Genomic DNA, 56,133 nt, shown 5'->3' with positions numbered 1-56,133 from the left:
CTGAAAAGCTTGGAACCAAATTGTTTCTGTRTCYACAATTAATCCATCAAARTCAAAAATAATTGCTTTCATTCCGATCCCGCCTTTTACAAAACAATTTTTCACATCTCTATACATTCAACTTAAATAAAGTAAATTCCTCTTCTAAACAAAAAAGGAAACGCCTCTCGTTCCCTTTACTTCCCCTGCTCTTCATTTGCTTTTTGAACACCGCGAAGTGTTTCAATTCGAAGTTCATCTTGCTCAAAATATTGCACTAAATCACCAATGCGGTCAATAGCTTCCCAACTTAAATGATGCTCAATTCCCTCTACATCATTATAGATCTTACTTTCATCCACACCGATGATACGCATAAATTGTTCTAGTAACTCATGACGATATACAAGACGCTCCCCGATTTTTTTCCCTTTTGATGTTAATACAAGCCCTCTATATTTTTCATAAATTAGATACTCATCTTTATCTAACTTTTGTACCATTTTCGTTACAGAGGATGGATGTACACTAAGCGCTTCAGCAATATCAGATACGCGGGCATATCCCTTTTCATCAATTAACAAATAAATTTGTTCAATATAATCTTCCATACTAGGGGTAGGCATCGGTTTCCTCCATCCAATTTCATTTTGTGTTTTCCGCACTAAGCAATCAATAAAATGATACACCAGAAAGGGTATCATGACAAGGGCGGAAACAGACCAAAAGCTATGAAACATAAAAAGAATCTGTATGTATATACAGATTCTTTTATGTGAAATATTGAATTTCAGTATTCGGAAAATATTCGGCAATATATCTTCTTATCGTTTCCTCTAACCTCACTGCATCATCTTTCTGATATACATATTTTCCGATGCCATATCGTCCCCATTTATATTTTCGTTTCTCCTCATCCATTTCGAGTTTCGTATTGGGATAACGTTGTTGTATTACCTTTTTCGCCGGCCTAGTAAAGCGATGTTGAATCAATTCGAATGATAAATTTAGTAGGGCTAAATCTTTTAACGCATCAGAAAGTCGTTCAAATAATTCACGATACCCGTCTCACACCAACAACAAGTGTCGTTTTCGCATTACGATATTTCTGCAAATCATTATCTCCAGGTAAATCGCGAATTTGATTATGTGATGTTGTTTCTCGAATTTCTAGACCCATCTTTGCAAACTTCTCATGCAACTTTTTTCCAAGTGGATATTGGATTGCCCCTGGTTCAAAATAAACAAGCTTTGGCATAAATGGCTTCATACGAATTCCCTCCCTGCTTCTAGTATGAGCAGACGAACGATAACAACACTATTTAAAGTTTTCCACTCCAGTAACTTGTGTTGCAAGTTACCGAATGTTATAATTCAGATAACAACTACCTTGCACAACAAGTTACTTGAAGGCGGTGACGCAATTGCATAGTCAAATGTTAAAAGGTGTGCTCGAAGGATGTATTCTATATATCATTTCGCAAGAAGAAGTGTATGGATATGAACTGAGTACGAAATTAAACCAACATGGCTTTACATTCGTAAGTGAAGGTAGTATCTATCCTCTTTTGCTACGAATGCAAAAAGAAAAACTCATTGCTGGCACATTAAAAGCTTCTAGCCTTGGACCAAAGCGAAAATATTATCATGTAACCGATAAAGGGTTCGAACAGCTAGAAGAGTTTAAGAAGAGCTGGGGGATAGTTTCGACAACGGTAAATAATTTATTGCAGGGAGAGTGAGATCGATGAAAGCGAAAGATTTAATTGAGCTGAATAATAAAAAACGCAAATTATTGACAGAGGAAAATAAAGCGACTTACGGGGATATGCTCGTTTACATTCGATTAGCTAATATCCCAGAACAGCAAGTAGAAGAACTGCTATTAGAGATTTTAGATCACTTGCTTGATGCACAAGAAGAAAAGAAAAATGCTTATGATATTTTCGGAAATGACTTACAAGCTTACTGTGATGAAATAATCACTGCACTTCCAAAACAAAATATATGGCAGAAAATAGCCACACCAGCCTTTATGAGTAGTTATTTACTCGCTATATTTTTCGCTATTAATTCTCTTGCGGCTATTATTTTACCCTTTTTCTCTGACAACAAACGCTTTCAATTTGTACAGATAAATTTCATATATGTATTTGTAATCATTATCGCTATACACCTTGCTATCCGTTTTGTATTTGACTTTATCAAAGGGGATTTATTCAATAACCATATGGGTAATTGGAAGCGCATAACGAGATTCATTTTCCAACAAAGTCTATGGTTCATACTCATTGTCATTTCTTTATTTTTTATAGACCGTCCATTTATAAAGTATCAACTTTCCCCTTGGATTGGGGCATTCCTTGCCATCATTTTGTATCTTTTTTATAAGTTTTTTTATAGACGCGTAAACTTTTAATTATACAGGGAGTGAGAAAATTGAACGCAAAAGACATGGTTGAGCTAAACAATAAAAAACGCAGGCTTCTAACCCCCGAAAACGAAAATATTTATGGCGATATGCTTATATATTTACGGTTTACGAGCACTCCACAAAAACAAATGGAAGATCTATTATTAGAAATATTAGACCACCTTTTAGACGCTCAAAAAGATGGAAAAAATGCTTACGATATTTTCGGAGAAGATTTAAAAGCGTATTGCGATGAATTAATTAATTCCTCTGAGCACCAAACTACTTTCGAAAAAGGTGCAGTTATTGGCTTTGTAGTTAGTTTATTGTTAGCTATCCAATTTGGATATGATACATTTACGCATGTATTTTTTAATCATGCAAATAAACCAGGGATTCCATTTAGTATCCTAGGCACAATATTGTCAGCTATTATTTTAACCACTGGTACTTTTTTAACTTTTTCCGTATTAAGACGATATTCTTTCACAATATTAGCGTCTTGGAAGCAAAAAATTATACTCATATTATCAGCTTGTATACCACTTGGATTATCATTTGTTTCAAACATTTATTTTGAAACAAAACCTTATTTATCCTATAACTTAACAGTTTGGCAAGGTGCTCTTATTACAATTTCCTTTTACATTTTATACAAAATTTTACATAAAACCTCTAGATTTTAACAGCCTCCCAAAAGGCTGTTTTTCTTCTGTCTAATTTTACAAATTGAAAAATTTCATAAAGAAAATAAGAAAAATGCAAAATAATTAAAGTTAATTGTTGACGTGATGCTTTTATTATCGGTATCATATTTCTTCGTGAGCAATTATTTTTCGTTATACGATTTTTTTATTATTACTGAATTTTTGAGAGGGGAAATTTGATGTCACTTAAGAAGAAAACGCAAGTACGCACCGGCAAAATGGTACGTGAACTAATGTTAGCAGATGAAGATGTAAATGCTTCGCTAATTATGGTATATAGTGAAAACGGTGTAAATGCAGAAATTAAAATCGAGGGCTTAACGCCAAAATGTAACGAAGAATTATTTTTGAGCGGAAACGTAGATTGGAACAAAAGTGTGATTTATAAGATTGTCGATTTCACAGGTAACGCTGAAGTTGGTAAAGTTACATTAACAGCAATGAACAAAAACAATGTTTCCCTAGAAATTGAACGCGTTATGTGGAGTAAAGAAAATAAAGAAGCTGCTGAACAGGAGGTAACACCTGTAGAAACTGCTCCCCCAAAAGAAGTAGTGGCAGAAAAGGCACCTAAAGTAGTCACAGCGGCTCCAAAACCTGTTACACGTGTTGAAGAACCGGTTGTAACCCCTAAACCTACTTCGGCACCAGCGCCAAAGCCAGTACGTTCAGAGACAGTTGTAGCGGCACCTACTCCAGCTCCTGTAAAAAAAGCAGTACCCACTCCAGTTACAAAGCAAGAAACGGTTACGGCTATGCCTACCAAACCAAAACAAGTGGCTTCAACTGAAGCAAATTCTAAACTACAAGAGAATTATGTGAAGCTTGTGAAAAAGACAATCGAAGTATGTCAAGATTACGAGCTTGGCATCGACATAGATGATTCTATTGAGAACTTAAAAGAAGAATTACAAAGCCAAGGTATTAGCGTGACTTTTGATAAAGAAATTATGGATGTTGTAAATCGTCTTCGTTCTTTACAAGACAAAGGAATTAAAGTAGAAAAAGTACTTAATTTATTATAAAGAAAATAAGGAGATGGCAAATGCCATCTCCTTATTTTTTATAATTCCACTCATCACTTTCGTACTTTTCTTTCGCTAATGTTTGCACTTCCTGAAGCTGTTCTTCTGTTAGTTCATACGGAACTAGCTCCACATCTAACCCTTTTTCAAATCCAACTTGGAACGCTTCAATCAACTGTTCAATTGTAAACGTACGATCTGTTAATTCATTGATTGCGACCGCTTTAGAAGAAAACATGCTCTTCATACGCTCTTTCACTCGCTCATTTGGGAATAAGAATAAATCATACAGCTCATCTAAATCGATTTCTAGCGGAATAGATCCATGCTGCAGGATAACACCTTTTTGACGTGTTTGTGCACTTCCAGCAATTTTTCGGCCTTCTACAACAATTTCATACCAAGATGGAGCATCGAAACATACGCCTGAGCGTGGATTTTTTAAATTCTCACGGTCTGCTTCCGTTTTTGGAACCGCATAGTAAGCTTCTAATCCTAACGCCTTAAACCCGTCTAATAACCCTTGCGAAATTACTCGGTATGCTTCCGTAACTGTTTTCGGCATATTCGGATGATCCTCAGAAACGATAACACTGTACGTTAATTCCTTATCATGCAATACACCCCTACCACCTGTTTGACGGCGAACAAAACCATATTTCTTTTCATTTACTACATCCATATTAATATCTTTTTCTACACGTTGAAAATACCCCACTGTTAATGTTGGCACTTCCCATTCATAAAAACGAATCGTTGGCGGCATTTTCTTTTCGCTTTGCCAATTTAATAAACATTCATCTAACGCCATATTAAATGCTGGTGAACATTGACCAGAGTTAATATAACACCATTTTTCTTTTCCCATCCTGCACCTCATATAACCAATTATTTTTCACAATCTCTAGTCTAACAAATTCGACAAAATTTGTGAAAGAATACGAAATTTCTTCTTCTTACCAAACGAACCTGTTGCATAAATACATATGGGCATTATAATATTGAAAGTAGGATAAGAAAAAAGGGAGCGATAGAATCGTGTCAACAAACTTAATTATTATACTAGCCGCAGTTCTAGCATTCATCGGCTACTCTGTATGGATGTTTTTCTATCAGAAGAGACTAATTAAAACACTTTCAGAAGAAGAATTTCGCGCTGGCTACCGTAAGGCACAGCTTATCGATATTCGTGAAGCAGATGAATTTAACGCTGGTCATATTTTAGGTGCTCGTAACATTCCATTATCACAAATCCGTATGCGTTACAAAGAACTACGTAAAGACCAACCTGTTTATTTATACTGCCAAAGTGGATTCCGTACAGGACGTGCAGCTCAATATCTAAAAAAACAAGGTTACAAAGATTTCTACCAACTACAAGGCGGATTTAAATCTTGGACAGGAAAAATTAAAAAGAAATAATATTGAAAAGAACTAGCATGACTCATCGGCTAGTTCTTTTCTTCCATATTGTTCGCAATATACAATAAGTTTTGTTTTACTACTTTTTCATTTCTTGATTCTACATTGCGATATAGCAATTGGTACTCTAACCCCTTCTCTTTCCATATGAGCGTCGCAAATTCTTCCCCCTGTTCACCCTCATCCCTATTTTTAAAATAGGCAGCTGAGCCATTATCCAATTTCATTTTTTCATGAAATCGATTTCGTTCCACAATATAAGGAAAACTGTAGGAAAAATTAGCAACAGTTAATTCTACATAATCTTTTCTTCCTTTTTCTTGTTGTCTATATTTTATCGTCAAGACAGCGTTCTTCGTCCCAATTGTTCTTACTTCTCCCTTTACATCGTTCATAACATCGTACGGTAAATACGTCGGAGCTTTAAATGATTCCGGAAAATATTTTTTTGCATTCTTTAACGAAACAGGACCAGATACACGATCTACAGCTCCATCCGCATTTCCTACAAATTGTTTTTCTTCTTTCACTGTCTGTTGGAATGAACATGAGCTAAGCAAAATACTAGAAAACACGAAACAAATGATTCTTTTTTTCACTTTGTTTCCGCCCTTCATACCGCTCTCTTTACTGACAAAGCGTTAATATGTTGTTCATATTCGCTTCACTTGTTCACTCTCCCTTTGAAAACTTTCCTCGTTTATCTCTCACATTTTGACATGTCGTATCTTTTTAGACAAAAAAACTTTTCACTACCCTTACGCCCTAACGCAAGGTTACGCGAATAGTGAAAAGCTTTGTTTATAAAATAGATTATGAAAAGCTTTTCAGGTCAAGCGTTTTTTAGTAATGTTCCATTCCTGTCCATTTCCACTTATAATGAAATGAGAGGTGAAACATATGGCAAATATAAAACAAATTGCGAAAATTGCGGGAGTATCCATAACGACCGTTTCACGCGTATTAAACGATCATCCATATGTAAGCGATGAAAAACGAAAACGCGTTTTAAATGCTATTGAAGAATTAAATTATGCAAAAAACATAAATGCAGTTCATTTAATAAAAGGAAAAACATTTACAATCGGTGTCATGCTTCCTTTTATCAACTTACCTTACTTCAGCACGATTCTTGAGGGAATCGGAAACGAAGCCCTAGCCGCTGGATATCACATTAATTTATGTCAAACGAATTACGATAGTATCGAAGAAATTCGAGTTCTTGAAATGATGAAGATGAAACAATTTGATGGCATGATTATATGCTCCCGAACAAGCTCTTGGGAGCATATTGAACCATTCGCAAAATTTGCTCCTATCACCTCATGCGAAAAAATGAAGCATCCCCTTATTTCCTCCGTCTATGTTGATCATTATGAAGGGTTTCGCATTGGTACGGAATATTTACTAAGCAAAGGACATGAGCGAATTGGCGTTTGTTTAGCAAGACAAAAAAGTGTAAATACAAAGCAGCGTGAAAAGGCCTTCTCTGATGCTCTCCATACTGCCAAAAAAAGACTTCAACCAGATTGGATGTTTTACCAATGCTACACGATGCAAGATGGTGCAAAAGCTTTACACAGCATGTTAAACATGAAAGAGCGTCCAACTGCTATTTTTACTGCTAATGACCAAGTAGCCGCTGGTTTATTAACAGAAGCAAGAAAAAACGGCATACGCGTTCCAGAAGATTTAGCGATTCTCGGTTTTGATAACCATGAGATTTCGGAGGCATTAGAAATTACAACGATTGAGCACCCCGGATTAACAATGGGAGCTCTTGCTTTTTCTTTATTTCATAAGCAAATACTTGGTGAACAAATCATCGGGAACTCCAAAGAACTCCCTTTCCGTTTAGTCGAACGAAAAACTGTGTAAAGAGTGCCTGCTGAATTTGGCACTCCTTTTCAACATCTGACTTATTGACTTTATTTTGATTATTTATTACAATTACCCTAACGAACGGTAGGTAGGGGATGTAAATGACAGCAAACCGCATTAAAGCTGTAGCACTTTCTCATTTCGCACGCTATAGCTACGAAGGGACTTCGTTAGCAAATATTGCACAGGAAGTCGGGATTAAAAAACCATCGATTTACGCACACTTTAAGGGAAAAGAAGAATTATACTTCATCTGCTTAGAAGCTGCACTTCAAAAAGATTTACAATGCTTTACAGACGATATAAAAAAATTTTCAAAGTCATCTACTGAAGCATTACTTGTAAACTTGTTAAAAGGTTACGCAAAACGATTTGGTGAAAGTGAAGAATCGATGTTTTGGTTACGCACTTCCTATTTTCCGCCTGATGCATTTCGCGAACAAATTATTAAAAAATCAAATGCTCACATTGAAAACATCAGAGAACTTTTATTTCCTGTATTCAAACGAGCAAATGAACAAGGTGAACTGCATAACCTTGAAATACAAGACGCTTTAGAGGCTTATTTATGCTTACTTGACGGTCTGATGGTTGAACTATTGTACGCAGGCTTAAATCGCTTTGAGACCCGTTTAAGTGCTTCTTGGAAAGTGTTTTGGCGAGGGCTTTCACAATGACGGATTGCAAATAGCAATGCGTCGTTTTTCAGCCCTTCACCTAACGACTGGTAGGAAGGAGAAATAATATATGGCATKGATTTATGTAATTTTAGCTGGCATCATTGAAATTTTTTGGGTGATTGGACTAAAGCACGCAACTACTCCACTTGAATGGGTTGGTGTTGCTCTCTTAATCGCAATTAGTTTCGTCCTATTATTTAAAGCTTATAAAGATTTGCCTGTAGGAACTGTATATGCTGTGTTTACAGGAATCGGAGCTGGCGGAATCGTTCTTACAGAAATCTTTATTTTCGGAGAACCATTTTCAATTGTAAAAATCTTATTTATTGGTTTAATCTTCTTTGGCGTTATTGGATTAAAACGAGTAACGGGTGAACAAGAAGAGAAGGAGGTCGCATAAAATGGCATGGGTATTTTTAATTATTGCTGGTATTTGTGAAATTGTTGGTGTACTGTTTATGAAAGTAGCCACCGAAAAGAAAGGCTGGGCACCTAAGCTTATTTTAATCGCTAACTTTGCCGTAAGCTTCTTCTTCTTATCACTTGCAATGGACTCATTACCGATGGGAACAGCTTACGCGATTTGGACTGGAATTGGAACTGCTGGAAGTGCGCTTCTAGGTATTCTTATCTTCCGTGAATCAGCTGATTGGCGTCGCCTTGCCTTTTTAAGCTGCATTTTATGCGGTGCAGTTGGCTTAAAATTAATGAGCTAACGTGAGGTGAATGTCATGTGGAAAGAAAAAGGGAAACAAATTGTAACTGGAATTATAATTGGAATTGTGCTCCTACTACAAATGAGCTTTCATTTTATCGAATGGTTATTCCATAAAGGAATTTCTATTCTTACATTCCTTCCCAACATGGCACTTGAAGTTGTATCCATTGTTTGGTCAATTATCGCTTCCATCATGATTATTATCATTTGGAGTATCGCTAAACTTTGGAATAAAATAACCAAAAAAGACAGTTCTTCTGAAAAGAAGTAACTGTCTTTTTTATACTTAATGATTCGCGTTGCTTGGCAACCTAAAGAAATTGGATGCAATAAGACATAGTATTCCAAGAATAAAAACGCCAGTCCCAATACCCTTATTCGAGCTTTTAAATAAGTTAATATCCGAGTAAAAATTCAGCATCATAAGACCTAAAGAAAACAAAATCAATCCAATTCCAATTAATATTCTTCCTATTGGCGTCCGTTTTCTCATCATTACATCTCCCCCTAATTTCTTTAAAATCTAATAATATTTCCAATCCAACCGGACATAATATCAACAAGGAGCTGATTATATGCAAAATTCCATACATAAACATATCCTATTGTTATTTTTCTTATTTCTTTTCTTTGTTATATGTTTCAGCCTTATATTACATGCACCAAAAGAGATGCCGAGCACCGTTTCTGTTTATAAGTTACTCCTGTGTTATTTTCCCTATTGAAAAAGGTGTCTTGTGATGAGACACCTTTTTTCCTGCTATATGTCCATTCGCTCATATAATTTCACACAAGCCAACATTGAGAAAACCAACATGCAAGTTGCCCCCATGCATAAGAACCCACTATGTAAATTCAATTGCTCTATATTTACTTTAAAGAAAACTTCTAAAATAAATATAGGTGCGATTAATAGAAAACAAGCTATCATAAACGTTTTCTGATAGCCTAACAGAAAGTAAATTGGTAAAATCAAACTAAAAACAATAAAACTGAGGCTCATACTAGTTACAACCGTCGTTTCTATAAAATCCACTGTCTCATTTCTTAACTGAATACCTACTGTAAAGTAAGCAATGATAACACTGGTCATTAAAATAATCAGCGCAAACATATACTTTGCCAATATCATTTGTTTTCTAGATATCGGTAAACTATTAAACATCTTTTCGCTTTGATTTTTTTCATCACTATAAAAAGTTCTCATCATCAATATAACAGGAATAATAACTGTCGTAAGTGTGAATGTACTATGGTTATCTCGCGTCGCCATATAGAATAAAAAAGGATAGATTATATACCAAATGAGCATTTTCCTTTGCACAATAAAATCTTTCATGATTAGTTGTTGCATACTTCTCCCCCCTCCTAGCGCACAAACCACTGCTCTTATAACTCTTTTTCTCGAAACATTTGGATTGAAAAAACTACAGATACCATATATATCACTAACACCCCAATACCAATTGTCCCCATAACTACTATAAGATTCTCAGAATGAAAAACTTTTAGCATAATCGCTTTATCACCGAGAACATTACACATAAAACCAATAATTCCGACAAGCGGAAATATGATAATAATATTCAATATACTAACAGCCGAATAATCACCCATATATTGGATAGGGAGTGCTACTAGACTATAAATAATCGCCGTTATCCCAGCTGAAAATATTACATATTCCGGGATATGCACATTCTGATTCAAAAGACTATTTACTAATATCGCTATCATATATGTTAGAGACAACCCCAGTATAATAAAAAACACGTTTGATATGTATTTGGCTATAACGATGTCCCTTCTCGTCACCGGTAAACTCGCTAGCACCTTTTCTACCTTGCTTTTATCTTCAAAATATAAAGAAATGAATAGAATCATACCGCATGTAAAAAAACAACCTATTGCAATTCCTAATGGTTCGGTAGGATTCCTCAATAAGGAATAAATAGGAATTAAACTATACAATGGCCATATCTTTCTCTGTAAGAAAAATTCTTTCCAAATTAACTGCTGCATATAGATTCTCCTTTTTATAGATCACGTTTTTCATAAAGTTTAACGGTAATACACATTTTGTAAAAAAGAGCAAATCCTTATATACGAGTTGACGCATAAACACTCCTCCCCTTCGCCGTATACACAACGATGTCATCTAAAGTCGGTTTTTCTAATACAACTTCGTTTCCAAACCAATCTTCAATTGCTTGCTTATCTTTCACCAATCCTTCAAAACCAAATTTATTTTTGCGTAATCCGATAAAGAGTTCTTTTCCTTCAGGATCTAATAAGTCATTACTACCTTTTACCAGTACATATTTTTCTAATATTGCGTCTTTTTCTCCCGTAAAAACAATCTCACCTTCGTGAATAAATGTAATATAATCAGCAATACGCTCTAAGTCCGTTGTAATATGTGTCGAGAATAATACCGCTACTTCTTCTTCCATCACAATTTCTTGCAACATATCGAGCAGTTCACTACGGACAACTGGATCTAAACCTGATGTCGGTTCATCCATAATAATGAGCTCTGCATGATGCGATAAAGCCATCGTAATCRCAAATTTCATTTTCATTCCTTTCGATAACTGCTTAATCCTCTTATTTTTTGGTACTTGTAATCGGTCCATATACCATTGATATTTTTCTTCATCCCATTTTTTATATAACGGTGCGATAATTCGTTTCATTTGTTCACACGTTAACTCTTCATAGTAATGATTTTCGTCATATACAAATCCAATGTTTTGCTTAATTTCTTTTTCAGCTTTTTTATTATCCTTGCCAAAAATGGTAATATCACCGCTATTTCGTCTTACTAAGTTCATGATCATTTTTATGGTCGTACTTTTCCCAGCACCATTTGGCCCAACAAACCCCATAATATACCCACGTGGCAATGTAAAACTTATATTTTTCACTGAAAAATCTTTATAATTTTTACAAACGTTTTTTAACTCTAACATGTCACTTATTCCCCCTTATATAAAAACGCAATCATTTTTTGCAACTCTTCAAGTGAAAGCTGCAAAAACTTACTTTCATTCACAATTTCTTCCGCTTTACTTTCTAACAAGCGCAATCGTTGTTCTCGCAAGAGCTCGTTATTTTGCATGGAAACATATGTCCCTTTTCCAGCAATGGTTTCAATATACCCTTCTTTTTCAAGCTCTTCATACGCACGTTTCGTCGTAATCACACTAATCTGTAGTTCTTTCGCTAAGCTACGGATAGACGGCAATCGATCTCCACCCTTAAGACCTCCATTTAAAATAAGCTGCCTCAATTGCTTACTAATTTGTTCATAAATAGGGTCTGGGGAAGAATTTGAAATAATAATATTCATGTTTTCCTCCACTGTATATATACTGTATATACCTTATATACACAGTATATACACATCGTCCTATTTTTGGCAAGAAAAAAAGACCAACATTTCCCTGTTGGTCTTCCATATATGTATCACTTCTCAAAGCGATCTAGCATTTCATCTCTCATCCCAAAACTAACAACCGCGATTCCTACATACATGAAAATAAGAAATGCTGGATGCACTGCATTGTACCAGCTGCTATCAACAATTAAATATACCGTTAATGCTACAACAAGTACAAATGCCAAAATAAACATATAAAAGTGTCTTGTACTACCCATGATAAACTCCTCTCTTCTCACTTCTCTCTTCTCACTTCACCATTCAACAGTATATTTTATCGAATAATTCGATATGACTCAAGGCTAACTTTCTTTTATGTAATCAAGTTCTACCTTTACAATGTCATCACAAGCTATTGAAATAATTGTTCCTTGTTTATCAATCGCTGTCACTTCTTCGTTATCCATTACCCGATGTGCTACACACTCTAACATTTTTCCATAATCTCGATAACAAAATTCCTTTATATCTTTAATTTGTTTACCGTTTTCTAAATGATACACCATCCTATAACACTTATAGCCCATTCCTTCACCCCAAATTGTTCGTTTTTTCACATATACGTAAAAATGAGTTATTCTCCTCATTACACCTTCTTAATTTCAATAAAATTCTAACAAAAATACACAATTTTATCAAACCTACTTTTTCAACAAAAAAGCTTAAAAAACAACTTTCTTCCACACTGTTACATGAAATACAAAAATTCTTCACATTATTTTCATAATCTCTGCACAATTTCTCCACAAAAAAAGAACCCGCATATAGCGAGTTCTTTTCATTTTACATTTACTCAAACTTGTACAGGAGCTGGCTTTTGATAACGTAAAATCGGTTTACGTGCAGCCATTGTTTCGTCTAGACGTTTAATTACCGTCGTATGTGGTGCTTCTTGTACAACTTCTGGATTTTCTTCTGCTTCTTTTGCGATTTGAATCATCTTATCGATGAAACCGTCTAATGTTTCTTTTGACTCTGTTTCTGTTGGTTCAATCATAATACATTCTTCCACATTTAATGGGAAGTAAATTGTTGGTGGATGGTAACCAAAATCAAGCAGACGTTTTGCGATGTCTAGTGTACGTACACCAAGTTTCTTTTGACGACGACCTGATAATACAAATTCATGCTTACAATGTCTATCAAATGGAAGATCATAGAACGGCGCTAATCTTCTCATCATATAGTTTGCATTTAATACAGCATATTCTGTTACTGCACGTAGTCCATCTGGACCCATAGAACGAATATACGTATAAGCACGAACGTTGATACCAAAGTTTCCATAGAATGGTTTCACGCGTCCAATTGCTTGTGGACGATCGTAGTTAAAGTGATAACCATTTTCTGTTTTCTCTAAAATTGGTTTTGGTAAAAATGGAATTAAATCAGCTTTTACACCTACTGGACCAGAACCTGGGCCACCGCCGCCATGCGGACCTGTAAATGTTTTATGAAGATTTAAATGCACAACGTCAAATCCCATATCTCCAGGACGTGCTTGGCTTAATACCGCATTTAAGTTTGCACCATCATAATACAATTTACCGCCTGCATTATGAACGATTTCTGCCATCTCTAAAATATTCTCTTCAAATAAACCAAGTGTATTTGGATTTGTTAACATAAGTGCTGCTGTTTCTTCGTTCACAACACGTTTTAAATCTTCTAAGTCAACAAGACCGTGTTCATTTGATTTTACTGTAATTGTTTCAAAACCTGCTACTGTTGCAGATGCTGGGTTTGTTCCGTGCGCAGAGTCAGGAACGATAACTTTTGTACGGTTATAATCACCGTTTGCTTCATGATATGCACGGATTAACATTAATCCTGTCCATTCCCCATGCGCACCAGCTGCTGGTTGAAGTGTAACAGTATCCATACCTGTAATTTCGATTAAATGTTCTTGTAAGTCGTACATTAATTCCATTGCACCTTGCACTGTTTTTTCATCTTGAAGCGGATGAATGTGTGCAAAGCCTGAGAAACGAGCCACGTTTTCATTGATTTTTGGATTGTACTTCATCGTACAAGATCCTAATGGATAAAATCCAGAATCAACGCCGTGGTTACGGTTTGAAAGTGCTGTGTAATGGCGCATAATATCAAGTTCAGATACTTCTGGAAGCTCTGCATCTTCAGTACGGATATAATCGCTCTCAAACACATCTTCTAATTTCACTTCTTCTACATCTAATTGGGGTAAGCTATATCCTACGCGTCCTTCTCTACTCATTTCAAAAATAAGTGCTTGATCTTGGTTCTTCATTGGATAGCCCCCATTTCGTTTACAAGTGTGTCAATTTCTTCTTTTGTACGAAGTTCTGTTACTGCTAGAAGCATATGATTTGTTAATTCTTTATAATCACGGCCTAAGTCGTAACCACCGATAATATTCATTTGTACTAATGCATCATTTACTTCTTGTACTGGACGTTTGCAATCTACAACAAATTCATTGAAGAATGGTCCAGCAAATGTTACTATAAATCCTTTTCCCTCAAATTGGCGTTTTGCATATTGCGCTTTAGAAATATTTTGACGTGCCATTTCTTTCACACCTTGTCTTCCAAGTGCTGTCATTGCAACAGACGCTGCTAATGCATTTAACGCTTGGTTTGAACAAATGTTAGATGTCGCTTTGTCACGACGAATATGTTGTTCACGAGCTTGCAATGTTAATACGAAGCCACGTTTGCCGTCTGAATCCACAGTTTGTCCGACAAGACGTCCTGGGATTTTACGCATAAATGCTTTCGTTGTTGCAAAATAACCGCAGTGTGGTCCACCAAACTGTGTTGGGATACCAAATGGTTGTGCATCACCAATTACAATATCAGCACCAAATTTACCTGGTGGTGTTAAAGCGCCTAATGATAATGGGTTTGAAGAAACGATAAATAATGATTTTTGCTGATGAGCAATTTTCTCAATATCAGCTAATCTTTCTACCTGTCCAAAGAAGTTTGGATATTGAACGATTACGCAAGCGACTGTATCATCTACTTCACTTTGTAATACGTCTAAATCTGTTACACCATCTTTATGATCAATTTCAACAACTTCAAGATGTTGACCTTTTGCATATGTTTCAAGTACTGCTCTTGATTCTGGATGAACTGCTTTAGAAACAAGAATTTTCTTTTTGCGCGTATGACCAGCTGCTAACATTGCCGCTTCTGCTAACGCTGTACCTCCGTCATACATAGAGGAGTTTGCTACATCCATTCCAGTTAATTCACAAATCATTGTTTGGAATTCAAAAATCGCTTGTAATTCCCCTTGTGAAATTTCTGGTTGGTATGGCGTATAAGCTGTATAAAATTCTGAACGAGAAATAACATGATCAACAATTACTGGAGCGTGATGATCGTATACACCTGCTCCTAAGAAAGAAGCGTATTCTTTTAAGTTAGCATTTTTACGAGCCATATCAGACAGTTCTTTTAAAAGCTCTGGTTCTGACTTTGCTTGTTTAATCTTTAAATCCCCTTTGAAACGAACACTTTCTGGAATATCAGAAAATAATTCATCGATCGTTTGAACGCCGATCGTTTGTAACATTTCTTTTTTGTCTTCTTCTGTCATTGGAAGATAACGATGCAACATGAAATCTACCCCTCTCCCCGTTACTTTGAACGTTTGTAAAATGGTGTTGGAACGACTACTGCTTTAACGCGTTTATTACGAATCTCAATTTCTATTTCTGTATCAACTGCTGCGTATTTTACATCAACTAATGCTAAACCAATGCTTTTCTTTAACGTTGGAGATTGTGTACCACTTGTAACTTCCCCGATTTTTTCTTCGCCTACATATACAGGATAATGCGTACGAGGAATACCGCGTTCAATTACTTCGATGCCGACTAATTTACGAGGTGCACCGTTTTCTTTGTATTCTTTTAATGTTTCTTTTCCAAAGAAATCTGCCTCTTTATTTGTTTTTACTGCAAAACCAATTCCAGCTTCAATTGGTGTAATATCTTTTGATAGTTCTTGACCATAAAGTGGAAGTGTCGCTTCAAAACGAAGTGTGTCACGTGCTCCCAAACCACATGGTTTTAAGCCGTCTTCTGCTCCAACTTCAAGAAGTTTCTCCCAAAGTTTTGGAGCATCTTCACTCTTGCAGTAAATTTCAAATCCGTCTTCACCTGTGTAACCTGTACGAGATACAAGTGCAGGAGTTCCATCTACAAGAACATCATTTTTAAATTTAAAGAACTTAATTTCTTTTAAATCTTCTGACACAACTTTTTGTAAAATGCCTTCTGCTTTTGGACCTTGAATTGCAAGTTGTGCAATTTCACTAGAAACATTGACTACTTTCGTATTGCCAATGACATGACTTGCTAACCACTCGTAATCTTTTTCGATATTCGATGCGTTGATTACTAATAAGTAGTCTTCTTCACCACGTTTGTAGATTAATAAATCATCTACTGTACCACCATTTTCGTAACACATTGCTGTATATTGTGCGCCTCCTACCTTTAAGGTAGAAACGTCATTTGTAACAACACGTTGTAAAAATGCCAAACTATCTGTACCTGTTACTTCTACTTCCCCCATGTGAGACACATCAAACAGGCCTGCAGCTGTACGAACAGCTTCATGTTCTTCTTTAATGCTTGAAAATTGAACTGGTAATTCCCAACCACCAAAGTCGATTGTTTTTCCACCATACTTCGCGTATACATCAAATAGCGGTGTACGTTGTAATGTAATCATGTTCTTTCCCCCTTATGCTGTCTATGACAAATCAATAAAAGTTGGCTTCCCGTATCTAAACATTTTTCATTCAGAAAAGATGGGATATACGGAATCTCAATGTATTTTTTTATGAAAGCGTAAATAAAAAAGTACTTTCTTGGATAAAATACGAAAGATTCCACACATTTCACACCATTATCCTAACATTTTTCGATCTATTTCATCAATATTCTAGCATAAAAAATAATTTAGAATTTTTCATCCTTATACTTGCAAAAACAACTTCACCTTAAAATGTTAGAAATCAGGATTTTTGGTGAGGGATGTAACAATAAGCGTTTTAGTTTACAGAAGGTGGGAGAGTTTCAATGAATGTCGATATTTCCGTAGATCGGACATGGCAAAATAATTTCTTAAAACGAATTGATGAAGATGGCCCTTGGACAAATTGGGAACTATATGATTTAGCCTATAAAACAGAAAAATCATTGCTTGTCCCTACATTTGATGGTTTGCAAGCCCCTAAACATTTATCGCATTTCACACCGCTTCCTCATCAATTAGAAGTAGCACAAACTGTTATTGAACAAATGAATGGAAAAGCGATACTAGCAGATGAAGTTGGACTTGGAAAAACCATTGAAGCAGGTCTTATTTTAAAAGAGTACATGGTGCGCGGTCTTGTAAAAAAAGTACTTATACTCGTTCCAGCCTCCCTCGTTTCACAGTGGGCATATGAACTGAACACAAAGTTTTTTATTTCTGCTGTTGCCCAAAGAAAAAGCTACTCGTGGGAACAAGCTGACGTTATCGTTTCATCCATTGATACAGCGAAGCGTTCACCGCATCGTGACATCGTTTTAAACTTGGAATACGATCTCATCATTATTGATGAGGCACACAAACTTAAAAATAATAAAACAAAAAACTATGAATTTGCACAACGTCTTAAAAAGAAGTTTTGTTTATTACTAACCGCAACACCTGTCCAAAACAAAATTGATGAAATCTTTAATCTCGTTTCCTTATTAAAACCAGGACATCTAGGCAATCAATCTAACTTCGAAGAATATTATGCATCGAAAAATCGCTCAGCAGAGTCAGATGAAGATTTAAAAGCACTCATTAATAAAGTGATGGTAAGAAATCGGCGAAATGGTACAGGTATCGAATGGCCGAAAAGGCACGTTCGGACAATATTTGTTGATTTTAATGAGGAAGAGCAGGCTCTATACAATGCGATTGAAAATTGGAAAGGACAAGACGCTTTTACCTCTGCCTTTTCATCATTAACTTTGAAACGAGAAGTATGTAGCAGCCGTGAAGCAGTTTATTATTCACTCAAAAAGCATGTAGAAAAAAGACAAAAAGAAAATGAGAATTATATACCAGACCCATATATCGATGTTTTAATGGATAAAATCAATCATATTCCTTTTAATACAAAAGCAAACCAAGCACTGGAGCTTATAAAAGAAATTGATGATAAAGTCGTCATCTTTACAGAATATAGAGCCACACAAATGTATTTACAATGGTTTTTAAAACAGCACGGTATTTCATCAGTCCCTTTTCGTGGTGGGTTTAAACGAGGGAAAAAAGATTGGATGAAAGAGCTCTTCCAAAATCATGCGCAAGTGTTAATTGCAACCGAAGCTGGCGGTGAAGGGATTAACTTACAATTTTGTAGCCATATGATTAACTATGATTTACCTTGGAATCCAATGCGGCTTGAACAGCGAATTGGACGTATCCATAGGCTTGGCCAAAAAAATGATGTTCATATTTATAACTTAGCAACGAAACATACAGTTGAAGAACATATTTTGAAACTTCTATATGAAAAAATCAATTTATTTGAGCGAGTCATCGGTGAACTTGATGAGATTTTAACAAGAATTAATATGAAAAATATCGATGCACATATTCAAGAGATTTTCGCAGGATCAAAGAGCGAAGGAGAGATTCGAATTAAGATGGAAAATTTAACATCTATCATCGACTTTGCGAAGAGAAACGAAGCTGAGGTGCAAGGCTATGCAGCAACATGAAATTCATAATTACTTATGGAATTTTTTCCAAGCAAATGACTGTGAAATTTTGGGGCGTTCCCCGCATCTACTAGATGTACAATTAACAATTGAAATGGATAAACTATTGATGAATCGCCCTTTTTACTGGCACTACCTTGAGAAAACGGGTGGCATCCCAAATCCGATGCGACTTACTCTCATTACGGATCCAGAGAATGATGAAGAAGAAGGTGAGCCTATTCACTATGGCTCTCCTCGTCTGCATCAAATCTTCCAAACAACAAAAGAACTGGGATCCTACATACGTTTATTCGAAGAAGTAAATTCAAGTGGTACAACTCATATACCACTTCATCCATGGCTTGGCGTCAATGTAAAAGTATGTTATCAATGTGATCGAAAGAAAGATATGCTTCATTCCATCGGGATTCATCTTATTTCTGGAACAATGATTACAAATTTTCATGAAACACTAGCAAAAATTCGACTCACGCCAAAAATACCAGATTTTAGTTTTACACTTACTCCCATTATTAAGCCGCAAAGTGGATTACAGCGGATAGAAGATGCATTAAAAAATCTCATTGCAGCTGATGATCATACATGGGCTGAAGAAGCACGTGTACGCTGGAATCATGATTTAGCGCTTCTAAATCGATTTTACGAAGAAAGTGAGGAACTCCCCGAAAGCTACGAAATAGAAAAACAAGCATTACAAGAGCAATATGAACCGCGTATTACAATGCAAATTATAAATGGTGGGCTCTTTTATGTAACCGCTAATCATTTTTTTTCATAAGAAAAGCCCCTTCATATGAGAAGGAGCTTTTCTTATATTTTTCCATTATACTTTCGACCATCGTTATGTTCTTGTTGTTTCTTTTCTGTCATTCGCTTTTGATATTCTCTATCTTTTGCACTCACATGGTTTGCATCTGTTGGAAGATTTTTCTTCGAACGCCCTACACCATTACTCATCTTTTTCACTCCTTGCTCTTTTAAATTCCCCCTTATTTTCAGCTATAGAAGCATTCCTTATTCAATAAAATAAGAGAAGCTTTTCGCTCCTCTTATTCCTTCACATATTTCTGAAACATATCGTGTAAGCCTTGATTTACGAGATGAGAGATCTGTTCGTCAGATTTATGTGGATAACGATCACGCAACCTGATAGATGCTTTCACCATTAAATTTTCTAATACAGAACGGCCGCCTTCCCCATAAATAATTTCAGCATATTCTACAAGCCTTCCGTCCTCTAATGTTGCTGGATTATGATTGAAGAAAAATTTACTCATTGTCTCCACCTCTCTCTTTGATAACGTTTACATTTATATAGATTATTTATGTTATTTATTTCACAATATTGTATGCATGTATAGATGATTAGTTTCATTATAAAACAACATGACGATAGGAATAATGTATTTTTTCGTCAATTTTGTGAACAAATTCTTAAAAATGAAAGCGTTTTAATTATTATATAATAAAAAAGATTACCATGCTAGAGGCAATCTTTTTTATTTCTACTAAACTATAACTTACGCTTCGTTTGCTTCGTTTAGTACACGCTCAAGACGTTTGCGAAGCATTGGCATACCGCTGCCGCCTGCTTGGAAATGACGAAGTTTTCCTTCTTTATCAAATACGTAGTAAGCAGGAACATATTTATTTTCAAATGCATCTGTAATCGCATGTTTACTATCAACTAAAATTGGTTGAATGATATCGTGGCTTTCTGCCATTTTTTCAATTACTGCTAAGTCTAAATCTTCTTCTGAGCGAGGCATATGAACTGCTACAACGTTTAAGTGATCATCATACTCATCACGTAATTCATTTACTTCTGGCATCGCTTCTTTACATAAGTAACAGCTTACAGACCAAAAGTGAATTAATGTCGGCTTATCTCCAATTAAATCTTCACGCGTTACTGCGTCGTTTAAAATTTCTGTTGCACCTTCTAATGATGGCATTTGTTCACGTAATTTCATTTTATCTATTCCTCCTACGACTTATAAATTATAAAGTTTCTTGTCCTGGTTTCCAATTTGCTGGGCAAAGGCCACCTGTTTGCAATGCTTGTAATACACGTAATACTTCGTCTACTTCACGTCCAATATTGTTATGGTGTACAACTTGGTACATTAATTCGCCTTCTGGACTAATGATGAATAATCCACGTAGTGCGATTCCTTCATCTTCTAATAACACGCCGTATTCGCTTGATACAACATGGTTTGTATCAGCTGCTAATGGGTAACGTAAGTCGCCTAAACCATTCTTTGTACGATCTGTGTTAATCCATGCTAAATGTGTGTGTACTGTATCTGTAGAAACACCGATTACTTCCGCATCTAAATCTTCGAACTCATCGTAGCGATCAGATAGTGCAATGATTTCTGTTGGACAAACGAAAGTGAAGTCCATTGGATAGAAATATAATACTGTCCATTTATCATTTTTCATGTTTTCTTCTAAACTAACATTTTTAAATTCTTTATTTGGCATTACTGCACTCATTTCGAAACGTGGTGCTTGTTTCCCTACTAAACGTTTTGTCATATCTATATTCATCCTCCCGAAGCTAATTGAGATTAATTTCTAATTTGTAATGATTATAATTTTTATTATATACAAGTTATCAAATTAAAGTCAACACTAAATTAAAATAATTTTAATTTGATTGCAATTATCAATTAATCTTGTACAATATTCAGAAATTGTATTGTAAAATATATCTATAACTAAGGAGGCACAAAATGAATCAAAATAAGAAAGCTATATTCGATATTGTATTTTATCTCGTCTTCCCTTTTCTCATTTGGAAATTTGCAAAAACACATATTGATCCTTATTATGCAATGCTTATTTCCTCAGTACCGGGAATTCTTTATACACTGTACTGCTTTAAGAAAGAAAAGCAGTTCAACGTTACAGGGTTCTTTATTCTTATTACCCTTATTGCTAACACGACAGTAGACTTACTATCTGGTTCTGCTGAGAGAATGCTATGGAATGACGCATATTATCATATCGTACTCGGATGCATTGTCATCTGTACAATCTTTATTAAAAAACCACTCATGTTATATTTCGCAGCTGATATCGCAGCCTTGCAAGGACATGACCGAGATAAGAGCCGCGCTCTTTACCGTGACAAACGCATATATCCAGCCTTGCAATATTTAACACTATTTTTTGGTCTCCAATTCATTTTAAAAAGCTTTTTAAAAATCTATTTCATTTCTGTTTTTGGTGTAGAAGGATATGGTGAAATGAGAGCAATCATGACCGCTGTTGGCTGGGGAATTTCCATATGTATTGGGATAGGATTTGTATGGGTTAATAATAAAATACACTCAGTAACTGAACAGAAAGAATCTACACAATAAGTTAAAAACTATCACAAGAAATAATAAAAATCCCCCTGTACAATATGTGTACAGGGGGATTTTTATAGGTTTATCTGTCGAATCGATGACAAGTATACACTCATCGCAAAAATTGTACTATACCGCCTAGCATCATTACTAGCGGTAAATCATTCCAATTTTTATTAACTTGATTTTTTTCGTTTCTTCTTAACGTTTTGATAGAACAAAGCAGCGCTAAGCGGCATCATACCGAACCATCTATTTAAAAACGGCGCTTTTTCAGCACGGCGCTGCTCTTTCTTTTGCTTTCGATCCTCTTTTGGAGCATCCATATACGATACAAATTGTTGCGTCATAAAACGCACATAATCATTAGTAGACATATCATCACCTCTACTTGATTAGTATGTCCACTTTTTTACGCATTAATCTTACGCAGTAGCTCCCCCATAATCTCTTCCACACTTTTATTTGTCGTATCAATATATATATCCGCTTCTTCATAATATGCCCGGCGGTTCTCAAACTTCTCCACAAACGCCTCAATATTTTCTTTTTGAAATAATGGACGTGTCGTATCTTCACGAAGGCGCTCTGCAATAACATATGGATCACAATATAAATACACGACGGTTCCATTCTCTTTCATCCACTGACGATTCTCTGCGCGTTCCACGATGCCACCACCCGTTGTAATAATTACATTACTCGTTAATAACGAACGCAGCATTTCACTTTCATATTGACGAAATGCATTTTCCCCTTCTTCTGCAAAAATATCGCGAATTTCCTTCCTTTGCTTCTCTTCAATTTTTTGATCTGTATCTACAACTGGAATATGGAGTTGCTCACTTAGCATCCTCCCAATTGTTGTTTTTCCGGCTCCCATAAAGCCTGTTATGTAAATGGATTTCATTTTGTTACCTCTTTTCTGTCTGTTTAATTATTTGTATTATAACGAAAGATAAGCTAACGTGGTTTATTTTATATACTACTTGCACAAATTAATAAAAAACGTTTTGTTCTTAATTTGTTATCAAGAACAAAACGTAATGGTAATGTAACTTCTCCCTCATCTCTCTTCCACCCAATTCATAACTCTTTTATTTATTTTATCGTACTGAAAGTTCACTTTATAAGAGCGATTTTGTTTCGTCATACACTGCAATGCGACAAATATAATTTCATTTTCAAATACGTAATTCCCGCTCGCTTCACCATTTTCGTATCGAAACGAAAATACAGCATTTTGTTCTTTTTCCTGCAAATCATCCTTTATAGAGGAGACTGCTTGATCAGCAATCTCTTCTAACAAAAATTCTTGCTGCGCCTCCTTATAAAATCTTTGATCAGATTTCAACATATTTATTTCATATATAAAGAATGAGAATAGTAAGAAGAGAAGAATTAACGTTCCTGGCATCGCAAAACCATCTTGTTTTCTCATGTCTTCAGCTCAATGGGTGTGTAGCGCGTTGCTACACCGTGATACATTTTACCGCTTATATCTTGCACATGTATAATTAACATATGAGGTGTTAAGTCATAAGAAACCGAATTTACCTTTTGTAATATAATTTCCATTCCTAACGTATTTACTTTTCTCACGATATTATTTCCTAACATTTCATATGTTACATTCGCACCGTTACTCATTTGAAAAAGTATTAGAGCTTCTTTATTCTCTAACTCGACACCTTTCCCGGCTTTACTCTCTCGAAACTCTAATTGTACTTGTTCCAGGAACACATTCCATTCCCAACTGTTTATTTGCTTTGAATATGGTTTCTCGATAAATAAACTATGGAGGCGCGGCACAAGAAGAAAGAAAATAGATAAAAACAATAAACATAACATCATTTCTAATAACGTAAATCCTGCTTCTACCTCTTTACTTTTTGACATGACGACATTGTTCCATCCTTCTTTGTTTGGTATCTTTCCAAATTGTACAAACTTCTTCTCCCCGCCAATGTATCCAGTACACAACGCCATCTATCACCTCCTCTTTTTGCTGCTTTAGCTGATTTTGATACATATATAGTGCTGCTTCCCTCTTCAACAATGAATGTGCTTTATACCGAAATTGAATATTTTTTCTTTCTTGCATGATTAGGAGTGTTTGCGGAAGTAATAGCGACACAGCCATCATTAATAAACTTAACGATACAAGCATTTCCAGCATAACCGACCCTTTTTGACACTTCACGATACGTAAATCTTCCTCTCCCAAGTTGAAATACAATTTCATAGGTGCGCGAGCGATAAGAAAGTAGAATTGTACCAGCTTTGTTTATATTTCCATTTGCATTATAGGTCATTGGATTTGGAAAAGTATTCAAATCAATTTTTATATCTCGTTCATATTCCCGGATAAAAAGGGAACGCTCATCCCCAGACTTCCAAATACTGTACATATGTTTCTCAGGACTCCATCGCAACATATGAAGATTCCGGCGGTTTATAGCTAACTGCTGCATATACAAAATATCTTGTGAAAATTGCTTCAAAAACTGCTCTACCTTTTGCTTTTCATATAACGGAGCAACATTAAAGTAAGTGACGACGCTTAATATAGAAATGATGAATAAGACAAGAAGCATCTCTAAAAATGTAAATCCTTTTTGTTTCACGATTTACCAACAGATACTGTGCCGTCCTCACTTGAAATACTAATCGGTTCCCCTTTTGGACACGTTGTAGAAGTAATGTACTTTTCTTTCACTAATTCATCTACTGTTGGTATCTTATTCTTTTCTAATTGATAAGCTTGCACTTGCGCTTCGACAGATTTCACGTATGCATCGCAACCTTTTCCTTGTACGGAAGAGCGCTGTTTAATTACATTTGGAATAATTAATAAAAGTAATACCGAAATAACGACCATCACTAATAACATTTCTAAAAGAGTAAATCCTTTTTCATTTTTCATTTAAACTACCTCCTAAATAGAATTCATCATTTGAAACATCGGCATAATCATCGCTAAATACATAAGAACAACAATTATGCCAATACATGTAAACAAAAGTGGTTGAATAATGACTAAAATACGTTGAACCTTTCCTTCCATTTTTTCAATCGTTAATTCGCTATAGTCTCCTAATTCTGTCGCTAAGTTTCCGTTTGCTTGTCCATGCGCAATCACGTAAGACAGTTCCCTCTCGTAATAACCGCTCTTCATAATAATAGAATCCAACTGTTCTCCCGCGATTAATAATTCTTCAATTCGAGTGGCTTCACATTGAAAAAACGGGTGATGTTTTTGTTCAACCATTAACGTTAAGGCTTCTAGTACCGATAGTCCTCCTTGTAATAAGCCGCTTAATTGAACAGAGAAATAATGAGAATTTGTTAAAATAAGAAATGTTTTTATAAGAGGAATACGAATCATAATATTCATTCTTTGAACTGGGGGAAGTTTTTGTATATAAAATACATATATACATGTTCCTAAAACGAGGCAGAGAAAAAATCCTCCAATCATGTACGGGAGCATTCGAATAAGGAGCATAATATGATCGGTAAATGAAACAGAAGAAGCCCGCAAGGAACTATATAATGTTTCAAATTGTGGAAGCAAAACGAAATTGAATACAGCAAGTATCCCTAATAGAAAAAAAGATAAAAATATCGGGTAACGAAGCACTTTCATCATATCTTTTTGATGTTTATCTTTTCTATGCAGTAGTACACTTCCTTGTTGCAACGCAAAAGAAATATCCCCATGCCGCTGTGCATAGAATAAATAACTTAATATGTCTGGATGAAACATAAGTTGGTGAAAAGCATCATGAATGCTTTGACCATTTTTTAATTCTTCTGCAATATGTTGCAATTGAATTTGTTTTTGAGAAGATAACTGAAACTGCAGAAACTCTAATGCTTGCAAAAGTGAATAGCCCTTTTCTAACAATTCCCCAAGTCTTCTTAATAACAAGACTTGTTCATGTAATCGCCACCCTTTTCGTTCAAACATAAACATCCTCTTCTAAAAAGCCTAAGGCATATCCTTTTCTTATACATGATTGCAACGTTTCATAATGATAGGTTACACGCTCTCCATTCGCTTCACGAATAGCTTTTTTCAATTCATGGCCATATAACAACTCATAAACGCTTGCTTGCCGCACTTGCCTCATTGCTTTACATAACGGCGAACATTTCCCTTTGCAAAATGGACACTTCAATTCAACAAGACGCTGTGCTGCCACAGCAAGCAATGATTGCTCAATTTCTTGCCGCGTAATCCCATAGTCCATCAAACGTAACACAGCTCCTTTTGCATCGTTTGTATGCAGTGTTGTCATTACTAAATGGCCTGTTAAACTCGCACGCACAGCTACTTTTGCTGTTTCTTCATCACGAATTTCACCAACTAAAATAATATCAGGATCATGGCGCAAAATCGCTTTTAAACCAGTTGTATACGTGATACCTGCTTTTTCATTAATCTGAATTTGTAACAAGCCATCCTTTCTCTTTTCGATCGGATCCTCAAGTGTAACAATACGACGTGTTTGTCCCTTTTTGGCTACCTCTAACAAAGCATACATTGTCGTTGTTTTCCCAGATCCTGTCGGCCCAGTAAACACGAGTAATCCATGAGAATGATGTACAAAAGAGAGAAGTGTTTTTGCCGAGCTTGGAAATAAAGAGAGATGGGAAAGTGGTTGAACCGACGCTTGCAAGTGTAAACGAATGACGAGACTTTCTAAATACACAGTTGGTAGTGTAGAAAGACGCAAGTGCACTTCTTGCCCATCAATTTGTAAATACAATGATCCATTTTGTGGCTTACGTCTCTCCCCTATATCCATAGATGCTAAAAATTTAAAATGCGAAACAAGTCTTTCTCCAAATTCTTTTCCAATACAATGCTTCGTTACTAAATCTTTTCCAATGCGCAATTGTATGACTGCATCTGCTTGTCGCGGCACGATATGTAAATCGGATGCCTGTAATGCACATGCTTCCTTCATAATTGTATTGGCAAAATGTTCAACACCATTCATAATGATCTCCTCCTCACTATGTATATATCATGCGGAAATATAAAAGAAAAATAGCGACTTTCGTATTTTCAACAGAGAAAAAGGGGAAAATATGTTTGTGAAATTATGAACAATTTCTGAATTATTGCCTAAAATTAACTATAAGCAACTTTATCTGTATTATAATGTTATTATCTTGGATAAAGTGATAAAGGTGGAGATCCTCATGGAACAAGCTTTAAAAATTACAGGTGTACTATCTGATCCAACTCGTTATTATATTTATAAATATATTTCTCAAAAACATAGTCACGTAACTGTACAAGAAATCGCAGATGAATTTAATATCCATCCAAACGTAGCACGTCTACATTTATCAAAATTAGAAGATGTCAATATGTTGCGATCTGAAACAAAGAAAACGGGAAAAGGTGGCAGACCAAGCAGATTCTATGTATTATCTGAAGACTTAATTCAGCTGCAATTCCCATTTCGCGATTATCAATTATTAGCGAAAATCGCTTTCAATTCATTACTTAGCCTTGGCGTGGCCGGTGAAAAGGTACTATACGAAACAGGCAAACAATTTGGTAAAGAATTAATGGAACAACATATGCAGCGTTTAAATGTCAATGAAGATTCATTAACATTAGAACATAAAGTACAAATTGCAAAAGAAGCATTATCAACTGCTGGCCTATCCCCTTCATTTGAATTAAGCACAGATGGTACACAAATTTTCTATGACGTGTACAATTGCCCATTCAAAGAAGTTGCTGTCCATCATCCTGAAGAAGTTTGCCATATGCATAGCGATATGATGAAGGGGATTTTTGGAATCCTATTCCCGAGCATGGAATTAACACGACATGATACTTTATTAGACGGATGTAAATCTTGTAACTACAAAGTTCAGCTATAACTTGTTTTCATATGAAATTGTGTCAAAAAGAAGTCAATTTGATTTGGCTTCTTTTCTTTTTTCGCAAATATTTACAATAGTAAGAAAAATAAACTATAATGAAGAGAGGTTTACTTTTTTAGAAAAGGAGGGAGATTGCATGGAGCGCATGTTTCGCGTTCTCGGCTTTTGGACTGGAATTTTCTCGGTTATGTTTTACTTAGGGGATATGCACGCAACTGCACTATTATTTTTAGGACAAACAGGATTCTTCGTACTTTTAAGCTATTTAAAATTAACAGAGCGTATGTATATATACGTATTCGGGGCATATTTAACTGTTTTCTTCATTGGGTTTACATACTATACAACATTTCTACTTGTCCCTGGCGCTGGGCATTAAAAAGATGGCAAATTGCCATCTTTTTTTATTTTCTCTAATTACCTAGTTGACTTATAGGTTTTATTGAAATATATTCTATATAACAGATTGGAATTAGGGGGAATCATCATGCATACACTGCTAGTCGGTATTAACATAGCGGTCATGCTCGTATTAGTTGGCATATTGTATTATATGCAGCGCAAGCATGTATCATTTAATAAACGCGTATTTACTGCTTTAGGGATCGGAATTGTATTTGGCCTTATCTTACAATTTATCTATGAACCTACTTCTAAAATCATCGTGGATTCGAATAACTGGTTTAGCTTAATTGGTAGTGGTTACGTGAAATTACTACAAATGATCGTTATGCCACTTATTCTAGTTTCTATTATCTCAGCATTTACAAAGTTAAAATTAACAAGTAATCTTGGTAAAATTAGCGGACTTATTATTGGAATTTTAATTCTTACAACTGGAATCGCTGCAGCTGTTGGTATCGCAGCAAGCGCAGGGTTTGACGTTCAAGCAACTGGCTTACAACAAGGTGATGCAGAAACGGCTCGCTTAAAATTAGTGGAAGAAAAATTCAGTTCAATTGAACAAACACCCGTTCCACAAAAATTATTGGAATTATTACCTACAAATCCATTTCTTGATTTAACTGGTGCACGTCCAACTTCGACAATTTCTGTTGTAATCTTTGCAGCGTTCATCGGAATCGCCTTTATCGGTGTGAAAAGAAAATATCCAGAACAAGCAGAGTTATTTAAGAAAATGCTTGATGCTGTCTATGCAATTGTAATGCGTATGGTAACATTAATTTTACGCCTTACTCCATATGGCGTATTAGCTCTTATGACAAAAACAGTCGCTGGTAGTGATGTAAGTGCCATTTTAAAACTCGGTAACTTTGTTTTAGCATCTTACGTAGCACTTATCGTTATGTTTGTTATTCACTTATTATTAATTGCTCTTTCTGGTTTAAATCCAATTCAATATTTGAAAAAGGTATTCCCAGTATTAACATTCGCCTTCACTTCTCGTTCTAGTGCAGGTACAATGCCACTAAATATTGAAGCACAAAAAGAAAAACTTGGTGTTTCAGAAGGAATTGCAAACTTTGCTGCTTCCTTCGGGGTATCTATCGGTCAAAATGGTTGCGCAGGTATTTATCCAGCTATGCTGGCGATGATGGTCGCTCCAACTGTAGGAATTGATCCATTACAACCACAATTTATTTTAACTTTAATCGCAGTTGTCGCTATTAGCTCATTCGGTGTTGCTGGTGTAGGCGGCGGAGCAACATTCGCAGCATTAATCGTACTTTCAACAATGAACTTACCAATCGGGATTGTTGCTCTTCTTATCTCTGTTGAGCCATTAATCGATATGGGTCGTACAGCTCTTAACGTAAGCGGATCAATGACAGCAGGTCTTATTTCTAGTAAATGGCTTGGTGAATTAGATCATGAGACGTATAATCAAGAGGATGTAAAAAGTAAGGAAGTTGCTTCGTAAGAAGGAAGAATTCTCATAAAAAGGAATGCTAATTGATATAGCATTCCTTTTTTTATTCCCTATACCTGTTTTAAAAAATTTAATACTATTTTAGGAACATCCCCATTTATTTGAATTCCTTGAACAGAACCTTTATCTACATCTTTTGCGATTATAATGTTATTTTTATCATCTACCCAGACTAACAAACTTCCCTTAGAATCATCCTTAAAAATAACTTCCATATTAGCATGTACAGCATCCCTTGCTTTTTTATCTAAAGATATTTTTTTAGATGTACCAGCTTTGATTGCTGTAACAATTTGATTTACTAGATCTTCATTATCCGTTCCTGCTTTAGAAATATCATCTTCGTTTATATTTATTAATGTGATTTCTTTTATTTCTTTTTTCTCAAATACCATTAATGTTTCTTTTATCTCCTTTTGTTTAGCTGATGAAGAAGATTTTGAAGAACTTGTGATATTAGAACATCCAATTAAGTTCAAAAACACTATAACTAAAATAAACAAATACATATTTTTTCTAATTTCCTTCACCCCTTTATGAAACATAATATTTAACACCACCACTCTATCATCATTACTTCACATAACTAATCTGTTTCTTTTGCTCCCGAAGATCCAATTCTGGAATTTGTTTCTCTGCCAAAATTAATGTTTCTTTGATTAATAATTCCAATTCCTTTACGCTGTTTTCTGGATTTCCCATCAGGATATTCGTCATTTTCTCATAAAGATTTTCAGGTTTTATTATCATTCGTTCGATATTAAAAGCCATCCATTTAAATGCAGGGTGATTCACATACATTTTATTAAGGCCGAACAAAACACCGAATACATTCTTCTGTACTTCACAAATCACATCATATAGCATCAGCCAATCTTTTCGCCTTAAAAGTGCTTCGCGGTTATTCCAACGATTACTTAGCAACAGATTCTCTTCAATCATCTGTTTGGAAAGTTCTAAAGGATATTCTGCAATTCTATCTTTTAGCTTTCTAATTATTTCTTCTCCATGCAAGCTCACACCATCCTGAACGGAAGCCACAATACATTGTTTCTCATAGTCCGTTTCGTACTTATCGACTACATCTGAAATAAACTTTTTAACCGTTACAGTTAAAAAGTTACTTATTTCTAACTTAACTCCATCTCCCGTTAAATAGGATTCAGACCACTCTTCCTCTTCATACGGATGATATGACAAAATGGTCCCACCAATATTTTTAATAGGACCTCCGCGATCTTCATCTTCTGGCGGTGCTGACCATAAAATATGTAACTCTATATCTGAATTTTCATCTTGCCAGTTTCTTGATACGGATCCTGCCAAAAGAATTGTTTCTACTTTTGGATTTTGTTTATAGATTTCTGCCATGTCTATTGCTTTTTGCATTAAGTTCATTTGATTTCCCCCACGGTTGATTACCCATTTGAACATTTTATTGTAGCGTTATTACACTGTTTCTATTTATAGCTTAATGGAAATTTATTACTACATCAAGTAATTTTCTTTTATTTCTGAATATTACAGATAAAAACTTTCTTCGTTACCAAGTGTATAAACAGAAAAAGGATATATGCTCCTATATTGAGCATAATATCCCCATCATCATTATCTATTGATATAACCTTTTCAAGCACATAGTAAAAATAAAAGTTCCTCTTCACAGCCCGTCCCTTTTACAAATAGCCATTGTGTTCGCACCATTCATGAAATTGCCGCACATCTACCCCTACTAAAACAATATCTTTTAACTCTACATCGATGTTTTGGTCGTCAATTACAATGATAAAATTTGGTTCTGCTTGCTGTTCCTTCTGTTTTACAATTCCAATCCGATTCCGGTACGGCCCATCTTTTACATATGCTTTTTGCCCTGTAATATCAAAATCCAAGATTCTCACCTCTTTTACTACGCTCAACTTGAAAATACGTTTCCTTTTATTACACCTATTTCTGTATATATATGATGAAACAGTAAAAGAGTCCTTCCTTTATTACAATTATTTTTTCTTTGTTTCATTTTTATAAATTATACGTGAAAATTAGGAAAAACTGCACTTGGAAACGCTTTCTTAAATTTATTTCATGTTATAATGGAAAAGCAGAACTGCGTAAAGAGGGAGAAAAATGGATATAACAATTATTACAAAAGTAATCGAAGCATTAAAATCATATGGATTTCAAGATGTAACATACTGTGAGGAAACAAAACAATTCTTATTTCATAACCAAACCGATATTATGAGCGGCTATGCAGAAATAACATACAGCAGCCAATTTGAAAAGTTTAACGTGCAAATTCATCCGATTGAAACCCATCATCAAGCAGAGTTACAAGAAGTTGAAAAACACATTCAATCTTGTATACGAAAAGTCGAGTATTTAAATGCACTTCTTACAGGACAAAAAAAATTAACTGACAAAATTATTATTATGTAAAAAAGAACGTGATTATCTCACGTTCTTTTTCATTTTCATTATTGTATATTCATCTTCTCTTTCAATTGTAAACTCGTCACAATCTCTAATGCATCCATTGCTTCTCCAATTGTCATATCAAAAATTGTCTTATCCTCTATGTATGGAAACTGTCTAAAACGTTTTTCGAGCATTTTCACTGCATCTGATGTAAACGCTGCACTATCTATACCAAATTCTGTTTCAAGAAGAACGATCCAATCTAAGATATGAAATCCTAAACCATTTACAAATGAAATAAGTTTTTCTTCAGGTTGTGAAGATAGAAATACATAACGTTCCATTTCACTAAAGAGTTCTTCACCTAAAATTTCTGCGAGTTCTTCATCATGTTCACGATTTACAATTTCATCATATCCATAATCGTCTGCAAGTTCTTCTACTTCTTCCCCGTCTGCACAAAGTAGCTGACTACGCAGTGCACCTTTTTTGAATTCACTTTTTTGTATAACTTCTAAGAAGCTTGTTTCCCATCCTTGTTCTAAGTTCATATTTATAACTCCTTTATGCTTTCTTTATTTTTAAATATATATTTTGATTGCATAACCTTACATGTTCAGATAAACGAGACGCTTTATATATTTTACCATTCATATAGACATGTGGATCAATTAAGCGTTCCTTCCCACCCGAGTAACAAATATCATACTCTTGATTATTCTCTTCTACTATTACATTTGGATGTAAAGTAGCCAATACACTCGTTATCTCTTCATCACGACAACATTTCAATTTTTGAAGCACTGCCTCATCATCGCACAAGAAATCTTCAGTATGTATCACATGCTTTTCTAACGCTAGTTGCAAAACTTTTGTTAATACATGATAACTATATGAGCCTAATGGATGTAGAAAGAAATCAATTGTTTCTTTGTAATAGACTGTTGTAAACCACTCTGCCGCCTCTAGCGTACTAAGACAGATTTGTTTTTCATGGACAATTAATTGATTTAAAAATGTAAGAACTTCTTGTTTTGAAATCATTCCATATGTATATAAATCGCGAATTGTATAATCTATACGATCTGCGCATAGAGCTGGTAGTGGTTGTTCCAACAGCATCCATTATTCCCAGTTTTGAAGCATTTTAGAATCATACCCATATTTATAAAAACTAAAGGGAAACTCCTTTTTTATCGTTAATAATAATAATAATAATAATAGAGAAGGATTTCGCCAAAAGGAATCCCCACCTTCAAAACTTATTTTGCGTTTAAGTGGTGGGGCGCCTCATGCTCTTCTCTTATTTTTTGCTTTTTATCACTTTCATCGGCTAACATTTCTAACTCAGCTGTTATTTCCGATTTTTCTAAGTTTCGTTCTTGTGAAAATTTTCTTGAAATGTAAATAATAACACTACCAACGTATAGCACAAAACATATAATCAGAGCAGTATTTTCATAAAGACTCAGCTCCAACACAGTCACTCCTAATCCATTCGTATTTTCACGCTTAAAGAACTGGAATTCCCCTATTAAATCTCTGTTATTGTAACATAAATAAAGTAATTCTTCGAACCTTTCATTCTACTAAAAAAGACATGATTTTTTAGAAATCATGCCTCCGTAATATATTTCATAATGGTCTGTGCTGCTTCTTTTCCACTATACTTTTTTAATTCTTTTTTATACTTCTCACAATTATGATTTAACTCTTCTATATGCTTCATAAGGGATGTCACTGTTACAGTTTCTTCATATAAAACCGCTGCATACCCTTGTCTTTCAAACGATTGTGCATTTAAAATTTGATCTCCGCGGCTTGAAGCTTTCGGTAATGGAATTAAAAGCATCGGTTTTTGCAATGTTAAAAATTCAAAAATCGCATTCGATCCAGCTCGTGAGATGACAAAATCAGTTGCCCCTAACACATCTGGCAATTCTCCGTGCACATATTCAAATTGCCTATACCCTTCTATACCTTGTAACGTCTCATCTAGATTTCCTTTTCCGCATAGGTGAACAACTTGATAATTTTTAAGGAGCTGTGGCAATGCTTCTCGTACTGTTTCATTGATTTTCTTTGCCCCTAGACTTCCTCCCATAACCGTGATAACTGCTTTTCTAGTATGGAACCGAAGAAAGTGTAATCCTTTTTCACGATTTCCACGTAGCACTTCTTCCCTCACAGGCGAACCTGTATAAACCACCTTTTCTGTTGGCAAATGTTGTGCAGCTTCTTCAAACGTAACAAATATTTTTGAAGCAAAACGGAGTGCAATTTTATTCGCTAGCCCTGGTGTCATATCCGATTCATGTAACAAGACTGGAACACGATTTAACCATCCGCCAATTACTACTGGTACAGATACAAAACCACCCTTTGAAAAAATAACATCAGGTTTTAATTTTCTTATTCGTACATAAGCATCCATAACACCCTTCATAACGAGAAAAGGATCTTTTATATTTTTTAAATCAAAATAACGGCGTAACTTTCCGCTCGCTATACCATAGTATGGAATTCCTTCGTTCTCTATAATCGTTTTTTCAATCCCTTGATGAGAACCTATATAAGAAATATCCCAGCCCTTTTTTTGCAAATGTGGAATAATTGCTAAATTAGGTGTCACATGTCCAGCCGAACCACCGCCTGTAAAGACTATTCTTTTCATACCTCTCCCCCTTCTACACTATAGTACACTAAAATATCGTGCTTCAGGGTGAGCAAATACCATTGCCGTTACAGATGCTTCTGGCTCCATCATAAATCCTTCTGTTAGTGAGATTCCAATCTCCTCTGGCTGAATTAAGCGAAATAGTTTTTCTTGATCAGCAAGTTCTGGGCAAGCTGGATAACCAAAAGAAACACGAATTCCCTGATATTTTGTACGGAATCGCTCTTCCATCGTCATCTCCGGTAAATCCGGAATTCCAAAACGATCACGAATCAACATATGTGTTTTTTCAGCGAGTCCCTCTGCTAGCTCTAGCGCTAACGATTGAATCGCATGGCTGCGTAAATAATCCCCTTTCTCTTTCCATTCTTCCGCAATATCACGAACACCTTGTCCCACTGTAACAGATAAAAAGGCGACATAATCCATTTCATCACCGACAGGACGTAAGTAATCCCCTAATGTACGGTACGGAGCTTTCCCTTGTCTTGGGAATGAAAAACGCTCTAGCACACGTGTACGATCTTCTGGATCATAAATAATAATAGTTTGTCCATCACTTTGGGCAGGAAAAAATTGATAAACTGCTTTTGGACGTAGCCAAGATTGTCCTTCTTGTAATAGTTCATCAATTAAATTGTTTAACTCATGCGCTCTCTTATCACCTTCTTTTAATAATTTCTTCACATTTCCTTTTAAACCAAGGTGATGACCAATTAGCATTTGCCTGTTTAAAAATGGTGCAAGATGTGAAACTGGAATATCACGAAGTACAACCCGTTTTGTTGAGTCCGGCACCATAACTTTTGCTTTCGGCAACGGTTCAATGACAGCTGGTATCTCCACTTTTTTCTCCTCTTGTTTCACGATATGAATGTGGCGATTTTTTTTATCCTGCTTCATTTTTTCTCGTTCTTCTTCTTTTTGCAATCGATTGATAAGATCGAGTCCTGTCATCGCATCACTTGCATATAATACAAGTCCATTATAGGAAGGTGAAATACGGTTATCTGTAAACTTTCTTGTCAATGCTGCACCACCTACAACAATGGGAATATCAATATTTGCCGCTTGTAAATCTTCGGCAGTTGCTACCATTTGCTGCGCCGATTTTACTAATAATCCAGAAAGTCCGATAATGTCTGGTTTCTTTTCTTTTACCTCTTGCACAATGCGATCAGAGCGTACATTAATTCCTAAATTGACAATATCATAGCCGTTATTTGATAAAATAATCTCTACAAGGTTTTTGCCAATATCATGTACATCACCTTTTACAGTTGCTAATAATACTTTTCCTTTTTTCGCACTATCGCTAGATTCCATATAAGGCTCCAAATACGCAACAGCAGCTTTCATACTTTCTGCACTTTGCAATACTTCAGCAACGATAAGCTCATTGTTATTAAACAAACGACCCACTTCGTCCATCCCCATCATAAGCGGACCGTTAATAATATCAAGGGGCTTTCTTCCTTCTGTTAGTGCGAGACTTAAATCTTCATGTAAACCCTGCTTCGTTCCTTCTACAATATAATTTGCTAACCTTTCATCAAGTGTTAATGTTTCTTGTATGACTGCTTCTTTTTTCTTAGCAACCCGGTAAAAGTTCGTAAATTCTTCCAGTGTTTCTTTCGTTGTTTCGAATAATAGTGCATCTGCGAGTTCCTTTTCCCCTTCTGGAATGGATGCATAGCGCTCTAGCTTTTCAGTATTCACAATTGCGTAGTCAAGCCCAGCCTTTGTTGCATGATATAAAAAGACCGAGTTTAGCACTTCGCGACCAGCTGGCGGTAAACCAAACGATATATTACTTACTCCTAAAATTGTTAAACATTCTGGCAGTGATTCTTTAATAAGACGAATCCCTTCTATCGTCGCTGCTGCCGAACCAATATATTCTTCATCACCAGTTCCTACCGGGAAAACGAGTGCATCAAAAATAATATCGGATGGACGTATACCATATTTCTTCGTTAATAACTCGTAACTTCTCTTTGCAATTTCTAACTTTCTTTCTGCACTAACTGCCATGCCCGCTTCATCAATCGTTCCTACTACAATTGCCGCACCATATTTATGAAGAAGGGGTGTTACTTTCTCAAAACGCTCTTCTCCATTTTCTAAATTAATAGAGTTAATAACCCCTTTTCCTTGTATATACGTGAGAGCTTTTTCCATAACATTATCATCCGTTGAATCTATCATAATCGGAACTTTTAATACTTTCGTTACTTCTGCCAAAAAGTTCTCCATATCTTCCACTTCATCACGATCTGGATCCGCCATACAAATATCAATAATATGGGCATTTTTCTTCACTTGCGCTCTCGCAATTTCAGCAGCTTCTTCAAAATTCCCTTCAGCTACTAATCGCTTCAATTTTCTTGATCCAATAACATTTGTTCTCTCTCCAACAAATAATGGCCTCATAGAATCATCATATTGCAACGCTTCTAAACCACTAATACCGTGGCCTTCTCGTTCATGATTCTCACGTGGTTTAAGGGACTCAAGTGAAGCTTTTATCGCTCGTATATGATCAGGCGTTGTCCCGCAACAACCACCGATAATATTGATCCACCCTTCTTCAGCAAATTGTTTCACCTTTTCTGCAAGTGAAGTCGGTGACTCATGATAATGTCCATTCTCGTCTGGAAGACCGGCATTTGGATAACAAGAAATATAACACTCTGATAAGTCAGAAAGAGAACGAATGTGTTCGCGCATAAATTCTGGTCCTGTAGCACAGTTTAATCCGACAGATAATGGTTTCATATGCTCAATTGATAAATAAAATGCCTCGATTGTTTGCCCCGCTAACGTTGTTCCCATCGGTTCAATGGTTCCTGAAATCATAAGCGGAACCGTATGATTTGCTTCCGTAAACGCTTCCTGAATCCCTAAATACGCCGCTTTCACGTTACGCATATCTTGGCTGGTCTCTACAAGCAATACGTCAACGCCACCTCGTAATAAGCCCCGAGCTTGTCTCGTATAAGCTTCAATTAGTTCTTCAAATGTTACACCGCCTGTTACACTAATTGCTTTTGTTGTTGGCCCCATCGCACCTGCTACATATACTTCTTTACCACTCTCCTTTACCGCTTGCTTTGCTAAAAACGCCGCTCTTTCATTTAACTCTTCATCTAAATGAGATAGCTCATAATCATGCAATACGATATTCGTAGCACCAAACGTATTTGTTTCGATAATATCCGCACCCGCTTCAATGTAAGCTTTATGGATATCTAAAATAACATCTGGCCTTGTTTTTACTAAGTATTCATTACAACCTTCGTATTCTTCGCCTCCAAAATCTTCTGCAGTTAAATTTGCCTGCTGAATCATCGTTCCCATCGCGCCATCTAATATTAAAATATCATGTTGTAATCTCTCTTCTATCGGTCTCATCAGTTGATTCCCTCTTTCACTTCTTGCTTTTCTTTCACATACTTAACGAGATTTTCTGTAATTTCATATTTCAAAAATGGCGTAATGAGATAAATACCGTTAAAGTATTTCATTGCGGCATTAATTAATTCTTGAGAAATACGAATTCCTTCTTCAATTGCAGACTCCTGCGTTTCATGCCCATCCATTCTCTGTCTTACTTCCTCAGGCAATGTAATGCCTGGCACCTCAAAATGAAGAAAATCAGCATTACGTTTACTTACTAAAGGCATAATTCCAATAAAAATTGGTTTTTCTAAATGTTTTGTCGCCTCGTATATTTCTTCAATTAAGGCTACATCGTAAATTGGCTGTGTTAAGAAATACTCTGCACCAGCTGCAATTTTCCTCTCCATCCGCTTCACCGCTGCTTTTAAATGTCTCACGTGCGGATTAAAAGCTCCTCCAACAGAAAACCTTGTCGCTGAACCAATGGATTTTCCTAAAATAGATCGACCATCATTCATTTCTTTAATCATTTTAATTAATTCAATAGAAGACAAATCATATACAGAAGTCGCTCCAGGAAAATCCCCCACTCGCGCTGGATCACCTGTTAAAGCTAACACTTCTTCCATTCCTAAAGCTGATAAACCAAGTAAATGAGATTGCAAACCAATGACATTATGATCACGGCACGTTAAATGCGTCAGTACTGGAATATCATGCTTCGTTAATAATGCCCCCATTGCCATATTTGAAATGCGCGGGGATGCTAACGAATTATCTGCTAACGTAATGGCATCTGCTCCCGCTCTTTTCAATGCCCTTGCCCCTTCAAAAAAACGCTGCGTATCTAATGTTTTTGGGGGATCTAGTTCAACAACCACCGTTGTTTGCTTCCTCGCTTTTTCTGCAAGGGTAACATGAGTGCTAGCACGTTTTGTTTGGATATGAACTACTTGTTGTCTTTGAACAATTTGTTTTTCTGTAACAGGCGTTACATTCGCAATTACACGCTTCATCCCTTCAATATGTGCTGGCGTTGTACCACAACAGCCCCCTAACAAACGAATACCTTGCTCAATAAATTTCGGTGTCATCTCTTCAAAATAAGCAGGGCTTCCTTCATATACGTAACATCCTTCTACATAGTTTGGAAGGCCTGCATTTGGATAAGCCGACAAATAACCATTTTTAGGAATCGATATCATTTTGAAAGCTTCCGTCATATGAAGCGGTCCTAACTGACAGTTTAAACCGACTATATTTGCACCGTAATCTAAAAGCTGCGTTAATATTCCATTTACATCATTTCCATTTTGCGTTGTGCCTGCTTCATGAAGCGCTAGCTGTGCAATAATTGGAATATCTGTTTGTTTTCGCAATACTTTCACTGCATGTAACAATTCGAACTCATCATAAAATGTTTCTAATAATAATCCGTCAACCTTTTCTTCTAATAATGCTCCCGCTTGCTCAAGTAGCATAAACTCTCGTTCCATATCAGTCGTTGTAACGGCTCCGATATGCTTCATCCCACCGATGGTCCCTAAAATGGCGTTCTTATCTGTTACAGCTGCTTTTGCAAGTTTAACCGCTGCTTTATTAATTTGGGTGACCTGGTTTTCCAAACCATACATGCGCAATTTCGCTTCATTTGCACCATATGTATTTGTTTGAATAATATCTGCCCCAGCAGCTACATATTGTTTATGAATAGATATAATAAGATCTGGATCAGATAAGTTTAATTCTTCAAAACTACTTTGCAAACCATGAGAATGTAATAACGTACCAATTGCGCCATCACCAATAACAATTCCTTTTGATACTAAATCTAGAATTTTCACTTGTCTCCCTCTTTTCTATCAATATAAAAACCCCCTCTTCATCTTGAAGAGGGGGACATCATCAATCCTCCTCTTATCATGCAAAACAAATTGTTTTGCAGGTATTAGCACCGTTTCAAACATTTCGTTTGAAGGTTGCCGGGTTTCACAGGGCCTTTCCCTCCACCGCTCTCAATAAGAGTTTTTCTTTATTATTCATCTATGTTTTAAAAGGAAATACGTGTACCTTTTAACAATCTTTGTTAATTTTCTCATAAATTTAGCATGGGATAGACTAAAAGTCAATTGAATTATCAGAAGAATAAAAATTGTTTAAAATAAAGTTGCAATTCAATTATCTTTTGTTGTAAAGTTAAAAGCATAATAAAATTTCATACAAAATATTCTTATCTAGAGAGGTAGAGGGACTGGCCCTATGACACCTCAGCAACCATTAACATGTTCGTTAATAAGGTGCTAATTCCAGCAAATTGTGAAAAGATTTGACAGATAAGAAGAAGACTATATTCGCATGAAAGCCTTCTTCTTAGAAGGCTTTTTTTATTTTTATAAAGGAGGAATTTCACATGTCAACAATCGAAACAAAACTAGCACAAATCGGAAATCGAAGCGAAACTACAACAGGAACAGTTAATCCCCCTGTTTACTTTTCAACAGCTTATCGTCATGAAGGAATTGGAAAATCAACAGGCTTTGATTATTCACGAACAGGAAATCCAACACGTGGTCTTTTAGAACGCGCAATTGCTGATTTAGAAGAAGGTGAACAAGGCTATGCCTGTAGTTCTGGAATGGCAGCTGTTCTTCTTATTCTTTCCTTATTCCGTTCTGGAGATGAACTTATCGTATCAGAAGATTTATACGGAGGGACCTACCGCTTATTTTCGGAACATGAGGAAAAGTGGAATATTCGATGTAGATACGTAGATACACAATCTATTAAACAAATAGAACAAGCTGTCACTTCTCAAACAAAGGCTATTTTTATCGAAACACCGACCAATCCATTAATGCAAGTCACTGATATTGCAGCTGTCGCAACTGTCGCAAAACGGCACGGCCTACTTCTAATTGTCGATAATACTTTCTACACTCCTTATATACAACAACCATTAACAGAAGGCGCAGATATTGTCCTTCACAGCGCAACAAAGTATTTAGGTGGACATAACGATGTACTAAGCGGCCTTGTCGTTGCAAAAGGTCAGACACTTTGCGAAGCACTTGCCCACTATCATAACGCTTCTGGTGCTGTATTAAGTCCATTTGATTCGTGGTTATTAATTCGTGGTATGAAAACATTGGCTCTTCGTATGAATCAACATGAAGAAAACGCAAAGAAAATCGTTTCTTATTTAAATGAGGAGAATGGTGTAACCGATGTTTTTTATCCAGGAAGGGGCGGCATGATTTCGTTTCGTCTTCGCGATGAAAAATGGGTAAATCCTTTCTTACAATCTTTATCGTTAATTACATTTGCAGAAAGTCTTGGCGGGGTTGAAAGTTTAATGACATATCCAGCAACACAAACACATGCAGATATCCCGGAAGCAGTGCGTACAGCACGCGGGGTATGTAATCGTCTTCTCCGTTTTTCCGTTGGCATTGAAAACGGGGATGATTTAATTCAAGACTTAAAGCAAGCTATTAAACATATAAAAGAAGGTGTAAGAATATGAGTTATTCGTTAGATACACTCTTACTTCATAACCAATATAAACATGATTCACAAACAGGAGCTGTTAACGTTCCCATTTATAATACATCAACATTTCATCAATTTGATGTAGATGCCTTTGGAAAATACGACTACAGTCGCTCTGGGAATCCAACACGTGAAGCACTTGAAGACATAATCGCTTTATTAGAAGGGGGAACAAAAGGATTTGCCTTCGCATCTGGAATTGCAGCGATTTCTACTGCCTTCCTCCTTCTCTCACAAGGCGATCATGTTCTCATTTCAGAAGATGTATACGGGGGAACATATCGCATTGTAACAGAGGTTCTGTCTCGTTACGGTGTTTCACATACATTTGTTGATATGACAAATGTAGAGGCAGTAAAACAAAACATTAGACCGAATACAAAAGTCTTTTACATTGAAACACCCTCCAATCCATTATTAAAAGTAACCGACATTCGTACTGTTTGCGAATTAGCGAAATCTACTGGAGCTCTTACTTTTGTTGATAACACATTTTTAACACCACTATTCCAAAAACCACTCGAACTTGGAGCAGATGTGGTTCTCCATAGTGCGACAAAGTTTATTGCTGGTCATAGTGATGTTACAGCTGGATTAGCAGTTGTAAAAGATGAGGAACTTGCTAAAAAACTCGGCTTCCTGCAAAATGCATTTGGCGCTATATTAGGCCCACAAGATTGCTCTCTCGTTCTTCGCGGTCTGAAAACATTACACGTACGTCTCGAACACTCAGCAACAAACGCGAATAAAATTGCTCTTTATTTACAAAAACACTCGAAAATTCAGAATGTGTATTACCCTGGATTAGAATCACACCTTGGCTATGACATACAACACTCACAAGCACAATCTGCCGGTGCTGTTTTATCTTTCACGTTACAATCTGAAGATGCTTTGCGAAAATTTTTATCACAAGTCAAACTTCCTGTATTTGCAGTAAGTTTAGGAGCTGTGGAATCCATCCTCTCCTATCCTGCAAAAATGTCACATGCAGCATTATCACAAAAAGCACGCGATGAAAGAGGTATTTCTAATTCATTGCTCCGTTTATCAGTTGGCCTTGAAAATGTAGATGATTTAATTACCGATTTTGAAAATGCGCTTTCTTTTGTAGAGGAACCTGTGAATGCATGAGAAAATTCCCATCTGATACAGAAATAAAATGTTTCACATAATAAAAAAGGATAGACCACCATAAACTCATCATATGCACTTAGGCAAAGTCCCTCTATTGAAGATAATAAGCCATTAATATATCCTCTCCATAAGAACCATCTTCATATTTAATTTACTTCCGTTGTCTACCTTCTTTTCATCCAAGATTATATTCTATAGAAACATATAAAATCCTTTTTTCTTATTATTTTTAAAATTTCGTATATTAATTGAAAGAATAAAAAAATCATGATAAAATTGTGTTACAAATGTATCTGTATATTCACGATTCTTAACAAAAAATACTGTGTTACAAACGTACAAATTTTGCAAAGTTATTTACATCATGTTCTCTTTTCTTACAATTTCTTTACTTTAGAACATTTTTTCTGCAACAACTATTTTCTTTTCTTTAGATTTTTGGTATGTATAGTATGGGTATAACAGCTCGCATGGAGGTGGAAAAAACATGTTAGAAACCTTTCAAAAGGAATTAGAACTATACGAAAATAATGCAGAATTACTGAAAGTTCTTGCTCACCCTGTTCGTTTATGTATTGTAAAGGGATTGATCGAACGCGGTCCAAGCAATGTTTCGACAATGTACACAGGATTAAATATGCCACAATCCACAATTTCGCAACATTTAGCGAAATTAAAAAGCGCTAAAATCGTTTCTAGTGAAAGAAAAGGATTGGAAATTTACTACAAAGTAGAAAATGAAACAATTATCCAACTTGTTCGTGTATTACTAGGTTAGGGGTAACCAAACAAAAAGGGCGTATTCTATATTTTCTATCTCATATCTTTAATATAAATATATATCATGAGAGAAAATATACAATACTACATATCCTAAAGTCGTATCAAAAAACAAGACGCAGAATCATTCTGTGTCTTGTTTTTTTCTATATATGTAAATAATGCTTTAAATCAAAATGTGGCATTCCTTTTTTTTGCATAACAACATCAAAAGCATCGCTTATTCCCCCATGTAAAATCATGGAACGAACCGCTCGATTTTGTTTCTGTTTCTCAGAAAAAGGATCGGAATCTTGATGACTAGCAAGTTGTTCTAATATACCTGCCGCAAGTAAAAACCCCCTTTGTTTTGTATGCCACACTGTATGAAGACTGCTTTCTTCTCCTATTTTCTTCAATTCATCCCAATGAATATGCGCTGTAATATCCATTTCACCTGGATACTTCAGAGGATTCTGAATGAGCCTATGGTCATAATACCCCCTTAGACTCCCTTCATGATGCGCAGGATGCATCCACTCCGCTCTTGTATACCCATAATCAACCGTGATGAATAAGCCTTCCTTGAGCCATCCTATAATCTCTTGTAAATAGGTTTCCATTGCTATTGGTACTTCAAAGCGCTGTCCTTCATAAAGCTCAATCTTATGTCTTCGTAAATAGCATCGTATTACTTCTTGTTCTAACGGCCGCAATACTTCTGTAAGTTCCCGCTGCTCCGTATACGTAATACGAACTTCATACAAAATACCAGCTCGCTTCTCTATCACTTCAACAGGAAATGCATCAAACAATTCGTTTAAAAAAACGATTCCTGTAAAAGACTCCCCTAATTCCTTATAGGACTTGTACTGCGAAATATTTTGAAATGAACCAAGTTGACGTTTTTGCAACCTTCTATGAAAAGGACTCACTTCAATAATAGAATATCGTAACTCTGCATAGGTTACTGGAGATAACTGTTTCCATTCCTGTAAAACATCATAAGCAAATCTCCCTGTTCCCCCTCCAATTTCACAAACATTCGGGGGGATCTCTCCATTTTGGACAAGTCGAATAAAAAAACGAGCGAACGTCCTTGCAAATACCGAAGAAATATTACTACTCGTAAAAAAGTCACCATTTCTTCCGATTTTTTCACGTTCTTTCATATAATATCCGTACTCCTCATCATACAGTGCAAGGTTCATATATGTACTATATGAAATCGAATAATCCTTTTCTTTTTCCATCCATTTTCTTAAAACGAGCTCCATCCCCATATAGCTCCTTATTGTAAAAACGGATTATTTTCTTTTTCGGAACCAATATTTGTTTCTGGACCATGTCCACATAATACTGCTGTGTCATCTGGCAGTACAAATAATTTTTCTTCAATGCTTCCAATTAATTCTGCAAAACTTCCACCTGGTAAATCTGTTCGACCAATACTCATTTGGAATAATACATCTCCTGAAAATACAGCATTTGCCTCTTTGCAATAATATGAAATACTGCCTGGAGAATGCCCTGGCGTCTCAAACATTTCAAATGTAAAGGATCCAATCGTTAACATTCCTTCGCCTTCAATAATTTGATCAGCGGGTTTCGCTGTAATGCTTCGATTCATCATAAAAATTTGCGAACCATTTACAGTCGCATCTCCTAACCAATCCACTTCTTCTTTATGTACATATACTGGGATATGAAAAGCATCTCTCACAGCATCAACTGCACCAATATGATCGAAATGAGCATGTGTTAATAAAACAGCCAGCGGCTTTAATTGTTCTTCTTGTAAATACGTTACAAGCTTCTCTCCTTCACTACCTGGATCAAAAATAATACATTCTTTTTGATCATTACTTAAAATATATGCATTTGTTTGTAATGGTCCTAATGGCATTTGTATCCATTCCATTTTTAAATCTCCTCCAGTTATTGAACTTACTTTTATGATACAACATTTCTTCCCCTTAGGAAAAGAAACGATGCTATCTCGACAATCATTTCTAAAACATGTACAATAAAAAAGAAGAAATATTGCAAAAACTCAAACGAAAGAATGAGAGAGCAGAGGGGGATTATATATGGGTCTTGTTATCATTTTTGCGCTAGTCACTCTGTTAGCTGTATTCGCAACCCTTAGAACGTTACGTGAAAAAAATTTACTAGCAGGCGGTTTTGCTGTTGCAACTGTACTTGTTTTTGGTTGGTTTACAGTCATGACTGTCCTTTATAGCGGGTACCCACCAACTCATTAATTCACTTACAGTTCTATTTCCCATCAAGATTTTTCATAATGAAAAGAGGAAGGGATCTCCCTTCCTCTTTTCATTATTTTACAAATACCAGTAGTCTCACCTTAATTCCGATTCGCCCTGACTGATTCTATTCTTTTTACTTCATAACTTCATATTTATGCTTCTTCACAAGCCAAGCTCCACCAATTACACCAGCATCATTCCCAAGCGTTGCAATTGCTAGCTTCGTGCTCTTAACAGCACGAGAAAATGCATATTGTGCAAAATAGCGCTGAATTGGTTGTAACAATGCATCGCCAGCTTTAGATACACCACCGCCAATTACAATCTTTTCTGGATTTAACGTACTAGAAAGATTTGCTACAGCTAACCCTAAATAAGAAGCTACTTTTTCTACAACTTGTTCCGCTAAAGCGTCACCTTGTTCAAGCGCTTCAAATACATCTTTAGATGTAATACGTCCCTCTTCTTCTAACATAGAGTGAAGTATGCTTGGTTCATCTGTATCTTGTAATTTTTGCATAGCAACACGTACAATACCCGTTGCTGAAGCTACTGTTTCTAGACAGCCAGATTTCCCGCAGTTACAAGGAAATCCATTTTCTGTTACGACTGTAATATGTCCGATTTCACCAGCAGCACCACTTACACCGTGCACAATCTCACCATTTGCAATTACACCGCCGCCAACACCAGTTCCAAGCGTCATACAAACTAGATCTTTTGCTCCTTCACCAGCACCTTTCCACATTTCACCAAGCGCAGCTAAGTTTGCATCATTATCAACCACAACAGGTAAGCCTGTTTCTACTTCTAATAAATCTTTTAATGGATAGTTTTCCCACCCTAAATTAACAGCTTCATAAATCATACCAGAAGCGACATGCACAGGTCCAGGAGCGCCCATACCAATACCAATTAGCTTGCTCTTTAATTCTCCTAGTTCTTCTAACTTTTTATCAATTGCTTTCGCTACATCTAATGTAATATGTTTGCCTTGCTCACTTGCATTCGTTGGGATTTCCCACTTATGTAAAATTTCACCATATACATTAATAAATGCTAATTTAATCGTTGTCCCGCCAAGGTCAACACCAACTAACCACTTTTCTTCCATTTTTGCTAACCTACCTTTATCTAATTCTTGCTCATCTCTTTTTGAATCTCTTGTTTCAATAAAAATAAAGCTGTTTGATAGTCTTTTGGCTCAATCAACTGTGATTGATTTAATTCACGCAATTCATCTTGCATTAATTGTAAATCAGCGATTCGATCACCTGTATAAATGATTGTTCCAAATTTTTTTAGCAATTGCTGAATATCATAAATTGATATCATTTCATCACCCTCTATGTCCACTTATTATGGAAATATAATAAGAAAACGTTCACATATTTTATTATAATCAACAAGAAAAAGTCTCGTCAATTTTTATTTGTCTATACAAGTCCATTTTGAAGAATTGTTTCTTTTTCTGTAATAATTTTTTGTACATTTTGATCAAACGACTCTATTGGAATATAACTTACAATTTGAAAATCAAAAGCTAATGATAACGTTTTCCCTTCATACTGCAGCAGATAACGATCATAATAACCACCGCCGTACCCAATACGTTCCCCTCGTCTTGTATACGCAACTCCGGGTACAAACAGAAGATCAATTTCATTTGCCTCTGTTTCTACTGTTAGCGCAGGAATTGGTTCACGCAAGCTCATATATACTGTTTCTAATTGATCAAAATTTGTAATTTGACGAAAGATCATTGTTCTTGTCTCTCTATTACACTTTGGTACAACAACTTTTTTTCCTTCTCGCCATGCTTGTTCAATAATTACATATGTATTCACTTCATGTTCCATCGAAAGAGTAATTCCGATTGTTTTCGCTTCTCTCCACTCTTTTTGTTCATATAAAGAAAATACAATTTGTTCTGATAAAGTTTTGTGCTGTTCTTTCGATAAAAAATTCATTTGCTCTACTATTTTCTTACGTAAACGTACCTTCTCCTCTTTCACACGCTTTTCCCCCTATAAAGTGATCCTTTACTTACTTTATAATTATTAATCGCAAAAATGAATTACGTTCTTGTAAACAGTCTATCATTTTTTTCATGTATCATCACTTTTCAATAAGGGTTATAACCATAGTAAAAAAAAAGAAACAGTAGGAAATTTCCTACTGCTTACTTTGTTTCACGGTGTAACGTAGACTTCTTGTCACGCTTGCAATACTTTTTAAGCTCAAGGCGCTCCGTGTTGTTACGTTTATTTTTCTTTGAGATATAGTTACGATCTCCGCATTCTGTACATGCTAGAGTAATATTCACACGCATTCTTATTTCCCTCCAGTCACTAATAACTTAAATCAGACTATACTATAATACCACTTTTAAAATAAAAATTCTACACCTTTTGATATTGTCTAATTTTTTCTATAAGAGTTTTCATATTTTCCTTTGCTATTACTGGGTTTCTCGCGTGTGAATATACAAGAAATTTAGGATGTTTTGCATCAGAAACAATATAAGACCACTCTTTTTCTGTATATTTAAATTGGATTCCCTCTAATACTTCGACTTCTCTTTTTTCCATATCCTGCAATAACATTCCCATTACTTTCCCTTTCTCTTTCCACGAGCAAACAACTTCATCACATAATAAGTAAAGGGGTGGTGATTGCTCTAACATCGTCGACAAAGTATTTCCTTGCCGAGCAATTAGTTCAAATAATTTTCCAATCCGATATAAAATATCTTGCTGCCATCTCATCTGAAACTTACTTTGTTCACCATACATATAAAAAAGAAGATAGCACTCTCCTAATTTTAACGATAATGGATAAACACTCTCTGTCGTCTCAAGTAATAAATCAGGAACATCGATTTCTTCACAATTTGCACTTTGGTAAATCCCACCATGATTATCATATAATTCAAATTCATTTCCTTGTTCATAAAACATAAGAGCCATATGAGCTCTACTTGATTTCATTAACAATTTAACATGTTCTTTTTGCTCATTAGCATAAACCCATGTAATTGTGCAACCTAGTTTTCGCAAGAAGGATATGAGTAGGAACTGAAACATTTCATCTCTTTTATTAATAAGAAGGTGAAATGTTTGCTTTTGTATCGTTTCGATATCCAAATACGCTAATAAAGATTCAACATATTTCTCTAAACAAACATGTACCGTTTCATTTCGTCCTATGTCTTTATCATATACATAATGAAATGCTTCTGACATATACAAGTGTTCCATTTCTTTTTGCTGTTTATACGATAACCTTATGCCTTCCTTACCATATAGTTGAATGACAATTCCTTCTTCTTGTTCAAAGCGAATAAAAATGCCCCCTGCACATTCGAGTTCATTGATCGCATACCGAAAGGCCGAATCGTTCATTTCTTGACATTCCATCGTATACAAGCCAACACTATGAATTGCATGTAGAAATAGCTTTTTAAAAATATCAAGTTTTACATCATCATATCCCCCTATCAATATACGCTCCCCTTTTGAAAAAAGAGAGCCATATGCCATTGCTATTTTTACAACAACTTGAGGTGTCATTTCTATATTGCCCCTACCTACTACCCGGCTTTTTTGCAGCCAACCTGAGTTTTTTTCATTTTCAGTAATTCCTGACGAGGCAATAATAGAATGACTATCAACAACTTTATTAGGCCATATTTTCCCATTGTGTTGTATCACTGTATTTTTTCCAATCTGGCAACGGTCTGCTACCACACTTTTCTCAAATAAAGTTACATCATCTTTAATCATCGCATTTTCTCCAACGGTCGCTTCTAATAGCTCACAGCGTTTTCCTACATACGTATGGGCAAGAACAATACTTTTTTGAACATGCGTATGATCTAATATTGTGCTGCACTTACCGATAATTGAATATGGCTCAATTATTACCCCTGCTCCGATGAACGCTCCTTCTCCGATAAAAGATGGACCGTGAATTTTTGTTCCCTTTTCAATCGTTACCCCTTCTCCCATCCAAACCATCGGTAGTACTTCCGTATAAGAAATGGGTACCTGTACTTTCTTTGTAAGTAAGTCAAAATGAGCCTGCCGATATTGATCTAATGTGCCAATATCTAACCAGTATCCTTGCGCTACATATCCAAAGAGTGCTTTTTTATTTTCCAGCAAAGGAAAGACATGGTGACTAAAATCAAAAAACTGCGCTGATGAAATATAAGAAAAAATTTCGGGGTCCATAATATAAATGCCTGTATTTACAATATTTGAAATCACTTCGTTCCAACTCGGTTTTTCCATGTAACGTATAATTTCATGCTCTCTATTCATAACGACTGAACCAAATGATAGTGGGTTTTCCACTTCCTTCACAAACATTGTGACCAGTCTATTCCTGCATTGATGGAATTCAATTCCTTTTGATAAATTAAAATCCGTCAATGCATCTCCACTAATTACAACAAATGGCTCATCTAAAAACGCTTCTGCTTGTTTAATGCTTCCTGCCGTACCAAGCGGTGGTGAATCTTCGAAATATTGCAACTTCACTCCCCATTTACTTCCATCACCAAAATATCGCCTAATTGCCGTACTCATATATTGAACTGTAATTGCAATCTCATGAATACCATGCTGCCTTAGTAACTCAATATTATATTCTATAACTGGTTTTTCAAGTAATGGTAACATTGGCTTTGGAAGATTACATGTTAACGGTCTAAGACGCCTTCCTTTTCCTCCAGCTAAAATAACCCCCTTCATATACATTCATCCTCCACGTTTATAATGTTGAACGACCTTGTATATCATATGTATGTCACTTATGTAGAAATTAACCTTTTCACTTCACTGAATCACATCAGTAAGCGCTTACTTTATAGCTTAATAAAATGAAATTTTAATCAGTGGCGTTTTTCCTTGTCCTTCACTGAGTGTTCACCTTCACCAATCGAGTTTTTTACAGGATAAACAATCGCTTCCTATATTATTCCATATCATATTATGATACATCTTATCATCATAGAGAGGACAAGACAACGAGCTTTTTTTGTCATGTTTTGACTAAAAAAGCAAGTGATATTCCATCACTTGCTAACATTTTTTCCTATTCATTTAATAAATAATGTTTTCCTTTCACCAAGTAAAAAACATTCTCGGCAATATTCGTAATGTGATCTGCTACACGCTCAATGTAACGTGCAATAAAAGATAATTGTGTAATTTGCGTAATTGCTTCAGGATGTTCAGGGATAGAGGAAATAAATTCACGAATCGCTCTCCCATATATTTCGTCAACAGAATCATCCATTTCCGCAATTTGTTTTGCAGAAGTTAAATTTTCTTCTTGATATGCTTCTAACGATAAATTTAACATATCCATGGCAATCGTAAACATTTGTTCTAGACTATGCAAGCTAACAGATACATCTTTTTCTCCGAGCCGAATTGTTGATTTAGCAATATTTACGGCATGATCTGCAATACGTTCTAAATCTGTTGCTGTCTTAATCGAAACAAAAATTCTTCGCAGATCGCTTGCAACAGGTTGCTGTTTTGTAATTAGCATAAGTGCAAGGTCATTAATTTCTTCTTCTAAATTATCCATACGGTAATCACCATCAATGACTTCTAGCGCTTTTTCTACATCTTTCTTCTGAAGCCCTTCCATAGAACAAGAAAGGGCTTCTCTTGCCAATTCTCCAAGTTCAATTACCTTTTGCTGCAATGTGTGTAAATCATAATGAAATTGCTCCCTTACCATGTTGTTTCCCCCTTTAGCTGTTACATATATGAAAACTCCCACCACTTAGCTCCTTTGGATCTTGAAGTGGGGGTTTCTCATGTGTCTCCTCTAACAGATGCGTAACACGAGTGGAGACCTGATGCCCCTCTATTTCATTGGCAAACGCCTTTGGAACCACCTTTTTAATATATTGTACAAAGCGTTCAAGAATGCGGTTACTAGCAATCCAGCTCCCCACTCAAGGACTGTGCTGAGCATAGTCCTTGAGTGGGGAGTTTTCTTACTTGATTTTTGATAAAGTGATAAAAACCCCTTATAAAGGGGCTTTTACTCCCAAAAACATTAACCAAATCGTCCCGTGATATAATCTTCTGTTCGTTTATCTGTAGGAGTAGTGAATAATTTGTTTGTATCTGTATATTCAACAACTTCACCGCTTAGGAAGAACGCTGTTTTATCAGAGATACGTGCCGCTTGTTGCATATTATGCGTCACAATTACAATACTAAAATCTTTCTTTAGCTCTTGAATCAACTCTTCAACTTTCAATGTAGAAATCGGATCCAATGCTGATGTCGGTTCATCCATTAAGATTACATCCGGTTCAATCGCTAAACAACGCGCGATACATAAACGCTGTTGTTGTCCACCAGATAAACCATATGCATTATCGTGTAATCGATCTTTTAATTCATCCCAAATCGCTGCACCACGTAAACTTTTTTCAACAATTGCATCAAGTGTCTTCTTATCACGAATACCATGAATCTTTGGACCATAAGCAACATTCTCATAGATAGATTTCGGAAATGGATTTGGCTTTTGGAACACCATTCCAACATGCGTACGTAATTCCTCAACAGGATATGACTTATCAAAAATATTTCGATCTCGATATTCAATTACTCCCGTTGTGCGAACGATAGGTACTAGCTCTACCATACGGTTTAACGTTTTTAAATATGTTGATTTTCCGCAACCACTCGGTCCAATAATTGCTGTTACTTCATTCTCATGAATACTTAAATTAACATCTTTTAATGCATGATCTTCTCCATACCATAAGTTTAAATTTTTTGTATCGAATACAACCTTCTTCGTTGCTGACTCAATTTTCTCTTCATTTTTCACCTGTACATTTACTACTGTTGCTACCATTTTGAATTCCCCTTTCATCCACTACTTACGATTTCTTAACCATAAGACAACCACATTTATAATGAGCAACAATCCTAATAAAACGATCATACCGGCTGCTGCTACATGCTGAAATTCCTCTTGCGGTCTACTCATCCAATTAAAAATTTGAATCGGTAAAACTGTGAATCTATCAAACATGTTAAGTGGAATATAATTAGCAAAAGCAAGTGCCCCAATGACTAATAATGGTGCCGCTTCCCCGATTGCCCTCGATAAAGCCAAAACACATCCCGTTAAAATTCCTGGCAAGGCAGTTGGCAATACAATCTGATACATTGTTTGCCATTTTGTAGCACCAATGCCATACGAAGCTTCTAACAGAGAAGCCGGCACCATACGAATCGCTTCTTGACTCGATACAACAACTGTTGGTAATACAAGAAGACTCATCGTAAACGCTGCTGTTGCTATACTCTCCCCTAAATGAAGACCGTATACAAAAATTGTTAAACCAAGCAATCCAAACACAACAGATGGCACACCCGCTAATGTTTGAATATTTAATTCTATGATCCTTGTGAATACAGAGTGCTTTGCATAATGTTCTAAATAAAGAGCTGTACCTACTCCAAATACAAAGGAAACTGGCACTACTATACTCATAAATAAAATTGTTCCTGACAATGCAGCGACAATACCAGCTTGCTTTGGATTACGTGAAGCAAAGTTCATAAAAAAATCTATTGAAAGATAACCTACACCTTTTTCAAAAATTTGATAAAGTAATAAAATTAGTATACAAATAGAAAATAGCATTGCCATATAGGAAATAGACTTATATATTTGATCCTTCCAAAAACGAGATGCCATATTTTCTTTTATTCTCTTATGATTCAGCATTCGCATCTTATATCGCCTTTCTAAAACGGTACATAATCTGCTGCGAAATCATATTCATCATGAATGTAAACATAAGTAACGTCGCGCCTACAGCGTACATGCTATAGTATGCGATCGTTCCATGGGGGGCATCACCTAAGCTTACTTGCACAATATAAGCCGTTAACGTTTGAATGGAGTGCGTCGGATCTATAGATACATTGGGCGTTGAACCTCCTGCAATGACAACAATCATCGTTTCACCAATCGCACGTGAAGCCGCTAATAGGATTGCAGCCATAATACCGGTAAATGCAGCTGGAAACACAACCTTTCGTACAGTTTCAAAACGCGTTGCACCTAGCCCAAGTGAAGCCTCTTTTATTCCTTTAGATACAGCTCCCATTGCATCTTCAGAAAGAGAAGCGATTGTTGGAACCATCATAATTCCTATAACAATGCCTGGACTGATTGCATTAAAGAACTGTAAATCCGGAATGACACGCTGCAAGGCCGGTGTGACAATCGTTAAAGCAAAAAATCCATATACAATTGTAGGAATACCTGCTAGTAGTTCTAAAATGGGCTTTAACACTTTTCTAACAAAGTGTGAAGCATATTCATTTAAAAATACGGCACATCCTAATCCAATTGGAATAGCTACTATCATAGCGATTGTTGTTACAAGTAAGGTCCCACATATAAGAGGAAGTATCCCAAACTTAGGCTCTTCAAAAAATGGTAACCATTCTTTTTCAGTAAAAAAAGAATACATTGATATTTCACGAAAAAACATAATTGTTTCATTCGCTAGCGTAATAACAATACCGATTGTTGTTATAATAGATACGCTAGCAATTGCCTTTAATAGTAACGGAACCATTCGATTGATTCGCTGCGTTTTTTTTCTTTTGATTGTATTTCTTTCAATCAAATGTTGCACAGAAAATGTAAATTGACTTTTGTCATTTCGAGCCAAAGATGAAAACCCCTTCCCATCCTGACATTATCTTTTTATTTCTGTTAACATTCGCAGCTGTTCACTATATTTCTTTTGTGGTAATTTAACATATCCGACTTCTTCAGCAAGTCCGCCCGCATGTTGCATCATAAACACCACATACTCTGCCACACTGCTTTTATTTCGAATCGAAGCATGGTTTACATAAGCAAATAGCGGCCTAGACAATGGCTTATAAATACCAGATTGAATGTTTGCTTTCGTTGGTGGTACACCATTTATTTTTACGGCTTTTACCTTATCCCGATTCGCCATATAGTACGCATATCCCACAAATGCAATTGCATTTTTATCATTCATTACCCCTTGCATAATGACTTGATCATCTTCAGATAAAGCAACTGTTTTTGCAAGACGATTGTTTCGCAAGACAACACTTTGAAAATAATCATACGTACCGGAATCAACACCTGGCGCATAAAATTGCACCTTTTCGTGCGGCCATTTCGGATGAATATGTGACCATCGTTTCGTTCTCCCATCTTCGCTCCATAATAGACGTAATTCTTCTATTGTCATATTATCAGCCCATGTATTTTGACGATTCACAATGATTGTGAGGCCATCATAAGCAAYTTCAAATGGTGTAAACTGGATGGAATTTTCCTTCATAAAATTTTCTTCTACTTGTTTCACCTGGCGCGATGCATTATTAATATCTACTTCGCCTTTGCCAAAACGATGAAACCCTCCTCCTGTCCCAGATATACTAATAGAAATTTTCACACGTGGTTCTTTTTTTGTGTACTCTTCCGCTATAGCTTCCATAATTGGAAAAACGGTTGAGGATCCATCAATTCTCACTTCCCTCACATCATTAGCAGCGGATGGAGTAGACACATATAAAAAAATGAAACATGTCGATATTGCTAAAATCTTGATAGATTTTTTTGTCCATTTCACGTGTAGCTCCTCCTAGAAGTATCCCGGAGTAACAGGATTACAG

Annotated in this window: 69 protein-coding genes, 2 pseudogenes and 2 riboswitches (1 of these 73 only partly in view); of the genes and pseudogenes, 21 read left to right on the top strand and 50 right to left on the bottom strand. The window is 35.8% G+C overall.

What is annotated here, in order from left to right:
* From AC1DIT_RS08230 to AC1DIT_RS08215, 4 genes and pseudogenes are all read right to left on the bottom strand, one after another.
* Positions 1-72, bottom strand: the 5' end (the start) of a protein-coding gene (locus AC1DIT_RS08230) for an HAD family hydrolase (RefSeq protein ID WP_016132002.1). 585 nt of this gene lie to the left of the window's left edge; 72 of the gene's 657 nt are visible here — the first part of the coding sequence; it begins with the start codon at positions 70-72; the stop codon falls past the left edge of the window.
* A 104-nt stretch (positions 73-176) separates the two neighbouring features.
* A complete protein-coding gene (gene mntR / locus AC1DIT_RS08225) occupies positions 177-605 on the bottom strand; it encodes a transcriptional regulator MntR (RefSeq protein WP_016116280.1) in 429 nt (142 codons plus the stop codon).
* Between the two features lie 145 nt (positions 606-750).
* Positions 751-1,047, bottom strand: a pseudogene (locus AC1DIT_RS08220) (spore photoproduct lyase family protein); the annotation flags it as partial.
* Positions 1,034-1,237, bottom strand: a complete 204-nt coding sequence (locus tag AC1DIT_RS08215; protein ID WP_438285166.1) for a spore photoproduct lyase family protein — start codon at positions 1,235-1,237, stop codon at positions 1,034-1,036. The pseudogene AC1DIT_RS08220 and the gene AC1DIT_RS08215, both read right to left, overlap by 14 nt.
* A gap of 166 nt (positions 1,238-1,403) precedes the next feature.
* Between AC1DIT_RS08215 and AC1DIT_RS08210 the strand changes: the two genes are divergently transcribed.
* The 4 genes from AC1DIT_RS08210 to AC1DIT_RS08195 all read left to right on the top strand — a co-directional run bounded on the left by AC1DIT_RS08210 (position 1,404) and on the right by AC1DIT_RS08195 (position 4,124).
* Positions 1,404-1,721 (top strand): PadR family transcriptional regulator, encoded by a 318-nt coding sequence (locus AC1DIT_RS08210; RefSeq protein ID WP_016116282.1) that lies wholly within the window; start codon positions 1,404-1,406, stop codon positions 1,719-1,721.
* Positions 1,722-1,726: 5 nt separating this feature from the next.
* Entirely contained in the window at positions 1,727-2,398 is a 672-nt protein-coding gene (locus AC1DIT_RS08205) for a DUF1129 family protein (protein WP_016116283.1), read from the top strand.
* 20 nt (positions 2,399-2,418) lie between these two features.
* Positions 2,419-3,078: a hypothetical protein gene (locus AC1DIT_RS08200; protein WP_016116284.1), complete on the top strand. Its 660-nt coding sequence runs from the start codon at positions 2,419-2,421 to the stop codon at positions 3,076-3,078.
* Between the two features lie 200 nt (positions 3,079-3,278).
* A complete protein-coding gene (locus tag AC1DIT_RS08195) occupies positions 3,279-4,124 on the top strand; it encodes a hypothetical protein (RefSeq protein WP_016116285.1) in 846 nt (281 codons plus the stop codon).
* A 31-nt stretch (positions 4,125-4,155) separates the two neighbouring features.
* On the opposite strand, the gene AC1DIT_RS08190 is transcribed toward AC1DIT_RS08195, so the two are convergent.
* Positions 4,156-4,992: a lipoate--protein ligase family protein gene (locus tag AC1DIT_RS08190; protein ID WP_016116286.1), complete on the bottom strand. Its 837-nt coding sequence runs from the start codon at positions 4,990-4,992 to the stop codon at positions 4,156-4,158.
* A gap of 170 nt (positions 4,993-5,162) precedes the next feature.
* Here AC1DIT_RS08190 and AC1DIT_RS08185 point away from each other — a divergent pair, with 170 nt between their 5' ends.
* Entirely contained in the window at positions 5,163-5,546 is a 384-nt protein-coding gene (locus AC1DIT_RS08185) for a rhodanese-like domain-containing protein (protein ID WP_016116287.1), read from the top strand.
* A gap of 29 nt (positions 5,547-5,575) precedes the next feature.
* On the opposite strand, the gene AC1DIT_RS08180 is transcribed toward AC1DIT_RS08185, so the two are convergent.
* Positions 5,576-6,163 (bottom strand): hypothetical protein, encoded by a 588-nt coding sequence (locus tag AC1DIT_RS08180; RefSeq protein WP_016133251.1) that lies wholly within the window; start codon positions 6,161-6,163, stop codon positions 5,576-5,578.
* A gap of 283 nt (positions 6,164-6,446) precedes the next feature.
* Between AC1DIT_RS08180 and AC1DIT_RS08175 the strand changes: the two genes are divergently transcribed.
* The 5 genes from AC1DIT_RS08175 to AC1DIT_RS08155 all read left to right on the top strand — a co-directional run bounded on the left by AC1DIT_RS08175 (position 6,447) and on the right by AC1DIT_RS08155 (position 9,096).
* The gene (locus AC1DIT_RS08175; protein ID WP_016116289.1) at positions 6,447-7,424 is read left to right on the top strand and encodes a LacI family DNA-binding transcriptional regulator; all 978 of its coding nucleotides are present in this window, start codon (positions 6,447-6,449) and stop codon (positions 7,422-7,424) included.
* Between the two features lie 104 nt (positions 7,425-7,528).
* The gene (locus tag AC1DIT_RS08170) at positions 7,529-8,104 is read left to right on the top strand and encodes a TetR/AcrR family transcriptional regulator (RefSeq protein WP_016116290.1); all 576 of its coding nucleotides are present in this window, start codon (positions 7,529-7,531) and stop codon (positions 8,102-8,104) included.
* A 70-nt stretch (positions 8,105-8,174) separates the two neighbouring features.
* On the top strand, positions 8,175-8,507 hold the full coding sequence (locus AC1DIT_RS08165; RefSeq protein WP_476998131.1) for a DMT family transporter: 333 nt from the start codon (positions 8,175-8,177) through the stop codon (positions 8,505-8,507).
* Position 8,508: 1 nt separating this feature from the next.
* Positions 8,509-8,823: a DMT family transporter gene (locus AC1DIT_RS08160; RefSeq protein ID WP_016116292.1), complete on the top strand. Its 315-nt coding sequence runs from the start codon at positions 8,509-8,511 to the stop codon at positions 8,821-8,823.
* Between the two features lie 15 nt (positions 8,824-8,838).
* The gene (locus tag AC1DIT_RS08155) at positions 8,839-9,096 is read left to right on the top strand and encodes a DUF3975 family protein (protein ID WP_003200291.1); all 258 of its coding nucleotides are present in this window, start codon (positions 8,839-8,841) and stop codon (positions 9,094-9,096) included.
* Between the two features lie 15 nt (positions 9,097-9,111).
* Here the strand turns inward: AC1DIT_RS08155 and AC1DIT_RS08150 are convergent, their stop codons facing one another.
* The 10 genes from AC1DIT_RS08150 to gcvT form a co-directional block, all read right to left on the bottom strand.
* Positions 9,112-9,321 carry a hypothetical protein gene (locus tag AC1DIT_RS08150; protein WP_016116293.1) on the bottom strand — a complete coding sequence of 70 codons (210 nt, stop codon included), beginning with the start codon at positions 9,319-9,321 and terminating at the stop codon, positions 9,112-9,114.
* A 264-nt stretch (positions 9,322-9,585) separates the two neighbouring features.
* Complete coding sequence (locus tag AC1DIT_RS08145) at positions 9,586-10,179, bottom strand: ABC-2 transporter permease (RefSeq protein WP_016116294.1); 594 nt, start codon at positions 10,177-10,179, stop codon at positions 9,586-9,588.
* 35 nt (positions 10,180-10,214) lie between these two features.
* Positions 10,215-10,847: an ABC-2 transporter permease gene (locus tag AC1DIT_RS08140; protein WP_016133252.1), complete on the bottom strand. Its 633-nt coding sequence runs from the start codon at positions 10,845-10,847 to the stop codon at positions 10,215-10,217.
* Positions 10,848-10,924: 77 nt separating this feature from the next.
* Entirely contained in the window at positions 10,925-11,797 is an 873-nt protein-coding gene (locus AC1DIT_RS08135; protein WP_476998130.1) for an ABC transporter ATP-binding protein, read from the bottom strand.
* 5 nt (positions 11,798-11,802) lie between these two features.
* Positions 11,803-12,177, bottom strand: a complete 375-nt coding sequence (locus tag AC1DIT_RS08130) for a GntR family transcriptional regulator (RefSeq protein ID WP_016116298.1) — start codon at positions 12,175-12,177, stop codon at positions 11,803-11,805.
* Positions 12,178-12,293: 116 nt separating this feature from the next.
* Positions 12,294-12,485 carry a hypothetical protein gene (locus tag AC1DIT_RS08125; protein WP_016116299.1) on the bottom strand — a complete coding sequence of 64 codons (192 nt, stop codon included), beginning with the start codon at positions 12,483-12,485 and terminating at the stop codon, positions 12,294-12,296.
* 84 nt (positions 12,486-12,569) lie between these two features.
* Positions 12,570-12,794, bottom strand: coding sequence for a DUF3929 family protein (locus AC1DIT_RS08120; RefSeq protein ID WP_033671500.1), 225 nt, complete (start codon positions 12,792-12,794; stop codon positions 12,570-12,572).
* Between the two features lie 266 nt (positions 12,795-13,060).
* Positions 13,061-14,536, bottom strand: coding sequence for an aminomethyl-transferring glycine dehydrogenase subunit 2 (gene gcvPB / locus AC1DIT_RS08115; protein ID WP_016116301.1), 1,476 nt, complete (start codon positions 14,534-14,536; stop codon positions 13,061-13,063).
* Positions 14,533-15,876, bottom strand: coding sequence for an aminomethyl-transferring glycine dehydrogenase subunit 1 (gene gcvPA, locus AC1DIT_RS08110; RefSeq protein WP_016116302.1), 1,344 nt, complete (start codon positions 15,874-15,876; stop codon positions 14,533-14,535). Before gcvPA ends, gcvPB begins: the two co-directional genes overlap by 4 nt.
* Positions 15,877-15,896: 20 nt before the next feature.
* Entirely contained in the window at positions 15,897-16,997 is a 1,101-nt protein-coding gene (gene gcvT, locus AC1DIT_RS08105; protein ID WP_016116303.1) for a glycine cleavage system aminomethyltransferase GcvT, read from the bottom strand.
* Between the two features lie 350 nt (positions 16,998-17,347).
* Here gcvT and AC1DIT_RS08100 point away from each other — a divergent pair, with 350 nt between their 5' ends.
* Both AC1DIT_RS08100 and AC1DIT_RS08095 read left to right on the top strand, forming a co-directional pair.
* A complete protein-coding gene (locus tag AC1DIT_RS08100) occupies positions 17,348-19,030 on the top strand; it encodes a DEAD/DEAH box helicase (RefSeq protein WP_016116304.1) in 1,683 nt (560 codons plus the stop codon).
* Positions 19,017-19,811 carry a YqhG family protein gene (locus AC1DIT_RS08095; protein WP_016116305.1) on the top strand — a complete coding sequence of 265 codons (795 nt, stop codon included), beginning with the start codon at positions 19,017-19,019 and terminating at the stop codon, positions 19,809-19,811. The genes AC1DIT_RS08100 and AC1DIT_RS08095 overlap by 14 nt, the downstream gene beginning before the upstream one ends.
* Positions 19,812-19,843: 32 nt before the next feature.
* Here AC1DIT_RS08095 and AC1DIT_RS08090 read toward each other — a convergent pair whose 3' ends face one another.
* From AC1DIT_RS08090 to AC1DIT_RS08075, 4 genes are all read right to left on the bottom strand, one after another.
* The gene (locus AC1DIT_RS08090) at positions 19,844-19,990 is read right to left on the bottom strand and encodes a hypothetical protein (RefSeq protein ID WP_016116306.1); all 147 of its coding nucleotides are present in this window, start codon (positions 19,988-19,990) and stop codon (positions 19,844-19,846) included.
* A gap of 92 nt (positions 19,991-20,082) precedes the next feature.
* Complete coding sequence (locus AC1DIT_RS08085; protein ID WP_016116307.1) at positions 20,083-20,310, bottom strand: hypothetical protein; 228 nt, start codon at positions 20,308-20,310, stop codon at positions 20,083-20,085.
* Positions 20,311-20,553: 243 nt separating this feature from the next.
* The gene (locus AC1DIT_RS08080) at positions 20,554-21,006 is read right to left on the bottom strand and encodes a TlpA disulfide reductase family protein (protein ID WP_016116308.1); all 453 of its coding nucleotides are present in this window, start codon (positions 21,004-21,006) and stop codon (positions 20,554-20,556) included.
* A gap of 28 nt (positions 21,007-21,034) precedes the next feature.
* Positions 21,035-21,577: a peroxiredoxin gene (locus AC1DIT_RS08075; protein ID WP_016116309.1), complete on the bottom strand. Its 543-nt coding sequence runs from the start codon at positions 21,575-21,577 to the stop codon at positions 21,035-21,037.
* A gap of 197 nt (positions 21,578-21,774) precedes the next feature.
* On the opposite strand from AC1DIT_RS08075, the gene AC1DIT_RS08070 reads away from it, so the two are divergent.
* On the top strand, positions 21,775-22,407 hold the full coding sequence (locus AC1DIT_RS08070; RefSeq protein ID WP_016116310.1) for a VC0807 family protein: 633 nt from the start codon (positions 21,775-21,777) through the stop codon (positions 22,405-22,407).
* A 164-nt stretch (positions 22,408-22,571) separates the two neighbouring features.
* Here the strand turns inward: AC1DIT_RS08070 and AC1DIT_RS08065 are convergent, their stop codons facing one another.
* The 9 genes and pseudogenes from AC1DIT_RS08065 to comGA all read right to left on the bottom strand — a co-directional run bounded on the left by AC1DIT_RS08065 (position 22,572) and on the right by comGA (position 27,404).
* Positions 22,572-22,772: a YqzE family protein gene (locus tag AC1DIT_RS08065; protein WP_016116311.1), complete on the bottom strand. Its 201-nt coding sequence runs from the start codon at positions 22,770-22,772 to the stop codon at positions 22,572-22,574.
* A 35-nt stretch (positions 22,773-22,807) separates the two neighbouring features.
* The gene (locus AC1DIT_RS08060) at positions 22,808-23,305 is read right to left on the bottom strand and encodes a shikimate kinase (RefSeq protein WP_003200427.1); all 498 of its coding nucleotides are present in this window, start codon (positions 23,303-23,305) and stop codon (positions 22,808-22,810) included.
* A 156-nt stretch (positions 23,306-23,461) separates the two neighbouring features.
* Entirely contained in the window at positions 23,462-23,836 is a 375-nt protein-coding gene (gene comGG / locus AC1DIT_RS08055; protein ID WP_016116312.1) for a competence type IV pilus minor pilin ComGG, read from the bottom strand.
* Complete coding sequence (gene comGF, locus AC1DIT_RS08050) at positions 23,833-24,384, bottom strand: competence type IV pilus minor pilin ComGF (protein WP_016116313.1); 552 nt, start codon at positions 24,382-24,384, stop codon at positions 23,833-23,835. The genes comGG and comGF overlap by 4 nt, the downstream gene beginning before the upstream one ends.
* Positions 24,281-24,598 (bottom strand): competence type IV pilus minor pilin ComGE, encoded by a 318-nt coding sequence (gene comGE / locus AC1DIT_RS08045; RefSeq protein ID WP_229161846.1) that lies wholly within the window; start codon positions 24,596-24,598, stop codon positions 24,281-24,283. The genes comGF and comGE overlap by 104 nt, the downstream gene beginning before the upstream one ends.
* Positions 24,579-25,022 (bottom strand): annotated as a pseudogene (gene comGD / locus AC1DIT_RS08040) (competence type IV pilus minor pilin ComGD); the annotation flags it as partial. The pseudogene comGD and the gene comGE, both read right to left, overlap by 20 nt.
* Positions 25,019-25,321, bottom strand: coding sequence for a competence type IV pilus major pilin ComGC (gene comGC / locus AC1DIT_RS08035; RefSeq protein WP_003200417.1), 303 nt, complete (start codon positions 25,319-25,321; stop codon positions 25,019-25,021). The gene comGC and the pseudogene comGD, both read right to left, overlap by 4 nt.
* Before the next feature lie 12 nt (positions 25,322-25,333).
* Positions 25,334-26,374 (bottom strand): competence type IV pilus assembly protein ComGB, encoded by a 1,041-nt coding sequence (gene comGB / locus AC1DIT_RS08030; protein WP_033671459.1) that lies wholly within the window; start codon positions 26,372-26,374, stop codon positions 25,334-25,336.
* Positions 26,361-27,404 (bottom strand): competence type IV pilus ATPase ComGA, encoded by a 1,044-nt coding sequence (gene comGA, locus AC1DIT_RS08025; RefSeq protein ID WP_016116316.1) that lies wholly within the window; start codon positions 27,402-27,404, stop codon positions 26,361-26,363. The genes comGB and comGA overlap by 14 nt, the downstream gene beginning before the upstream one ends.
* Before the next feature lie 205 nt (positions 27,405-27,609).
* Here comGA and AC1DIT_RS08020 point away from each other — a divergent pair, with 205 nt between their 5' ends.
* The 3 genes from AC1DIT_RS08020 (at position 27,610) to AC1DIT_RS08010 (ending at position 30,190) form a co-directional block, all read left to right on the top strand.
* A complete protein-coding gene (locus tag AC1DIT_RS08020) occupies positions 27,610-28,305 on the top strand; it encodes a helix-turn-helix transcriptional regulator (RefSeq protein ID WP_016116317.1) in 696 nt (231 codons plus the stop codon).
* Between the two features lie 139 nt (positions 28,306-28,444).
* The gene (locus tag AC1DIT_RS08015) at positions 28,445-28,687 is read left to right on the top strand and encodes a DUF2626 domain-containing protein (RefSeq protein ID WP_006096019.1); all 243 of its coding nucleotides are present in this window, start codon (positions 28,445-28,447) and stop codon (positions 28,685-28,687) included.
* 87 nt (positions 28,688-28,774) lie between these two features.
* Positions 28,775-30,190 (top strand): L-cystine transporter, encoded by a 1,416-nt coding sequence (locus tag AC1DIT_RS08010; RefSeq protein WP_275857152.1) that lies wholly within the window; start codon positions 28,775-28,777, stop codon positions 30,188-30,190.
* Positions 30,191-30,249: 59 nt separating this feature from the next.
* Here the strand turns inward: AC1DIT_RS08010 and AC1DIT_RS08005 are convergent, their stop codons facing one another.
* The 3 genes from AC1DIT_RS08005 to AC1DIT_RS07995 form a co-directional block, all read right to left on the bottom strand.
* A complete protein-coding gene (locus AC1DIT_RS08005; protein ID WP_016133254.1) occupies positions 30,250-30,744 on the bottom strand; it encodes a hypothetical protein in 495 nt (164 codons plus the stop codon).
* A 28-nt stretch (positions 30,745-30,772) separates the two neighbouring features.
* A complete protein-coding gene (locus AC1DIT_RS08000) occupies positions 30,773-31,597 on the bottom strand; it encodes a DUF4037 domain-containing protein (protein ID WP_016116320.1) in 825 nt (274 codons plus the stop codon).
* A 278-nt stretch (positions 31,598-31,875) separates the two neighbouring features.
* The gene (locus AC1DIT_RS07995) at positions 31,876-32,091 is read right to left on the bottom strand and encodes a DUF3912 family protein (protein ID WP_016116321.1); all 216 of its coding nucleotides are present in this window, start codon (positions 32,089-32,091) and stop codon (positions 31,876-31,878) included.
* Between the two features lie 235 nt (positions 32,092-32,326).
* On the opposite strand from AC1DIT_RS07995, the gene AC1DIT_RS07990 reads away from it, so the two are divergent.
* A complete protein-coding gene (locus tag AC1DIT_RS07990) occupies positions 32,327-32,638 on the top strand; it encodes a hypothetical protein (RefSeq protein ID WP_003200402.1) in 312 nt (103 codons plus the stop codon).
* Between the two features lie 38 nt (positions 32,639-32,676).
* Here AC1DIT_RS07990 and AC1DIT_RS07985 read toward each other — a convergent pair whose 3' ends face one another.
* From AC1DIT_RS07985 to AC1DIT_RS07960, 6 genes are all read right to left on the bottom strand, one after another.
* Entirely contained in the window at positions 32,677-33,168 is a 492-nt protein-coding gene (locus AC1DIT_RS07985) for a hypothetical protein (RefSeq protein ID WP_016116323.1), read from the bottom strand.
* 13 nt (positions 33,169-33,181) lie between these two features.
* On the bottom strand, positions 33,182-33,739 hold the full coding sequence (locus AC1DIT_RS07980) for a hypothetical protein (protein WP_016116324.1): 558 nt from the start codon (positions 33,737-33,739) through the stop codon (positions 33,182-33,184).
* A 140-nt stretch (positions 33,740-33,879) separates the two neighbouring features.
* Entirely contained in the window at positions 33,880-34,152 is a 273-nt protein-coding gene (locus AC1DIT_RS07975) for a DUF3966 domain-containing protein (protein WP_033671461.1), read from the bottom strand.
* 80 nt (positions 34,153-34,232) lie between these two features.
* Positions 34,233-35,291, bottom strand: a complete 1,059-nt coding sequence (locus AC1DIT_RS07970) for an undecaprenyldiphospho-muramoylpentapeptide beta-N-acetylglucosaminyltransferase (RefSeq protein ID WP_016116326.1) — start codon at positions 35,289-35,291, stop codon at positions 34,233-34,235.
* Between the two features lie 18 nt (positions 35,292-35,309).
* Positions 35,310-38,708, bottom strand: a complete 3,399-nt coding sequence (metH, locus tag AC1DIT_RS07965; RefSeq protein WP_016133255.1) for a methionine synthase — start codon at positions 38,706-38,708, stop codon at positions 35,310-35,312.
* A complete protein-coding gene (locus AC1DIT_RS07960) occupies positions 38,708-40,540 on the bottom strand; it encodes a bifunctional homocysteine S-methyltransferase/methylenetetrahydrofolate reductase (RefSeq protein ID WP_016116328.1) in 1,833 nt (610 codons plus the stop codon). The genes metH and AC1DIT_RS07960 overlap by 1 nt, the downstream gene beginning before the upstream one ends.
* A 70-nt stretch (positions 40,541-40,610) precedes the next feature.
* A riboswitch (SAM riboswitch) is annotated at positions 40,611-40,721 on the bottom strand.
* A 202-nt stretch (positions 40,722-40,923) separates the two neighbouring features.
* Positions 40,924-41,036, top strand: a riboswitch (SAM riboswitch).
* A 70-nt stretch (positions 41,037-41,106) separates the two neighbouring features.
* Here AC1DIT_RS07960 and AC1DIT_RS07955 point away from each other — a divergent pair.
* The 3 genes from AC1DIT_RS07955 to AC1DIT_RS07945 all read left to right on the top strand — a co-directional run bounded on the left by AC1DIT_RS07955 (position 41,107) and on the right by AC1DIT_RS07945 (position 44,160).
* On the top strand, positions 41,107-42,219 hold the full coding sequence (locus AC1DIT_RS07955; protein WP_016116329.1) for a methionine biosynthesis PLP-dependent protein: 1,113 nt from the start codon (positions 41,107-41,109) through the stop codon (positions 42,217-42,219).
* Entirely contained in the window at positions 42,216-43,379 is a 1,164-nt protein-coding gene (gene metC, locus AC1DIT_RS07950) for a cystathionine beta-lyase (protein ID WP_016133256.1), read from the top strand. Before AC1DIT_RS07955 ends, metC begins: the two co-directional genes overlap by 4 nt.
* A 490-nt stretch (positions 43,380-43,869) precedes the next feature.
* Positions 43,870-44,160, top strand: coding sequence for an ArsR/SmtB family transcription factor (locus AC1DIT_RS07945; RefSeq protein ID WP_000894376.1), 291 nt, complete (start codon positions 43,870-43,872; stop codon positions 44,158-44,160).
* Positions 44,161-44,308: 148 nt separating this feature from the next.
* Here AC1DIT_RS07945 and AC1DIT_RS07940 read toward each other — a convergent pair whose 3' ends face one another.
* Together AC1DIT_RS07940 and AC1DIT_RS07935 are read right to left on the bottom strand one after the other, a co-directional pair.
* Positions 44,309-45,424: a class I SAM-dependent methyltransferase gene (locus tag AC1DIT_RS07940; protein ID WP_033671464.1), complete on the bottom strand. Its 1,116-nt coding sequence runs from the start codon at positions 45,422-45,424 to the stop codon at positions 44,309-44,311.
* 8 nt (positions 45,425-45,432) lie between these two features.
* Positions 45,433-46,062, bottom strand: coding sequence for an MBL fold metallo-hydrolase (locus AC1DIT_RS07935; RefSeq protein WP_016116332.1), 630 nt, complete (start codon positions 46,060-46,062; stop codon positions 45,433-45,435).
* Between the two features lie 169 nt (positions 46,063-46,231).
* On the opposite strand from AC1DIT_RS07935, the gene AC1DIT_RS07930 reads away from it, so the two are divergent.
* Positions 46,232-46,405, top strand: coding sequence for a DUF2759 domain-containing protein (locus AC1DIT_RS07930; protein WP_016116333.1), 174 nt, complete (start codon positions 46,232-46,234; stop codon positions 46,403-46,405).
* Positions 46,406-46,541: 136 nt separating this feature from the next.
* Here AC1DIT_RS07930 and glcK read toward each other — a convergent pair whose 3' ends face one another.
* The 10 genes from glcK to AC1DIT_RS07880 form a co-directional block, all read right to left on the bottom strand.
* Positions 46,542-47,522: a glucokinase gene (glcK, locus tag AC1DIT_RS07925; RefSeq protein ID WP_016116334.1), complete on the bottom strand. Its 981-nt coding sequence runs from the start codon at positions 47,520-47,522 to the stop codon at positions 46,542-46,544.
* Positions 47,523-47,542: 20 nt separating this feature from the next.
* Positions 47,543-47,743 (bottom strand): YqgQ family protein, encoded by a 201-nt coding sequence (locus AC1DIT_RS07920; RefSeq protein WP_016116335.1) that lies wholly within the window; start codon positions 47,741-47,743, stop codon positions 47,543-47,545.
* Between the two features lie 101 nt (positions 47,744-47,844).
* The gene (locus tag AC1DIT_RS07915) at positions 47,845-48,423 is read right to left on the bottom strand and encodes a 5-formyltetrahydrofolate cyclo-ligase (protein ID WP_016116336.1); all 579 of its coding nucleotides are present in this window, start codon (positions 48,421-48,423) and stop codon (positions 47,845-47,847) included.
* Positions 48,424-48,590: 167 nt separating this feature from the next.
* Entirely contained in the window at positions 48,591-48,740 is a 150-nt protein-coding gene (rpmG, locus tag AC1DIT_RS07910; protein ID WP_001265618.1) for a 50S ribosomal protein L33, read from the bottom strand.
* A 70-nt stretch (positions 48,741-48,810) separates the two neighbouring features.
* Positions 48,811-51,165, bottom strand: coding sequence for a sugar phosphate nucleotidyltransferase (locus tag AC1DIT_RS07905; RefSeq protein WP_016116337.1), 2,355 nt, complete (start codon positions 51,163-51,165; stop codon positions 48,811-48,813).
* A 343-nt stretch (positions 51,166-51,508) separates the two neighbouring features.
* The gene (phoU, locus tag AC1DIT_RS07900) at positions 51,509-52,165 is read right to left on the bottom strand and encodes a phosphate signaling complex protein PhoU (protein ID WP_016116338.1); all 657 of its coding nucleotides are present in this window, start codon (positions 52,163-52,165) and stop codon (positions 51,509-51,511) included.
* Between the two features lie 324 nt (positions 52,166-52,489).
* Positions 52,490-53,305 carry a phosphate ABC transporter ATP-binding protein gene (gene pstB / locus AC1DIT_RS07895; protein WP_016116339.1) on the bottom strand — a complete coding sequence of 272 codons (816 nt, stop codon included), beginning with the start codon at positions 53,303-53,305 and terminating at the stop codon, positions 52,490-52,492.
* Between the two features lie 21 nt (positions 53,306-53,326).
* The gene (pstA, locus tag AC1DIT_RS07890; protein WP_016116340.1) at positions 53,327-54,193 is read right to left on the bottom strand and encodes a phosphate ABC transporter permease PstA; all 867 of its coding nucleotides are present in this window, start codon (positions 54,191-54,193) and stop codon (positions 53,327-53,329) included.
* 1 nt (position 54,194) lies between these two features.
* Positions 54,195-55,145: a phosphate ABC transporter permease subunit PstC gene (gene pstC / locus AC1DIT_RS07885; RefSeq protein ID WP_016116341.1), complete on the bottom strand. Its 951-nt coding sequence runs from the start codon at positions 55,143-55,145 to the stop codon at positions 54,195-54,197.
* 27 nt (positions 55,146-55,172) lie between these two features.
* Entirely contained in the window at positions 55,173-56,090 is a 918-nt protein-coding gene (locus AC1DIT_RS07880; protein ID WP_476998129.1) for a PstS family phosphate ABC transporter substrate-binding protein, read from the bottom strand.
* Between the last annotated feature and the right edge of the window lie 43 nt (positions 56,091-56,133).

The organism is Bacillus sp. 05T22 (assembly GCF_056396765.1).
The sequence above is the reverse complement of the archived record's forward strand: the minus strand, read 5'-3'. Positions and strand labels throughout refer to the sequence as shown.

Coding starts and splice junctions, on each gene's coding strand:
- mntR (WP_016116280.1), bottom strand. CDS start 605: ATGCCTACCCCTAGTATGGAAGATTATATTGAACAAATTTATTTGTTA.
- AC1DIT_RS08215 (WP_438285166.1), bottom strand. CDS start 1,237: ATGCCAAAGCTTGTTTATTTTGAACCAGGGGCAATCCAATATCCACTT.
- AC1DIT_RS08205 (WP_016116283.1), top strand. CDS start 1,727: ATGAAAGCGAAAGATTTAATTGAGCTGAATAATAAAAAACGCAAATTA.
- AC1DIT_RS08195 (WP_016116285.1), top strand. CDS start 3,279: ATGTCACTTAAGAAGAAAACGCAAGTACGCACCGGCAAAATGGTACGT.
- AC1DIT_RS08190 (WP_016116286.1), bottom strand. CDS start 4,992: ATGGGAAAAGAAAAATGGTGTTATATTAACTCTGGTCAATGTTCACCA.
- AC1DIT_RS08180 (WP_016133251.1), bottom strand. CDS start 6,163: ATGAAGGGCGGAAACAAAGTGAAAAAAAGAATCATTTGTTTCGTGTTT.
- AC1DIT_RS08175 (WP_016116289.1), top strand. CDS start 6,447: ATGGCAAATATAAAACAAATTGCGAAAATTGCGGGAGTATCCATAACG.
- AC1DIT_RS08170 (WP_016116290.1), top strand. CDS start 7,529: ATGACAGCAAACCGCATTAAAGCTGTAGCACTTTCTCATTTCGCACGC.
- AC1DIT_RS08160 (WP_016116292.1), top strand. CDS start 8,509: ATGGCATGGGTATTTTTAATTATTGCTGGTATTTGTGAAATTGTTGGT.
- AC1DIT_RS08155 (WP_003200291.1), top strand. CDS start 8,839: ATGTGGAAAGAAAAAGGGAAACAAATTGTAACTGGAATTATAATTGGA.
- AC1DIT_RS08150 (WP_016116293.1), bottom strand. CDS start 9,321: ATGATGAGAAAACGGACGCCAATAGGAAGAATATTAATTGGAATTGGA.
- AC1DIT_RS08145 (WP_016116294.1), bottom strand. CDS start 10,179: ATGCAACAACTAATCATGAAAGATTTTATTGTGCAAAGGAAAATGCTC.
- AC1DIT_RS08140 (WP_016133252.1), bottom strand. CDS start 10,847: ATGCAGCAGTTAATTTGGAAAGAATTTTTCTTACAGAGAAAGATATGG.
- AC1DIT_RS08130 (WP_016116298.1), bottom strand. CDS start 12,177: ATGAATATTATTATTTCAAATTCTTCCCCAGACCCTATTTATGAACAA.
- AC1DIT_RS08125 (WP_016116299.1), bottom strand. CDS start 12,485: ATGGGTAGTACAAGACACTTTTATATGTTTATTTTGGCATTTGTACTT.
- AC1DIT_RS08120 (WP_033671500.1), bottom strand. CDS start 12,794: ATGGGCTATAAGTGTTATAGGATGGTGTATCATTTAGAAAACGGTAAA.
- gcvPB (WP_016116301.1), bottom strand. CDS start 14,536: ATGAAGAACCAAGATCAAGCACTTATTTTTGAAATGAGTAGAGAAGGA.
- gcvPA (WP_016116302.1), bottom strand. CDS start 15,876: ATGTTGCATCGTTATCTTCCAATGACAGAAGAAGACAAAAAAGAAATG.
- gcvT (WP_016116303.1), bottom strand. CDS start 16,997: ATGATTACATTACAACGTACACCGCTATTTGATGTATACGCGAAGTAT.
- AC1DIT_RS08100 (WP_016116304.1), top strand. CDS start 17,348: ATGAATGTCGATATTTCCGTAGATCGGACATGGCAAAATAATTTCTTA.
- AC1DIT_RS08095 (WP_016116305.1), top strand. CDS start 19,017: ATGCAGCAACATGAAATTCATAATTACTTATGGAATTTTTTCCAAGCA.
- AC1DIT_RS08090 (WP_016116306.1), bottom strand. CDS start 19,990: ATGAGTAATGGTGTAGGGCGTTCGAAGAAAAATCTTCCAACAGATGCA.
- AC1DIT_RS08085 (WP_016116307.1), bottom strand. CDS start 20,310: ATGAGTAAATTTTTCTTCAATCATAATCCAGCAACATTAGAGGACGGA.
- AC1DIT_RS08080 (WP_016116308.1), bottom strand. CDS start 21,006: ATGAAATTACGTGAACAAATGCCATCATTAGAAGGTGCAACAGAAATT.
- AC1DIT_RS08075 (WP_016116309.1), bottom strand. CDS start 21,577: ATGACAAAACGTTTAGTAGGGAAACAAGCACCACGTTTCGAAATGAGT.
- AC1DIT_RS08070 (WP_016116310.1), top strand. CDS start 21,775: ATGAATCAAAATAAGAAAGCTATATTCGATATTGTATTTTATCTCGTC.
- AC1DIT_RS08065 (WP_016116311.1), bottom strand. CDS start 22,772: ATGTCTACTAATGATTATGTGCGTTTTATGACGCAACAATTTGTATCG.
- AC1DIT_RS08060 (WP_003200427.1), bottom strand. CDS start 23,305: ATGAAATCCATTTACATAACAGGCTTTATGGGAGCCGGAAAAACAACA.
- comGG (WP_016116312.1), bottom strand. CDS start 23,836: ATGAGAAAACAAGATGGTTTTGCGATGCCAGGAACGTTAATTCTTCTC.
- comGF (WP_016116313.1), bottom strand. CDS start 24,384: ATGGCGTTGTGTACTGGATACATTGGCGGGGAGAAGAAGTTTGTACAA.
- comGC (WP_003200417.1), bottom strand. CDS start 25,321: ATGAAAAATGAAAAAGGATTTACTCTTTTAGAAATGTTATTAGTGATG.
- comGB (WP_033671459.1), bottom strand. CDS start 26,374: ATGTTTATGTTTGAACGAAAAGGGTGGCGATTACATGAACAAGTCTTG.
- comGA (WP_016116316.1), bottom strand. CDS start 27,404: ATGAATGGTGTTGAACATTTTGCCAATACAATTATGAAGGAAGCATGT.
- AC1DIT_RS08020 (WP_016116317.1), top strand. CDS start 27,610: ATGGAACAAGCTTTAAAAATTACAGGTGTACTATCTGATCCAACTCGT.
- AC1DIT_RS08015 (WP_006096019.1), top strand. CDS start 28,445: ATGGAGCGCATGTTTCGCGTTCTCGGCTTTTGGACTGGAATTTTCTCG.
- AC1DIT_RS08005 (WP_016133254.1), bottom strand. CDS start 30,744: ATGTTTCATAAAGGGGTGAAGGAAATTAGAAAAAATATGTATTTGTTT.
- AC1DIT_RS08000 (WP_016116320.1), bottom strand. CDS start 31,597: ATGAACTTAATGCAAAAAGCAATAGACATGGCAGAAATCTATAAACAA.
- AC1DIT_RS07990 (WP_003200402.1), top strand. CDS start 32,327: ATGGATATAACAATTATTACAAAAGTAATCGAAGCATTAAAATCATAT.
- AC1DIT_RS07985 (WP_016116323.1), bottom strand. CDS start 33,168: ATGAACTTAGAACAAGGATGGGAAACAAGCTTCTTAGAAGTTATACAA.
- AC1DIT_RS07980 (WP_016116324.1), bottom strand. CDS start 33,739: ATGCTGTTGGAACAACCACTACCAGCTCTATGCGCAGATCGTATAGAT.
- AC1DIT_RS07970 (WP_016116326.1), bottom strand. CDS start 35,291: ATGAAAAGAATAGTCTTTACAGGCGGTGGTTCGGCTGGACATGTGACA.
- metH (WP_016133255.1), bottom strand. CDS start 38,708: ATGAGACCGATAGAAGAGAGATTACAACATGATATTTTAATATTAGAT.
- AC1DIT_RS07955 (WP_016116329.1), top strand. CDS start 41,107: ATGTCAACAATCGAAACAAAACTAGCACAAATCGGAAATCGAAGCGAA.
- metC (WP_016133256.1), top strand. CDS start 42,216: ATGAGTTATTCGTTAGATACACTCTTACTTCATAACCAATATAAACAT.
- AC1DIT_RS07945 (WP_000894376.1), top strand. CDS start 43,870: ATGTTAGAAACCTTTCAAAAGGAATTAGAACTATACGAAAATAATGCA.
- AC1DIT_RS07940 (WP_033671464.1), bottom strand. CDS start 45,424: ATGGGGATGGAGCTCGTTTTAAGAAAATGGATGGAAAAAGAAAAGGAT.
- AC1DIT_RS07935 (WP_016116332.1), bottom strand. CDS start 46,062: ATGGAATGGATACAAATGCCATTAGGACCATTACAAACAAATGCATAT.
- AC1DIT_RS07930 (WP_016116333.1), top strand. CDS start 46,232: ATGGGTCTTGTTATCATTTTTGCGCTAGTCACTCTGTTAGCTGTATTC.
- glcK (WP_016116334.1), bottom strand. CDS start 47,522: ATGGAAGAAAAGTGGTTAGTTGGTGTTGACCTTGGCGGGACAACGATT.
- AC1DIT_RS07920 (WP_016116335.1), bottom strand. CDS start 47,743: ATGATATCAATTTATGATATTCAGCAATTGCTAAAAAAATTTGGAACA.
- rpmG (WP_001265618.1), bottom strand. CDS start 48,740: ATGCGTGTGAATATTACTCTAGCATGTACAGAATGCGGAGATCGTAAC.
- AC1DIT_RS07905 (WP_016116337.1), bottom strand. CDS start 51,165: ATGAAGGGGGTTATTTTAGCTGGAGGAAAAGGAAGGCGTCTTAGACCG.
- phoU (WP_016116338.1), bottom strand. CDS start 52,165: ATGGTAAGGGAGCAATTTCATTATGATTTACACACATTGCAGCAAAAG.
- pstB (WP_016116339.1), bottom strand. CDS start 53,305: ATGGTAGCAACAGTAGTAAATGTACAGGTGAAAAATGAAGAGAAAATT.
- pstA (WP_016116340.1), bottom strand. CDS start 54,193: ATGCGAATGCTGAATCATAAGAGAATAAAAGAAAATATGGCATCTCGT.